The organism is Corynebacterium sp. HMSC11E11 (assembly GCF_001807025.1).
Taxonomy (GTDB): Bacteria; Actinomycetota; Actinomycetes; order Mycobacteriales; family Mycobacteriaceae; genus Corynebacterium; species Corynebacterium freneyi.
Genome location: NZ_KV787094.1, coordinates 8,061 through 54,335, shown reverse-complemented (window position 1 = coordinate 54,335; position 46,275 = coordinate 8,061). Strand labels below are relative to the sequence as shown.

41 protein-coding genes and 1 riboswitch are annotated in these 46,275 nt (G+C 68.6%); of the genes, 18 read left to right on the top strand and 23 right to left on the bottom strand.

Features of this window, described 5'->3' with window-relative positions; all coding sequences use genetic code 11:
- The 5 genes from HMPREF3121_RS00550 to HMPREF3121_RS00530 all read right to left on the bottom strand — a co-directional run.
- On the bottom strand, positions 1 to 661 hold a 661-nt coding region (locus HMPREF3121_RS00550; protein WP_070519052.1), incomplete at its 3' end, for a cell division protein FtsL.
- Between the two features lie 121 nt (positions 662 to 782).
- The gene (rsmH, locus tag HMPREF3121_RS00545) at positions 783 to 1,931 is read right to left on the bottom strand and encodes a 16S rRNA (cytosine(1402)-N(4))-methyltransferase RsmH (protein WP_083291111.1); all 1,149 of its coding nucleotides are present in this window, start codon (positions 1,929 to 1,931) and stop codon (positions 783 to 785) included.
- Positions 1,932 to 2,103: 172 nt separating this feature from the next.
- Positions 2,104 to 2,535, bottom strand: a complete 432-nt coding sequence (gene mraZ, locus HMPREF3121_RS00540) for a division/cell wall cluster transcriptional repressor MraZ (protein ID WP_035124155.1) — start codon at positions 2,533 to 2,535, stop codon at positions 2,104 to 2,106.
- A gap of 736 nt (positions 2,536 to 3,271) precedes the next feature.
- Positions 3,272 to 3,688, bottom strand: a complete 417-nt coding sequence (locus HMPREF3121_RS00535; protein WP_070519050.1) for a DUF3040 domain-containing protein — start codon at positions 3,686 to 3,688, stop codon at positions 3,272 to 3,274.
- Between the two features lie 250 nt (positions 3,689 to 3,938).
- Positions 3,939 to 4,358, bottom strand: coding sequence for an SAV_6107 family HEPN domain-containing protein (locus HMPREF3121_RS00530; protein ID WP_141742893.1), 420 nt, complete (start codon positions 4,356 to 4,358; stop codon positions 3,939 to 3,941).
- Between the two features lie 274 nt (positions 4,359 to 4,632).
- On the opposite strand from HMPREF3121_RS00530, the gene HMPREF3121_RS00525 reads away from it, so the two are divergent.
- Together HMPREF3121_RS00525 and HMPREF3121_RS00520 are read left to right on the top strand one after the other, a co-directional pair.
- Positions 4,633 to 5,286, top strand: a complete 654-nt coding sequence (locus HMPREF3121_RS00525; protein ID WP_070519048.1) for a GNAT family N-acetyltransferase — start codon at positions 4,633 to 4,635, stop codon at positions 5,284 to 5,286.
- Positions 5,276 to 5,920: an LppM family (lipo)protein gene (locus HMPREF3121_RS00520; protein WP_141742892.1), complete on the top strand. Its 645-nt coding sequence runs from the start codon at positions 5,276 to 5,278 to the stop codon at positions 5,918 to 5,920. Before HMPREF3121_RS00525 ends, HMPREF3121_RS00520 begins: the two co-directional genes overlap by 11 nt.
- 34 nt (positions 5,921 to 5,954) lie before the next feature.
- Here HMPREF3121_RS00520 and metF read toward each other — a convergent pair whose 3' ends face one another.
- Entirely contained in the window at positions 5,955 to 6,941 is a 987-nt protein-coding gene (metF, locus tag HMPREF3121_RS00515; protein ID WP_070519045.1) for a methylenetetrahydrofolate reductase [NAD(P)H], read from the bottom strand.
- A gap of 92 nt (positions 6,942 to 7,033) precedes the next feature.
- Here metF and HMPREF3121_RS00510 point away from each other — a divergent pair, with 92 nt between their 5' ends.
- The 3 genes from HMPREF3121_RS00510 to HMPREF3121_RS00500 all read left to right on the top strand — a co-directional run bounded on the left by HMPREF3121_RS00510 (position 7,034) and on the right by HMPREF3121_RS00500 (position 11,502).
- Positions 7,034 to 8,158 (top strand): polyprenyl synthetase family protein, encoded by a 1,125-nt coding sequence (locus HMPREF3121_RS00510; RefSeq protein ID WP_070519042.1) that lies wholly within the window; start codon positions 7,034 to 7,036, stop codon positions 8,156 to 8,158.
- A 72-nt stretch (positions 8,159 to 8,230) separates the two neighbouring features.
- Complete coding sequence (crtI, locus tag HMPREF3121_RS00505; protein WP_246816018.1) at positions 8,231 to 9,910, top strand: phytoene desaturase family protein; 1,680 nt, start codon at positions 8,231 to 8,233, stop codon at positions 9,908 to 9,910.
- Complete coding sequence (locus HMPREF3121_RS00500) at positions 9,907 to 11,502, top strand: alpha-(1->6)-mannopyranosyltransferase A (protein WP_083291108.1); 1,596 nt, start codon at positions 9,907 to 9,909, stop codon at positions 11,500 to 11,502. The genes crtI and HMPREF3121_RS00500 overlap by 4 nt, the downstream gene beginning before the upstream one ends.
- A gap of 36 nt (positions 11,503 to 11,538) precedes the next feature.
- On the opposite strand, the gene HMPREF3121_RS00495 is transcribed toward HMPREF3121_RS00500, so the two are convergent.
- Complete coding sequence (locus HMPREF3121_RS00495) at positions 11,539 to 11,904, bottom strand: Rv2175c family DNA-binding protein (protein WP_070519041.1); 366 nt, start codon at positions 11,902 to 11,904, stop codon at positions 11,539 to 11,541.
- A 102-nt stretch (positions 11,905 to 12,006) separates the two neighbouring features.
- Here HMPREF3121_RS00495 and HMPREF3121_RS00490 point away from each other — a divergent pair, with 102 nt between their 5' ends.
- Entirely contained in the window at positions 12,007 to 14,436 is a 2,430-nt protein-coding gene (locus HMPREF3121_RS00490; RefSeq protein ID WP_070519039.1) for a PASTA domain-containing protein, read from the top strand.
- Positions 14,437 to 14,592: 156 nt separating this feature from the next.
- Here the strand turns inward: HMPREF3121_RS00490 and HMPREF3121_RS00485 are convergent, their stop codons facing one another.
- The 9 genes from HMPREF3121_RS00485 to HMPREF3121_RS00445 all read right to left on the bottom strand — a co-directional run bounded on the left by HMPREF3121_RS00485 (position 14,593) and on the right by HMPREF3121_RS00445 (position 23,153).
- Positions 14,593 to 15,981, bottom strand: a complete 1,389-nt coding sequence (locus HMPREF3121_RS00485) for a class II 3-deoxy-7-phosphoheptulonate synthase (RefSeq protein ID WP_070519037.1) — start codon at positions 15,979 to 15,981, stop codon at positions 14,593 to 14,595.
- A 35-nt stretch (positions 15,982 to 16,016) separates the two neighbouring features.
- On the bottom strand, positions 16,017 to 16,508 hold the full coding sequence (locus HMPREF3121_RS00480) for a polyadenylate-specific 3'-exoribonuclease AS (protein ID WP_035124188.1): 492 nt from the start codon (positions 16,506 to 16,508) through the stop codon (positions 16,017 to 16,019).
- Between the two features lie 107 nt (positions 16,509 to 16,615).
- The gene (locus tag HMPREF3121_RS00475; protein WP_070519036.1) at positions 16,616 to 17,374 is read right to left on the bottom strand and encodes a lysophospholipid acyltransferase family protein; all 759 of its coding nucleotides are present in this window, start codon (positions 17,372 to 17,374) and stop codon (positions 16,616 to 16,618) included.
- A gap of 37 nt (positions 17,375 to 17,411) precedes the next feature.
- Complete coding sequence (locus tag HMPREF3121_RS00470; RefSeq protein WP_070519034.1) at positions 17,412 to 18,395, bottom strand: ROK family protein; 984 nt, start codon at positions 18,393 to 18,395, stop codon at positions 17,412 to 17,414.
- A gap of 46 nt (positions 18,396 to 18,441) precedes the next feature.
- On the bottom strand, positions 18,442 to 19,536 hold the full coding sequence (locus tag HMPREF3121_RS00465) for a hypothetical protein (protein ID WP_070519032.1): 1,095 nt from the start codon (positions 19,534 to 19,536) through the stop codon (positions 18,442 to 18,444).
- Positions 19,533 to 19,973: an SRPBCC family protein gene (locus tag HMPREF3121_RS00460; RefSeq protein ID WP_070519030.1), complete on the bottom strand. Its 441-nt coding sequence runs from the start codon at positions 19,971 to 19,973 to the stop codon at positions 19,533 to 19,535. The genes HMPREF3121_RS00465 and HMPREF3121_RS00460 overlap by 4 nt, the downstream gene beginning before the upstream one ends.
- An 11-nt stretch (positions 19,974 to 19,984) precedes the next feature.
- Positions 19,985 to 21,208 (bottom strand): glycosyltransferase family 4 protein, encoded by a 1,224-nt coding sequence (locus tag HMPREF3121_RS00455; protein WP_083291107.1) that lies wholly within the window; start codon positions 21,206 to 21,208, stop codon positions 19,985 to 19,987.
- A 21-nt stretch (positions 21,209 to 21,229) separates the two neighbouring features.
- Positions 21,230 to 22,261 carry an NlpC/P60 family protein gene (locus tag HMPREF3121_RS00450; protein ID WP_371327294.1) on the bottom strand — a complete coding sequence of 344 codons (1,032 nt, stop codon included), beginning with the start codon at positions 22,259 to 22,261 and terminating at the stop codon, positions 21,230 to 21,232.
- Positions 22,262 to 22,577: 316 nt separating this feature from the next.
- A complete protein-coding gene (locus HMPREF3121_RS00445; RefSeq protein ID WP_070519027.1) occupies positions 22,578 to 23,153 on the bottom strand; it encodes a C40 family peptidase in 576 nt (191 codons plus the stop codon).
- A 17-nt stretch (positions 23,154 to 23,170) separates the two neighbouring features.
- Positions 23,171 to 23,326: riboswitch (cyclic di-AMP (ydaO/yuaA leader) on the bottom strand.
- Positions 23,327 to 23,821: 495 nt separating this feature from the next.
- Here HMPREF3121_RS00445 and HMPREF3121_RS00440 point away from each other — a divergent pair.
- The gene (locus HMPREF3121_RS00440) at positions 23,822 to 25,447 is read left to right on the top strand and encodes a DEDD exonuclease domain-containing protein (protein WP_246816017.1); all 1,626 of its coding nucleotides are present in this window, start codon (positions 23,822 to 23,824) and stop codon (positions 25,445 to 25,447) included.
- 9 nt (positions 25,448 to 25,456) lie between these two features.
- Here the strand turns inward: HMPREF3121_RS00440 and trpD are convergent, their stop codons facing one another.
- On the bottom strand, positions 25,457 to 26,509 hold the full coding sequence (gene trpD, locus HMPREF3121_RS00435; RefSeq protein ID WP_070519026.1) for an anthranilate phosphoribosyltransferase: 1,053 nt from the start codon (positions 26,507 to 26,509) through the stop codon (positions 25,457 to 25,459).
- 550 nt (positions 26,510 to 27,059) lie between these two features.
- Here trpD and HMPREF3121_RS00430 point away from each other — a divergent pair.
- The 5 genes from HMPREF3121_RS00430 (at position 27,060) to HMPREF3121_RS12990 (ending at position 33,536) form a co-directional block, all read left to right on the top strand.
- A complete protein-coding gene (locus tag HMPREF3121_RS00430) occupies positions 27,060 to 27,674 on the top strand; it encodes an aa3-type cytochrome oxidase subunit III (protein WP_141742891.1) in 615 nt (204 codons plus the stop codon).
- A gap of 150 nt (positions 27,675 to 27,824) precedes the next feature.
- Positions 27,825 to 28,640, top strand: a complete 816-nt coding sequence (locus HMPREF3121_RS00425; RefSeq protein ID WP_371327295.1) for a cytochrome bc1 complex diheme cytochrome c subunit — start codon at positions 27,825 to 27,827, stop codon at positions 28,638 to 28,640.
- Entirely contained in the window at positions 28,637 to 29,848 is a 1,212-nt protein-coding gene (locus tag HMPREF3121_RS00420; RefSeq protein WP_070519022.1) for a cytochrome bc1 complex Rieske iron-sulfur subunit, read from the top strand. Before HMPREF3121_RS00425 ends, HMPREF3121_RS00420 begins: the two co-directional genes overlap by 4 nt.
- The gene (locus HMPREF3121_RS00415) at positions 29,845 to 31,476 is read left to right on the top strand and encodes a cytochrome bc1 complex cytochrome b subunit (protein WP_070519020.1); all 1,632 of its coding nucleotides are present in this window, start codon (positions 29,845 to 29,847) and stop codon (positions 31,474 to 31,476) included. Before HMPREF3121_RS00420 ends, HMPREF3121_RS00415 begins: the two co-directional genes overlap by 4 nt.
- A gap of 341 nt (positions 31,477 to 31,817) precedes the next feature.
- On the top strand, positions 31,818 to 33,536 hold the full coding sequence (locus tag HMPREF3121_RS12990) for an ABC-F family ATP-binding cassette domain-containing protein (protein WP_070519019.1): 1,719 nt from the start codon (positions 31,818 to 31,820) through the stop codon (positions 33,534 to 33,536).
- Between the two features lie 33 nt (positions 33,537 to 33,569).
- Here HMPREF3121_RS12990 and HMPREF3121_RS00405 read toward each other — a convergent pair whose 3' ends face one another.
- From HMPREF3121_RS00405 to HMPREF3121_RS00390, 4 genes are all read right to left on the bottom strand, one after another.
- A complete protein-coding gene (locus HMPREF3121_RS00405) occupies positions 33,570 to 34,190 on the bottom strand; it encodes a hypothetical protein (RefSeq protein ID WP_141742890.1) in 621 nt (206 codons plus the stop codon).
- Between the two features lie 49 nt (positions 34,191 to 34,239).
- Complete coding sequence (locus HMPREF3121_RS00400) at positions 34,240 to 35,046, bottom strand: helix-turn-helix domain-containing protein (protein WP_168161334.1); 807 nt, start codon at positions 35,044 to 35,046, stop codon at positions 34,240 to 34,242.
- A gap of 212 nt (positions 35,047 to 35,258) precedes the next feature.
- Entirely contained in the window at positions 35,259 to 35,705 is a 447-nt protein-coding gene (locus tag HMPREF3121_RS00395) for an aa3-type cytochrome oxidase subunit IV (RefSeq protein WP_070519015.1), read from the bottom strand.
- A gap of 30 nt (positions 35,706 to 35,735) precedes the next feature.
- Complete coding sequence (locus HMPREF3121_RS00390) at positions 35,736 to 36,896, bottom strand: aa3-type cytochrome oxidase subunit II (protein ID WP_070519013.1); 1,161 nt, start codon at positions 36,894 to 36,896, stop codon at positions 35,736 to 35,738.
- Between the two features lie 349 nt (positions 36,897 to 37,245).
- On the opposite strand from HMPREF3121_RS00390, the gene asnB reads away from it, so the two are divergent.
- Positions 37,246 to 39,171 carry an asparagine synthase (glutamine-hydrolyzing) gene (asnB, locus tag HMPREF3121_RS00385; RefSeq protein WP_070519012.1) on the top strand — a complete coding sequence of 642 codons (1,926 nt, stop codon included), beginning with the start codon at positions 37,246 to 37,248 and terminating at the stop codon, positions 39,169 to 39,171.
- 238 nt (positions 39,172 to 39,409) lie between these two features.
- Here the strand turns inward: asnB and HMPREF3121_RS00380 are convergent, their stop codons facing one another.
- Positions 39,410 to 39,751: a HesB/IscA family protein gene (locus HMPREF3121_RS00380; protein WP_035123219.1), complete on the bottom strand. Its 342-nt coding sequence runs from the start codon at positions 39,749 to 39,751 to the stop codon at positions 39,410 to 39,412.
- 265 nt (positions 39,752 to 40,016) lie between these two features.
- On the opposite strand from HMPREF3121_RS00380, the gene HMPREF3121_RS00375 reads away from it, so the two are divergent.
- The 4 genes from HMPREF3121_RS00375 to HMPREF3121_RS00360 all read left to right on the top strand — a co-directional run bounded on the left by HMPREF3121_RS00375 (position 40,017) and on the right by HMPREF3121_RS00360 (position 43,749).
- On the top strand, positions 40,017 to 40,778 hold the full coding sequence (locus tag HMPREF3121_RS00375; protein WP_070519010.1) for a DUF3043 domain-containing protein: 762 nt from the start codon (positions 40,017 to 40,019) through the stop codon (positions 40,776 to 40,778).
- A 7-nt stretch (positions 40,779 to 40,785) separates the two neighbouring features.
- The gene (locus HMPREF3121_RS00370; protein WP_070519058.1) at positions 40,786 to 41,433 is read left to right on the top strand and encodes a bifunctional adenosylcobinamide kinase/adenosylcobinamide-phosphate guanylyltransferase; all 648 of its coding nucleotides are present in this window, start codon (positions 40,786 to 40,788) and stop codon (positions 41,431 to 41,433) included.
- A 100-nt stretch (positions 41,434 to 41,533) separates the two neighbouring features.
- A complete protein-coding gene (gene cobT, locus HMPREF3121_RS00365) occupies positions 41,534 to 42,670 on the top strand; it encodes a nicotinate-nucleotide--dimethylbenzimidazole phosphoribosyltransferase (protein WP_083291103.1) in 1,137 nt (378 codons plus the stop codon).
- A gap of 8 nt (positions 42,671 to 42,678) precedes the next feature.
- Positions 42,679 to 43,749, top strand: a complete 1,071-nt coding sequence (locus HMPREF3121_RS00360) for an adenosylcobinamide-GDP ribazoletransferase (protein WP_070519008.1) — start codon at positions 42,679 to 42,681, stop codon at positions 43,747 to 43,749.
- Positions 43,750 to 44,280: 531 nt separating this feature from the next.
- On the opposite strand, the gene HMPREF3121_RS00355 is transcribed toward HMPREF3121_RS00360, so the two are convergent.
- A complete protein-coding gene (locus HMPREF3121_RS00355) occupies positions 44,281 to 45,405 on the bottom strand; it encodes a branched-chain amino acid aminotransferase (protein ID WP_070519007.1) in 1,125 nt (374 codons plus the stop codon).
- Positions 45,406 to 45,564: 159 nt separating this feature from the next.
- On the opposite strand from HMPREF3121_RS00355, the gene HMPREF3121_RS12780 reads away from it, so the two are divergent.
- A partial coding sequence (locus HMPREF3121_RS12780) for a M17 family peptidase N-terminal domain-containing protein (protein WP_305764035.1) occupies positions 45,565 to 46,275 on the top strand: 711 nt, incomplete at its 3' end.

The window sequence follows — 46,275 nt, the reverse complement described above, 5'->3', positions numbered from 1 at the left end:
CCGGGGCGGGGGCGGGAGCCGGGGCGTACGGGGCCTGGGCGGGCAGCTGCGGGGCCGCCGGGCTGGCCTCCTGGACGGCCGGGGCCTGCATGCCCGGGACGTATTCGGTCTCGGCGGGGTCCGAGGTCGGGGCATCGGGGCGCTCGGCCGCACCGTTGATGTCGACGATGCGCTGGTGCTCCGGGTCACCCGGACGCACCTCGTGGACCGCGCCATCCTCGCCGACGACGAGGATCGCCGGCTGTTCGACGTTGACCATGCCCATCTCGGTGGCGCGACGGGCGATTTCCGCGGTGGACCGCTGGAACTCGACGTCGCGCTCGAGGACGGAGATGCCGTCGCGCAGACGCTGCTCTTCCTTGCGGGCCGCGTTGAGTTCGAAGGACTGGGAGGTGGACAGGCCGGAGAGCACCATCGCGAGGATGATGCCCAGCACGACCACCATGATCGAACCGGCGGCGAAGCGGACGGTGGAACGGTCCTCCGTCGTGTTCGTCAGGCGGCGTCCCCTGAGGGAGACGACCTGCCGGGAACCGGTGCGCCCCCGGTACGCCGACCTGCGGCCCTTGTTTCGGCGGTGCGGGGCGGGGGCGGCCGGCGAGTGGACGCGGCCACGCCCGATCGTGCGGGTGGGGGCGTCGTCCGTGATGGTGGCTGCCATGGCTTCTCCCGTGGTCTACGCCGCAAGCGGCGGGTCGGTGGTGGTGAGTGGGGGGGCTGGGGGTGCTGTTATTCGGTTGTCGCCTTGTGGTGGTGGCCGCCGAGGGCTTTCCCGACTTCCGTCAATCCGGCCTGACGCGTTCGATGCATCGCACGCGCACCGGTGCGGCACGCGGGTTGTCCGCTATCTCCGCTGCGTCCGCCTTTTCGGCGCCGCGGGTGACCAACCGGAACTTGGGCTCGTGACCCGGAAGCTCCATCGGCAGCCCGGCCGGCGTCGTGGACTTCACGCGTTCGGCGAAATCACGCTTGACCAGGCGGTCCTCGAGGCTCTGGTAGCTCATGAACACCGCCCGGCCACCGACGGCAAGTCCCTCGCACGCCATGGGCAGGACGTTTTCCAGCGCCTCGAGCTCCCGATTGACTTCCACGCGCAGCGCCTGGAACGTGCGCTTCGCGGGATGCCCTCCCGTTCGGCGGGATGCCGCGGGGATGGCGTCGTAAAGCAACTCCACGAGACGGCCCGACGTGGTGAACGGCTCCTTCTCGCGTTCCCTCAGCACGGCCGCGGCGATTCGGCCCGCGAAACGCTCGTCGCCGTACGTCGAGAGGATCCGCGCCAGATCACCGTGCGAGTACCCGTTGAGGACGTCCGCCGCGGTCGGGCCCGTGGTGGGGTCCATCCGCATGTCCAGCGGCGCGTCGACGCGGTACGCGAAACCACGGTCGACCTGGTCGAGCTGCATGGAGGACACGCCGAGATCGAACAACGCGCCGGCAAGACCGACCTCGCGGGCCAGCGCGATGGCCGGGGCGTCCGGGTCGAGATTGCCGGAATCCTCCGGGTCGAAACCCGGGACCGCGACGGCGCCGTCGATGCCGATGACGTCCGCGAGTCCGTCGAACCGCGTCTGGACGCCGACGAACCGATCGCCGAAACGAGCCAGCCGCTCACGCGCCGACGTCAGCGCGGCGGCATCCCTGTCCAGGCCGATGAGGTGCAGGCCGGGGAACGTCTCCAGCAGGTGCTCCGCATGACCGCCGGCGCCGAGGGTGCCGTCGACGACGACGGCGCCGGTCCCGTCCGGGGAGCCAACGCCGGTGATGCCTGGTTCGAGGAGCTCGGTGACCCGATGCAGGAGGACGGGCACGTGGCCGTGCTCGCCGGATTTGCGGTCGCCGGGAGTCGATGCGGTGGCCGCTGCCGAGGCACTTTCCGGCACAACTTCAGCACCGTTGGCCACTCCAGTCACATCGTTGACATCGGTCATCGGCACTCCCTCCGGAAGAATCGCAATCGGTTTCGTTTACCTCGCTCGGCGTCATCCGCGGGGCGCGTGCACAGGGCCCTGCCCGAACCGGACCTGGTATCGGGGAAGTACACCAGGGTCGGTTCGGACAGAGTCCTTGCGGACGCTCCCGTCCCGGGCGGCGCGGCGAGTCCTACAGAACCCCGAACAGCGAATCGTCTTCGCCGTCGGAGAAGTCCTCTTCGTGCTCCGCCTGGTAGGCCTCCCAGGACTGCTTGTCCCAGATCTCCAGAAAATCGATGGATCCGATGACCACGCATTCCTTGGTCAGGCCCGCGTATTTGCGGTGATCCGCCGACAACGTGATGCGCCCCGACCCGTCGGGCCGCTGTTCGTCCGTGCTCGCCGCCAGGTTGCGGATGAAGGCGCGGGCCCGGGTGTTGGTCCGGGATGCCTTCGTCGCGCGCTGTGCGAGCTGGATGAACTCGTCCTTGGGGTAGACGGCCAGCGAGTGGTCCTGCCCCTTGGTCACCATCAACCCGCCGGCGAGTTCGTCGCGGAACTTCGCCGGGAGCGTCAGGCGACCTTTGTCGTCCAGCTTCGGGGTGTAGGTGCCGAGGAACATGTCGTTTCCGGCTCCTCTCCCCTTGTCCGGCCGACGCGGTGGCGCCGCATCTCGTCATCTCATCGGTATTCGTCTTTTTTCTGCGATGTCGGTCGACCTCTCCAACATCACGGCCCACAGTACCCCACTTTGCCCCACAAGCAACACCTTCCGCCCCACTTTCCTGCGGTTTTTCAGCGCCTTTAACCTGTCAACCTGCATATTCGCAGGTGGAGCGTCCGCCCGTGCGCAGTGTCACGCAGCATGCTTGACGACGATTTCCACCGACCGGCGCGTCGCCTTCAAGTGCCGCAGGTCACACACCAAGGGGCGTGAGCAAAAGCGGAGGATCCGGGCGCGAACTGGCGAAATACAGCCTTCAAACAGGCCAAATGCAGGACCCATCGCGGATTCTCCCCTTTTTCGCCCCACGCGCCAATGCCCACCATCCCCCTCCCGGCAATGGCCAACGAAACGCCAGTGGGGCGAAGTGGGTGGCCGCGGTGGGGCGAAGTGGGGCGCTGCGGTGGAGCGGAGTGGTTAATGCGACGGATTGGAGTGGGACGCGGCAGCGGAGCGGTATCGGTCGCCGCGGCTGAGCCTCGTGGCGCACGAAAAAGGCCCCCTCATGGCGAGGGGGCCGGATGGCGGGTTATGCCGACGTGAGTCGTTGGATTACGCCGACGTGCATACGCCGACGCACACGGCCCGAACCCGCGAACCACGGCGCGGGATGGCGTTCCTTCGGGCTGGTTCGTCAGCGGTCCTGGAAGCGGCCGCGGAAGCGGTCTTCCATGCCGCCGCCTGCGGGTCCCTGGCGGCGGGGCTTCTTGGCGCCGGATCCGCGGGAACCGCCGACGCCGACGGACACGAGGGGGGAGCCGTCACCCGATCCGGTCAACGCCCACACGCCGGCGCCGAACATGGCCAAGAATCCGATGATGCTCAGCGCCAGGAACCACAGGCTGGTGGTCGCCAACGCCATGCCGCCAACGAGAAGCAGCAGACCGACGCCGATGATGGCGATGACCCGGGGCGAGAATCCGCGCGGCGCGCCACCGTGTTCGAACCCCATGGATTTTCCGGACATCGTGGAGCCGAACTTCGGATCCTCTGCATACAGCGCCGATTCGATCTCGGCCAGCATCCTCTGTTCCTGCTCGGAAAGTCCCATGGGTTTCCTCCCCTGACTCACGGTCGGGCTACTCGTACTTCACATCATCCACGCCCCCCGGCGGCGACACCTGCCACCGCCGACGGCGAACGCTCTATGGGGTTCAACGGCCGACGCGCCTCTTTTGTTCCCGAACCTGCCCCCGCATTCCACGTGACCGGCCGGGGGCCGGAAGAAATTCCGACGGGTGTCGCCCGTAGGGCCAGTGTACGCACGTCTCCCCCAGACAAACCACCGCTTTCCCACATGATCAGGCGACGTCGGGAAGCATTCCGAAATCGGCCTCCACCTCGGCGAGAAAATCGGTGGCCAGAGCCTGCACTCGCCGGGCCTCCAATTCATCGACGCCACGGGCCAGCCCGATGCGCACATCCTCCCATCGCGGCGTCAGAGCCTCGAACCGCGCGGCCCACGGCGCGTACGCCGGAGCGTGCCTGCGCACCCGCGCCCAGGCTCCGTTGTCCGACTTGCGTCGCCGACCGGGCTTCTCGGCGATCACCGCACCGGCCACCCGCAGCGCCGCCTGGTACGACAGGTCCAGTCGGTCAGCCGGCGACGCGGTCTTGGCCTGCGCGAGCAGCGAGTCCGCCCGCCCGAGGAAGGAAACGGCCTGAGCGGACAGCCCCGACGGCGCCACCACCGCACTCCTCCCCTGTTCCACGCGTGCCATTGGTCTTCTCCTTTCCTTCCATGTCCATCGCCTCGTCCGACGCACCACCACAGGCATCGGCGAAGCTCCAATCATTCGTTCGATGGGTTCCGCACCACCGGCCCACCATCGCCTCCGCGACACCCCGAACAGCAAGAGCCTCCCCGGATTCCCCTTCAGAATATTCGAACACCCATTCGCACGCAAGGTTCGTTTACGCGCCCGAACACCGACTTTTCGCCGCGCCGCTGGCAACCCCGGTTAAGCTGTACGGGTGCGATACAGCGTCCTCCCCATGCCGGAACGGATTTTCCGGCTTCGGCTTCATGAGGCCGTCTCCCTTTACGTCGAAGCGATGGGCTATGACCCGTCGATCGTCGACTCGCGCGTTCGGGCGTGGGCGTTCGCCCGCCACGAGCCGGGGTGGGCGGCGGTGGCCGCAGTGGCGCATCCGGAGGACGTCTCCCCGCATGTGGCGTTGACCGACGTCTCTTTTCCTTTGGTCGGCGTCGCCTACTGCCAGTCGGGTACGCCGACGCAGTGGTGGCATGTCCAGGTTCGTGCGGGGATGGCGGAGCGCCGCACTCCCCTTCACGTCGTGTCGGACACGTTGACCGATTACGTGGAGTTGGCCGAAATTCACGTCGATCCGCGGCATCAAGGTGCCGGCCTCGGCGAACGCCTCATCCGCGAGCTCATGCACGGTCGTCGGGAGCGCCGTGTTCTCCTGTCGACTCCCGAGGTTCCCGCCGAGGCCAACCGTGCCTGGCGTCTGTACCGGCGCCTGGGTTTCGGCGATGTGCTGCGTCATTTCCATTTCGCGGGCGATTCGCGCCCCTTCGCGGTGCTCGGTGCCCCGCTTCCCTTGACCGCGGATGATTCGCTTGACGACGCCGCCGCCCCTGCGTCCACCCGACCGGAGGGAAGGAGTCCCCACGATGACCGCTGAGGGACTTCGTCGCCGGTTCATGGCACTGTTGGCGGTGATCGTGCCGGTGTTCGCGTTGGCGGGATGTTTCACCGCCGATGCTGCGGTGACCATTTCGGGGTCCGACCGCGTCAACGGCACCGTGCATGTGGCGATGCCGCAGAACGCGACGTCGCGGGAGAATCTCTGGGAGATTCCGGAGAACTTCGGTGATGCCGTGACCGTGGAGACGGGCCACTCCGGCGACAGTCGCACCGCGACGTACACGCTGCGCGATCTCACGTTCGATGAGGTGCACGACCTCGTCGGTTCCGCGGCGGGCGACGCGATCGATCTCGAGCTCGAGCGCGTCGGCGGCAATCAGGTGTCGTTGAACGGCAAGGCCTCGCTGACCCGTTTCCCCGGTTCCCGGGTGACGTTGGCCATCGCGTTCCCCGCGCCGGTGACCGGCACGAACGGCACGGTCGACGGCGGGCACACGGTGCGCTGGACCATGGAGGGCGGACGCGACTCGACGTTTTGGGCGACGTCCCCGGCGGGCAGCACCGACCGTGACCAGCTGCTGTTGTGGGTCGGTTTGACCACCGCCGCAGGCATCCTCGCCGCCTTGTTGGTGGTTTTGTGGGCGCGCCGCGACCACGACATGCGCGACTGATCAGCGCTCCACCCGCCGACTCCCCAACTGACGGTCAGAAACCGCCCCGGACCATGTCCTGCCCGGTTCCCCACGCCGGCGCCATGCCGAGGTTGTGCAGGACCTCTTGGGTGGCGCGGGCGAAGTTGAGGGTCATGAAGTGGATGCCGGGCACGCCCTCGGAAATGAGGCGCTCGGCCATTTCGGTGGTGACCTCGATGCCCACCTTTCGGATCTCGTCGCGGTTGGCTTCCTCGTCGCCGGCCGCCGCACGCGTCAGACGCTCGTCGAGGGCAGGCGGCAGCGCCGAACCGGACAGCTCCAGCTGACGACGCACCGACCGCATCGACGTGATCGGCATGAGCCCCGGAATGATCGGCTTCGCGCCGTGTTCCGGGTCCGCCGCCACGAGACGGTCGCGCAACCGCAGGTAGTGGTCGACGTCGAAGAACATCTGGGTGATCGAGTACTCCGCGCCGGCACGCAGCTTCGCCAGCGTGTAGCGGGTGTCGGACTCCAGGTCGGGCGCACGGAAATGGCCCTCCGGGAAGGAGGCGATGCCGATTTCGAAATCGGCGAATTCCTCCTCGTCGCGGATCAGCTCGATGAGTTCCGAGGCGTACTGCAGACCATCCGGGGTCGGCGTCCAGTCGCCCAGCGGGTCGCCCGGCGGGTCCCCGCGCAGGACCAGCAGGTTGGTCAGGCCGCGTTCGAGGTACGCGCGCAGGATCTGCCGCAGCTCCGGAACGGAGTGTCCGACCAGCGTCAGGTGCACCAACGTGGTCAACGGCTCGCGGGAAACGCGTTCGGCGATGCGCAGCGTGCGGTCTCGGGAGGAACCGCCCGCACCGTACGTCACCGAAGCGAACGACGCCCCCAGGTCGTGGAAGGCCTCCGCGGCGCGCAGGAGTCGTTCTTCCGCCGCGTCATCCCGCGGCGGCATGAACTCGACGGAGAACGGGATCGGGCCGGGGCTCGGCAGGGTCAACGCATGGCGGATCGGAACCTGGCGGCCCACCGCCGGTGGCGGGAATTCGGACATGACCGGTTATCTTATGGGGAGAATGCCAGACGTGGCCGACCCGGGTCTCGTGTGGCGACGAATACAGGCGAATGCACCCGAAAGGTGGCGTAATGGCCGACTCTGCGAAGTACCCGGTGATCGACCCCGGAATGTCCCCCCGCGACGTCCCCGCCGCGGTGACCGGAGCGTTGACCGATTTCTTCGACGCCCGGTCGGCGATGGTCGCCGACATCGACGAGGAGTTCTCCCGGGTCATCGGTGCGCTGAGCGACTTCACGCTGCTCGGCGGCAAGCGGGTGCGGCCCGCCTTCGCCTGGGCCGGTTGGCTCGGCGCCGGGGGCGACAGGGGAATGCACGCCGATGTCGAGGACGCCGAGGCGGTGTTCCGGTCGGTGTGCGCGCTGGAGTTCATCCAGGCCTGCGCGCTGATCCACGACGACATCATCGACGCCTCCGACACTCGCCGCGGCAATCCGACGGTGCACAAGATTTTCGAGGCACGCCACAGAGACAACGGCTGGCGCGGCGACGCCGTCCACTACGGCCATTCGGTGGCGATCCTGGCCGGCGACATCGCCCTGGCCTGGGCCGACGACATGTTCCACGGGTCGGGTCTGACCGATGCCGCCCGCAATCGGGCCCGCGAGCCGTGGTGGCGCATGCGCACGGAGGTGTTGGGCGGCCAGCTGCTCGACATCACGGCGGAAGCGTCCGGCGATTCGCGCGTGGGCGTCGCGGAGAAGGTCAACCGCTACAAGACCGCCGCCTACACCATCGAGCGTCCCCTGCACATCGGTGCGGCCATCGCCGGCGCCGGCGACGACATCGTCGACGCCTACCGCGAGTTCGGCATGGACATCGGCATCGCCTTCCAGCTTCGCGACGACCAGCTCGGCGTGTTCGGCGACCCCGAGGTCACCGGAAAGCCGGCGGGCGACGATCTGCGCGAGGGCAAGCGCACGGTGCTGGTGGCCACCGCCCTGGAACGTCTGCGCGTCACCGATCCGGACGGCGCGCATCATCTGGACGAGAAGCTCGGCCGGGTCGACGGTCTCGACGACGTCGCCGAACTGCGGGATCTCATCCACGCTTCGGGTGCCGACGAGCAGATCGAGCTCGAGATCGACCGTCTGACCCGCCGTGGCCTGGAGGCCCTGGAGTCCGCGCCGATCGTCGAGGAACAGCGGGAGCGTCTGGCCGACATGGGCCGCCGCGCCACCGCCCGGGCCTGGTAGTCCCCGGCCCCGCCGGCCCCCGCCGGGTCACCCGCCCGGATCATCCGCCACAGACATCGAGGTCGAACCCCCTTGCAGAATCCCGCCCCCGCCTTCATGAAGTTCCTGCCGCTGTCGCCGGTGCCGGGCCCCCGGCGCCGCGTCCCCGCCGGTGATGGAGGACGGGAGCGGGACATCGTCGTCATCGGCGCGGGCCTGGCCGGGCTGACCGCCGCGCTGCATCTGACGGGTGCGGGCCACCGCGTCACGGTCGTCGATTCGGCCGACCATGTCGGCGGTCGTTGCGCCACCGAGGAGGTTCGGGTGCCCGGCGCGGGCGTGACCGTGCGCACCGACACGGGCGCCACGGTGTGGACGATGCCCCAGCTGGTCGAGTCGGCGCTGTCGGCCGTCGGCAAGCGGATCTCCGACGTGGACCCGGCGTTCCGGGTCGAACGCCTGGCCCCCGCCTACCATGCGATGTTCCACGATGGCCGGGCGCTGGACGTCTACGGCGACGCTTCCCGCATGGCCGCCGAGATCGCCCGGTTCGCGGAGGCAGGCGGCGATGATCCCGCCCCGCGCGTCGAGGGGTATCACCGGTTGCGCGAGTGGTTGGCGGAGATGTTCGCGTCGGCGTATCCGCATTTCATGGCGGCGAGTTTCGATTCTCCGCTGGACATGGTCGGTGATTCCGGCACGGCGGGCGATTTGGGGCATCTGCTTCAGCTCGGGGCGTTCGGTTCGTTGGGCGGCCGGGTGGAGTCGCTGCTCGGCGATGAGCTGTTGGCCCGCGTGTTCAGTTTCCAGGCCCTGTACGCAGGCGTTGCGCCGAAGAGCGCGCGGGCGGTGTACGGCTGCATCGCGCACATGGATACGTCGATGGGCGTCTTCTACCCCACCGCGTCGCGCACGGGGTCGGGCATGGGTGCGATCGCCGAGGTCATGGCGGAGGCTTTCGTCGGTGCGGGCGGCACGTTGCGTCTGTCCGCTCCGGTGACGGGTCTTGCGGTCGACGGTCGCGGCCGCGGCGTCACCGCGGTGGAATGCGGCGACGAGTCCCTGCCCTGCGACGGCATCGTCGCCACCGTCGATCTTCCGGTCGTGAAGGGTTGGCTTGACGACGCCGGCGCTCCGGCCAAGAAGCGGATCATCCCGACGAGGTCATCTCCGTCGGCGATGGTCGCCCACGGTGCCGCGCCGGTGGAGGTGACGAGGAAGTGGCCCGATCGGCATCATCTGATCTCCTTCGGCGAGGCGTGGGACGACACGTTCCGCCAGATTTCCTCGCCGCGCGGCGGTTCCCTCATGTCGGATCCGTCGTTGCTGGTCACCCGCCCCGCCGTCACGTGCCCCGACCGCATCGTCGTCGACGCCGAGGGCCGGGAGTGGGAGCCGGTCAGCGTCCTCGCGCCGTGCCCGAATCTGGCGTCGGCCGACGTCGACTGGGATCTCGTCGGCCCCGCGCACCTGGCGGAGGTCACCGCCGTCCTGGAGGACCGGGGGTTGACGGGCATCTCCGAGCGCTGGTCCGTCGGGCGACTCGACACCCCGGCGACCTGGGCCGAGCAGGGCATGATCGACGGCAGCCCGTTCGGGTTGGCGCACCTGTTCCGCCAGACCGGGCCGTTCCGTCCCCGCAATCTTTCCCCGCGCCTGCCGTCGAACCTCGTGTTGGCGGGGTCCACGACGGTGCCGGGCGTGGGCGTGCCCACCGTCATGCTCTCCGGCGCTCTGGCCGCCGATCGATTCACGGGAGGTGCGGTCCGGTGACCGCCGACGCCGCAACCACGTCCACGCCGTCTCCGGACACCGCACCGGCCGTCGGAAAGCCCGAAGCCGCACCCTCCACCCGCGACCGTTGGTGGACCGACTCCGCAAAGCTCGGCTTCGTCGGCGCGCTGTTCGTGGCCCTGGGTTCCTACGGCGCCGGCGCGACCCGCTACCGCGGCGGCATCGTCGACGCGCTGGGCCTGGGGTGGATCACCTACGGGCATGGTTTCGCGCTGTTCGAGATCTTCATCTGGGTCGGCGTCGTCGGCATCCTCGCCGCCTGGCTGCTCGCCGGCCGCCGGCTCATCTTCGACCGCCCCGCCCCCGCCGTCGACCGTCTGCGCACGCTGAACCGGTCGCTGCTGTGGTGGCTCATCCCCCTGTCGGTGTCGGCCCCGGTTTTCTCGCGCGACATCTACTCGTACCTCATGCAGGGCGCGATGATGCGCGACGGCTTCGACCCGTACAGCGAAGGCGCGGCGGTCAACCCCGGCCCCATGCTGCTGGAGGTCTCCGCCGACTGGCGCAACACCACCACCCCGTACGGCCCGCTGCATTTGGGCATCAACGAGGTGATCACCCGCATCGTCGGCGACAACATCACCGTCGGCATCGTGCTGTTCCGCATCCTGTGCGTGCTGGGGTTCCTGGCCATCGTGTGGTCGGTGCCGCGCATCGCTGTGAAGCTCGGCGGCGATCCGGCGTCGGCGCAGTGGCTGGGCGTGCTCAATCCCCTGGTGCTGCTGCACCTGGTGGCGGGTCTGCACAACGAGTCGATCATGGTCGGCCTGGTGTCGCTGGCGTTGGCGGCGGGACTGATGATGCCCCGCCTGCGCGGCGCGGTCGTCGCGGCCCTGCTCATCGGCGTGGCGGTGTCGTTGAAGGCGACGGCCGTCATCGCGCTGCCGTTTCTGGTGTGGATCGCAGTCACCCGCGGCGGCGAGCTGGCCGACTGGTCCGCCGTCTTCCGCCGAGTGCCGTCGTTGCTGGGCTACGGCATCGGCATGTCCGCGCTCATGGTCGGCGCATTGACGGCGGTGACGTGGCTGACGGGTTCGACGTGGGGTTGGCTGACGGAGATCAGCGGCAACACGAAGGTGATCAACCCCCTGGCCGCGCCGTCGGCGGTGGCGGGCGCCATCGCGGCGGTGATGGCGTGGATCGACGACACGGTGGTGTTCAACTCCATCGTCGCCGTGACGCGTCGGGTGTCGTCGGTGATCATGGTCGTCGGTCTGGTGGCGTGCTGGTTCGTCTTCCGCCAGAATCCGCGCCGCAACGTCGCCGGCATGGTCGCGGCCTACGGCGTGGCCGTGGTGTTCAACGCGGTGGCCCTGCCCTGGTACTACGCCAGCCTGCTCACGCCGATCGGCACGTTCCGGCCGCCGCGGTGGCTGGTCCAGGGCACGGTGGTGGCCACGCTGATTCTGTGCCTGTCGTTTTCCGGCGGCGGCAACAACCGCTTTTACGACGTGCCGTGGATGATCGTCATCACCGTCGCCGCGTGGTTCGCCCTGCGGTGGCTGGTCAACGGCGACGTCCGCCGGGCGGTGCGGTGGCGGGGGTCGCTTGACGACGACCCGCCGCGGTGACTCCGCCGTCCGGATGATTTAAGCCGTCCGGGTGGTTTAAAACGCCATCGCCTGGGCGCGGCGGATGACCTCGCGCGCCAGGTGTCCGTGCAACGCGTCGATGGGGCGGCCGGGCAGCGACTCGTCTTCGGTCCACAGCCACGTCAACGCCTCGTGGGGGCGGAAGCCGCCGTCGGAGAGAACGGCCAGGGCGCCCGCGGCGAACTTGTTGACGCCGTCGTCGTCGAGAAGCAGCGCCGGCACCCGGGGCACTCCGCCGCGGTCGACGGCCACGAGCTTGCCCTCCTGCAGCATCGCGTGGACGCGGGTCACCGGCACGCCGAGTCGGTCGGCGACGTCGGGGACGACCAGGGTCTCTTCGTCGGCGGGCAGGACATCGGGGCACGTGGGGATCTTTCTCACGCCGCAACCTTACCGCGCCCGGCGGCGACGTCCGACCGCGTTGGCACCGGCGCGCGGCGGTCGGTCATACTGGTGGGCGTCACATGGGAGGAGAAGGGGCTTATGGCTGAAGTGAGCGAGGGCGACGTCCTCGACGGCCGGTACCGCATCGGTCCGCTCATCGCACGCGGCGGCATGAGTTCCGTGCACCGGGCAACGGATCTGCGGCTGGGCCGGGACGTCGCCGCGAAGGTGATGGACCCCCGATTCGTCCACGACGAGTCCTTCCGCACCCGGTTCGAGCGGGAGGCCCGCGCGGTGGCGCGCATGGCCGATGAGTCGCTGGTCAACGTCTACGACCAAGGCCATGACGCCGCGGGGCACGTCTTCTTGATCATGGAGTTGGTCGACGGCGGCACGCTGCGCGAGTTGCTCCGCGAGCGAGGCCCCATGCCCCCGCATGCGGCGGCCGCGGTGCTGGCCCCGGTGTTGCGGGCGTTGTCGTTGGCCCATGACCGGTCGATGGTGCATCGCGACATCAAGCCGGAAAACGTGCTCATCTCCGATTCCGGCAAGGTCAAGCTCGCCGACTTCGGGTTGGTGCGGGCTGCGGCGGATTCGAAGGTGACGTCGAATTCGGTGATCGTCGGCACGGTCGGGTACTTGTCTCCGGAACAGGTCACGGGCGCGGAGATCACCCCGGCGTCCGACGTGTATTCCACGGGCATCTTGCTCTACGAGCTGCTGACGGGGTCGACGCCGTTTTCCGGCGACACGTCCCTGGCGGTGGCCCTGCAGCGCCTGAACAAGGACGTGCCGCCGCCGTCGGAGGCCATCGACGGCGTGCCGCCGGAGTTCGACGAGCTCGTCGCCCGAGCCTGCGCCCGCGAGCCGTCCGCCCGGTTCGCCTCGGCCGCGGAGTTCGCCGCGGAACTGGAGGAGATCGTCGGCGTGCTGGGGCTGCCGCCGTTTCGGGTGCCCGCCCCGGTCGATTCGGCGGCGCACCGCGCGTCCCGGACGAAGGACGACCTCGCGGCGCCGGATCCGGAGGACGTGCGCGGAACCGAGCTTTTCGACGGCCCGCCGGAGCCCGGTTTGTTCGGGCCGCATGCCCATGACCGGATGAACGAAACTCGCCACGACGTTCCGGCCGCTCCCCTGCCGGCACCCGGCATGTTCACCTCCCCCGATGACGGCGACGGCTACGACGACCGTTATGACGAGGAGGGGTACGGCGGCGACCGTCACGACGACCGGTACGCCGACCGGTACGCCGACCGGTACGTCGACGACGAATACCGCGACGAGTACGGCGACGAGGACTTCGCCGACCGTCCCGCCGACGACTGGGCGACTCGCCCCGGCGCCGTCGACGAGTGGGGCGCGCGCCACACCGCCGTCGACGCCGGTGCCATTGAGCGACGCGGTGGACGGGCGGCCACGCCGGACCGTCGTCAAGCACGGGCCCGGGAGGGACGCCAACGCACCCGGACCGGCTTCGCCATCTGGCTCATCATCGCCCTCGTGGCGACCCTGGGCATGGGCCTGGGCGCCTGGTGGCTGGGCTCCGGACGCTACGGCGAAGTGCCGTCGATCTCCGGCATGACCGAACAACAGGCGTCGGCGGCCGTGTCCGACGCCGGATTCGAACCGATATCCCGGCAGCAATACCACGACGTGGTGCCGCAATCGCAGGTCATCGGCACCGAACCGCTCGCCGGGGCACGCGCCGTCAAAGGAGCGCCCGTGACCGTCCTGGTCAGCCTGGGCCGCCCCACCGTGCCCGCGCTGCCCGCCGACCGCTCCCCCTCCCGGTACTCGACGATGCTGCGGGAACGCACCCTCGTCGAAGCCACCGGCGACCCCATGTATTCGGAAACCGTCCCCAAGGGCGCGATCCTCATGACCGACCCCGCCGCCGGGCAAACCGTCGCCACCGGGTCGACCGTCACCGTCCACCTGTCCAAGGGACGCGCCCCCGTCAACGTGCCCGACGTCGTCGGACTGCACATCGACGACGCCCGGGAAGTCATCGAGGACGTCGGCCTGACCGTGGCCGACGTCGTCGAGGAGTTCTCCGACACCCACGACCCCGAAACCGTGCTGTCCGTCAACCCCGAACCCGGCACCGGACTGGAACGCGGCTCCGACGTCACGCTCACCGTCAACAACGGAATCGAAGTCCCCGACGTGGAGGGGATGACGCTCGAAGAGGCCCGCAAACGTCTCAGCGACGCCGGCCTCGTCGTCCGCGACGTCACCCGCACCGAAGACTCGCCCCGCAAGGCCGGCCGGGTCGACTCGACCTCCCCGCAGGGCGGCACCATGGTCGAACCGACCGACACCAGCGTCGACATCGTCGTCTCCGACCGCGTCGAAGTGCCCAACGTCCTCGGCTCGACCATCGGCGACGCCCGCGAACGCCTCGAAGAACGCGGCCTGAAACTGCGGATCAACGGCAACGCCAGCGACGACGACCGCATCTACAGCCAGTCCCCCCGCGCCGGCAGCGACGCCAAACGCGGCGACACCGTCACCGTCCGCGGGTTCTAGAACGGGCGCGTCCGAGCCGACGCCGGGCCCGGACCAGCCGCGGTCCTGCCCCGGGACCCGATCGCGGCGCGGGTTCCGGTCCGAAGCCGAACGCCGGGCCGGCCCCGACTCGATCGACGGGCCGGCCCGGCGCACGGGCGATGGACGGGTTGATCCTTAGTTGCGGAGCATCTCCGCGACCAGGAACGACAGCTCCAGCGACTGCTGGGTGTTCAGGCGCGGATCGCACGCCGAGGCATAGCGGCCCGGCAGGTCGACGTCGGCGATGTCCTGCGCGCCGCCCAGGCACTCGGTGACGTCTTCGCCGGTCAGCTCGATGTGCAGGCCACCCGGGTGGGAGCCGATGGAGCGGTGGACCTCGAAGAAGCCCTGGACCTCGTCGACGATGCGGTCGAAGTGGCGGGTCTTGTAGCCGTTGGACGCGCTGTAGGTGTTGCCGTGCATCGGGTCGCACTGCCAGATGACCTTGTGGCCCGTGGCCTCGACCGCCTCGACGATGGCCGGCAGCACGGTGCGGACCTTGTCGTTGCCCATGCGCGACGTCAGGGTCAGGCGGCCCGGCTCGAACAGCGGATCGAGCTTCTCCACGTAGGCCACCGCCTCCTCCGGCGTGGTCTTCGGGCCGATCTTCACGCCGACTGGGTTGCCGATCAGCGCGGCCAGCGCGACGTGGAAGTCGTCCAGGCCGCGGGTGCGTTCGCCGATCCACAGCTGGTGCGCCGACAGGTTGTACAGCTTTTCGTCGCCGGACTCGTCGTGGGCCAGGCGCAGCATCGCGCGCTCGTAGTCGACGACGAGCGCCTCGTGCGAGCAGTAGATGTCGGCGGTCTGCAGATTGGAGTCGGAGACGCCGCAGGCCTGCATGAAACGCAGGGCGTGGTCGATCTCGCGGGCCAGGTCCTCGTAGCGCGCGCCGGCCGGGGAATTGGTGACGAACTCGCGGTTCCACTCGTGCAGGCGGTGCAGGTCCGCGGTGCCGGAACCGGTCAGGGCGCGGACCAGGTTCATGGCGGCCGAGGCGTTGGCGTAGGCGCGGACCATGCGGGCCGGGTCGTGAACGCGGGCTTCCTCGGAGGCCTCGACGCCGTTGACCATGTCACCGCGGTAGCTCAGAAGCCCCTCGGAATCGCGGTCGGCCGAACGCGGCTTGGCGTACTGGCCGGCAATGCGGGCCATCTTCACCACCGGGGTGGAGGCGCCGTAGGTCAGGACGACCGCCATCTGCAGCAGCGTCTTGATGTTGGCCCGGATGTGGGGCTCGGTGTTGGACTCGAAGGTCTCCGCGCAATCGCCGCCCTGGAGCAGGAAGGCACGGCCCATGGCCACGTCGGCCAGCTCTTCCTTCAACTTGCGCACTTCGGGGGCCACGACGATCGGAGGCACCGATTCCAGAATGCGTCGCACGTTGGCCGCGGCCTTCGGGTCCCACGAGGGCTGCTGCAGCGCGGTGCGGGACAGGGCGTCCTCGAAGCGCTCGCGGATGCCGTCCGGCAGCGGCGGCAGGTCGGGGAGATCGTTCATGGGGAGGTCAATGGTCCAACTCACGCGTGCAATCGTAGCCGACCATGTCAACCTCGCCGTCACCGCGGCGGGCGGACCTTCGCGATCTCACGGAAACGCACGAGGTTGTGGCGGGCATCGGCCAGCGCGTCGTGACGCCCGTCGTCCTGGCGGGGCAGGCGCGGCTCGCCGGCCATTTCCCAGTACTGCTTGAGTTCCCTGGTGAAGCGCGGGATCTTGCGGGGCAGGCGGGTCATGTCGCCCCACAACTGCGCGAAGACGACGTGGTCGTAGGCCCCGACCCACGCCCACAGTTCGGGATCGCCTGCGCCGGGTGCCAGGAGAAAGCGCTCGAGTTCGTCGCGGATCACCGACCGCGGCTTCCACAACGGCGACGACGGATTGGGCAGCTGGCCAAGCACGTTGGCCCGCACCCACGGCCCCGCCGCCCGGGCGTCGAACTCCGAGGAAATCGCGTAATACTCGCGGCCGTCTTCTGCGACGACACCGATGGAGACCAGATCGATCGTCCGGCCGTCCTCGATGAACTCGGTGTCGTAGAAATAGCGCACGACGCCCAGGATAGCCCGGGCGTCGTGGTGGTTCTCCGGCGGGGACCCGCCGTTCGCGGGTCCACCGTCCGAGGGGTCGCCGCCCGCGAAGAGTCGCCGTTCGTCGTTTACAGCGCCGCGGGAACGGCGGGGGTCTCCAGGGGTCCACCCGGCTCGGTGCCCTCCGGGTAGCCGTCGCCACGCGACAGCGAGTCCTTGACGTCGGCGGCGTAGGCGTCGACGTAGGCCTGACCGGACAGCGAATGCAGGGCCTTCATCAAATCGTCGGTGAGGGCGCGGGCGCAGGCGTACTCGTCGCCGCGATCGCCGTAATCGGCCGGGTCCAGCGGATCGCCGATGACGACGCCGACCTTCTTCGGGCGGGGCACCCACGTGCCGATGGGGTTGGCCTTGTTGGTGCCGATCATCGCCACCGGGTACACCTTCACCCCGGTCTGCAGCGCCACGCGGGCCAGGCCGGTCTTGCCCCGGTACAGGCGACCGTCGGGCGAACGAGTGCCCTCCGGGTACATGCCCAGCACGTCACCGCGATCGAGGACCTTCACGGCCGCATCGAGGGCGTCCTGCGCGGCGTCGCCGGACTTGCGGTCGATGGGCACCTGGCCGGTGTTGGCGAAGAAAAACTTCTGGATCCACCCCACCAGGCCGGGCGTGGTGAAGTACTCCATCTTCGCCAGGAACGTCATCTGACGGCGTGCGACCAGCGGGAAGAAGAAGGAATCCATGACCGCCAGGTGATTCGAGGCCATGATCGCGGGCCCCTCGTCGGGGATCTTCTCGCCGCCCTTGTACGTCGGGCGGTTCCACACCCGGAGGAACGGGCCCATGAGCACGTACTTGAAGAACTTGTACCAGGGATTATTCACCCGATCTAATATACAGGGCGTTTCGCGTTTGACCAGTTCAGGGCGTTTTTCCCAGGTGACCGGGTGTCCGCCTCGCCAGATCCGCCACGCCGATCATGCCCGCGTCGGCACCCAACCGGGCCACCTCGATGCAGGCGGTGGGCCGGTGTCCGGCACCGGTGACTTCGGTGCCGAAGACCGCGCGGGCCCGCTCGAGGTACTGATCGGCGGCCTGGGCGACGCCACCGCCGATGACGATGAGCTCCGGGTCGAAAACGTCGGCGACCAGCGCCAGCGCACGACCGACCCAGTCGGCGAAGTCCCCCACGGCGGCGACGGCCAGCGGATCGCCGGTTTGGGCGGCGAGCATGACGTCGGCTCCGGTGGCCGTGCCGTCGATGCACGCGGCGGCCAACGGCCCGGCGAATCGTCGTGTCGTGGCCAGCTCGCGGGCGGTGGCGGCCAGCGCCGTGCCGGAGCAATACCGTTCCAGGCATCCGCGCTTGCCGCACGAGCACGGCCGGCCACCGGGGACGACGGTGAGGTGACCGAACTCGGGGGCGGTGCCGAACGCGCCGCGGTAGATCTCCCCGCCGCTCATCATCGCACCGCCGATGCCCGTGCCCAGGGCGAACAGCACCCAATCGCGGGCGCCGCGGGCCGCGCCGAAGCGGTACTCGCCCCAGGCCGCGGAATTGGCGTCGTGTTCGAGGGTCACCGGCAACGGCAGCCGCCGCCCCACCCGGGCGGCCACGTCGGCGTCGCGCCACGGCAGGTGCGGCGCGAAGCGGACCACGCGCCGATCCGAGTCGAGGAATCCCGCCACAGCGAGGCCCACGGCCACCACATCGGGGTGGTCGTCGAGCAGCGCGCCGGTCATCTCGACGATGCCGTCCTCCAGGTCCGTCGCGGTGCCGTCCGACGATCGCCGCATGCGGTCGATGACGACGCCGTCCGCGGACACCACGGCCGCGCGCAGGTTCGTGCCGCCGATGTCGAAGCCGATGGTGGGCCCGGCGGGCGCGGTGGTGGGCGTCGTCACGTGGGGCTCCTGGTGGGTGGGGTTGCGGGTCGGGTGGTTCAGCCGCTCACGGCATTTGCGCGGGATCCGCGCGGAACCAGACAAGAATATCCCCCCAACCGTCGACCCACGTATCCGGCGGCGTCACGCGCACCTTCTCCATGACGCAACGGGACAGGATCGCGGGCGCGTCGAACCTCCTGGGGATCCCGGCGACCTGCACGGCCACGCCCCTCGGCGACGCGTCGACGTCCACGGTGGGTTCGGCAAATGCGGCCGGATCGGCGCCGTCGTCAAGCAGGAAAGCTTGACGACGATCCGCGTCCTCCCCCTCACCCGCCTCACCGCCCGAGCCGGTTCCGCCGCTCGAGCCGGCGAATTCCGGAAACGCCAAATGCAGGGGCGCGCGGACGCGCAGCCGAAACAACGGCGCGCCATCGCCGCCGACGCCCAGATCCGCCAGCGTCAGGCGCGGCCGCCGCACGGACTCCGCCGCCGCGTCCGCCCCATCCGCTCCGGCAACCGAGGCCCCGGCGGCACCGGCGTCACCGGTCCCCGCCTCCACCACGACCCCCAGCCACGCCGCCACGGATGCCACCGTCGGATCAACCGGACCGGAGGCTCGCAGCCGAACGCCGCCGCCATCGACGACGCGCTGCCACGACCGGCCCCACGTCCACAACGCCTCCAGCAGACGCGCCCGCCGCGCCCGGTCCCCGAACACCGCCGGCATTGACCGATGCCGGTCGACGCGGGGGCTGATCAAATCGAGCATGTCCGACAACTGCGCCGGGCCCTGCAGCCTGCGCAACCACGACAATTGCCGGTCCGCGGTCTCTCCGATGCGCACTCCGGCCGGCGCGCCCTCCGCCGTCGCCTGGGCCTTCGCCCACACCAACAGCCGCTCCAGACCCGCGAAGCCGGTCAGCGCGTCCAACGCCGACGGGTCGGCGTCCATCTCCCGCAGCAGCCCGATCGCCTCCGCCATCGGGTCCGGCCCCGTCTCCGCCCACGTCAGATCCGCGGGCAGGAAATCCTCCGGGGTCCGGTCGCCCGGGGGCCCCGGCACGAGGTACACCGGGTGGCGCGGCGCCTCCGAAAGGGAGGGCATCGTCGGGTGCCCGGTGGCGGCGTCACCGCCCGGCGCGGGTTCGGGGGTCACTCAGACAGGCCCTCCACGCGGCGCTTCAGCGACTTCAGTGCCGTGTCGATGATGCGGTGCTCGGCCTTGCGACGCAGCATGCCCAGCATCGGCACGGCGGTGACGATCTCCAGCTCGTACACCACCTTCACCGCCCCGCCGTCGGCGTCGGACAGCGTGTAGCTTCCCGACTGCGACTTCTGCAGCTGCGACGACAGCAGCGTCCACCGCACGCCGTCGTCCGCCCAGTCGTATTCCAGCTCGAAGACGTCCTTGAGCACGGTCTCCAGCGTGAACTTGGCGCGCTTGGGGCGCAGCGGACGGTCGCCTTCCTCGGTGACCTCCGCAGCGGTGGTGCCGGTGGCCCACTGCGGGTAGGCGGTCACGTCGCCGACGACGTCGAGGATCCGCTCCCGAGGGGCGTTGATCAGGATCTGTCCCTGCGTTCGGTCGCTCATGCCCTCCGAGATTACCCGCGGCGCGCGTCTCCTGCGAGGATCCTGCGCAGGCGGGCACCCATGACCTCCCAGGTCCAGTGCGTGACGACGTGCCGGCGTCCTTCCTCACCCATCTGCCGGGCCCGTTCGGGCTTCGCGCAGATCGCCGTGATCGCCCGCGCCAGGGCCGCGATGTCGCGACCGTCGACGACGACGCCGGTGACGCCGTCGACGACCGTCTCCGGCGCCCCGCCCGACTCACCCGCAATGACCGGCACCCCGCAGGCCTGCGCCTCCAGGTAGACGATGCCCAGGCCCTCCACGTCGAGTCCCCCGCCCCGGGTGCGGGCGGGCATGGCGAAGACGGTCGCGGCGTTGTAGTGGTCCGGCAACTCGTCGAAAGGCACCGAACCGGTGAAGATGATGTGGTCGGCGACTCCCGACGCCGCCGCCCGGGATCGCAGCGTCGCCTCGTAGGGTCCGGCCCCGACGATCACCAGGCGGGCGTCGGGAAGCGCCCTGACGACGGCGGGCATGGCCGCGATGAGCGAATCCTGCCCCTTGCGCGCCACCAGCCGGGAAATGCACACGATCAGCGGCTGATCGGCGGCGATGCCGTGACGGGCGCGAATGCGGGCGCCGGCGTCGGGGTCGGGGCGGAAACGCTCGACGTCGACGCCGGAGGGCAGCCGCTCGAACGCCGTGCGCGGACCGAAGGCGGCCGCGAACCGATTGCGCGTGTACCCGGAGATGTACGTCACCACGTCGGAACCGTCGCCGATGATCCGCAGCGCGCGCCGCGACACCGGCAGCATGGACCAGCCGACCTCGTGGCCGTGCGTCGTGGAAATGATCCGTCGCGCCCCCGCCCGTCGGCACGCCCGCGCCAACAGGCCCATCGGGGCGGCCGCGCCGAACCACACGACGTCGATGTCCTCCTCGGCGATGATCCGCGCCGCCGCCCGCGCCACATGCGGCAATGGCAGCAACACCCGATCCCGCAGGCGATGAACCCGATACGGCAGCGCCGCATCATGATCGCGGGTCTCCGACCCGGGAATCCGCGTCGACGCCAACACCGTCAACGACTCCGGATCGAGCGTGCCGCAGAAATCCCGCAGATACGACTCGATGCCGCCCTGGCGAGGCGGAAAATCGTTGGTGATCAGCAAAACGCGACCATGGCCGCCACGCGGGCCGTCGTCACGCGGGCCGTCGTCGCGCAACACCCCGTCGTCCTGTCCCGGAACCGTCATCGGCTGCGGACCACCCGCAGGTCAGTAGCGAACGGCGCCCATGTAGGGGCCGCCCTGTTCGATCGGGACGACCTGCACCGGCACGCCGTAGGTCGACGCGTGGATGATCATGCCGTCGCCCACGTACATGCCCACGTGCGTGATGCCCTCGTAGAAGCCGATGAGGTCGCCCGGCTGCAGCTGGTCGCGACTCACCGGGGTGCCGCCGGCCAACTGCGCCTGCGACGTGCGCGGAATGGACTTGCCCAGCTGCTGGTACGCCCAGTACATCAGGCCGGAGCAGTCGAACGCGTCCGGGCCGGCCGCGCCCCACGAGTACGGGGAAGCGACCTTGGTCATCGCCGCGTCAACCGCGCCGGAGGAGCCCAGCAGCGAGGCCAGGCCGTCGACGATCGGGTTGTCCTTGGCGCGCCACGCCGCGAGCTCCTCGGGCGACAGCGAGTCAACGCGCGAACGGACCTCCTGCGCCCGACGCTCCAGCTCGCCGGACTTCTTCTCCAGCTCGCCGCGCTGGTGCTCCAGGGAGCTGAGCTCCACGCCGGCCAGGGCCCGGGACGCCGCGGCACGTGCGAAACCGTCGGCGGCCTCTCGCTGGTGCCTCGACACCTCCGCCAGCGTCGCCTCCCTTTCGCGGGACATGCGGTTGACGTAGGACGACCGGTCCAGGGCGTCCTGGGCATCGCTGGAGCCGATGACGGCCGTGATCGGATCCACGACGTCACCGCGCATGCGCTGCCGCGCGAACTCCGAAATGTCGCCGCGGTGCTTGTCCAGCTCGCCGCGGGCGGCTTCCGCAACGCGGGTCGCCGTCTCCACGTCGCCCTCCAGCTGCCGGACCAGTTCTTCCTGCTTGACGACGTCACCGTCGAGACGCAGCACGTCCTGGGAGTTTTCCTCGGTCTCGCGGGCCAGCTCCTCCAGCTCGGCGATGATGCCGTCTGCCGTGAGTTCCTGGGCGACGGCGGAGGGCACGATCGCCGCGGACGCGGCGAGAAACGCCACCACGGCGGTGGAGGCGATCACGTTGCGGAAATGATTCCTGCGGTGGCACACGATGCGGGAGGGCCTTTCGAAAACGGGATGCCGGCGCGCGGGGCGGTCGACTGGCGACGTTCGGCGCAGCATCGCAATACATGCCCTGGTCGGGCGGGCATTCTGCGGTGAACTTTAACAACGGTTTGAAGGCCGGTCGAATCACTTCGGCGTGATTCCGAGAACACTCCACCCACCGCGTGACGGGCGATGCCATCTGTGGCGGGAGTGACCATCGGGCGCTTTCGTCGACCCCGATGAAAACCCCGAAAAGCCGTGAGGCGGGGCCCGGGACGAATCCCGTGGCCCCGCCGATCACGGCAGGATGGCGTCGCCGTTAGAAGCGGACGACGGAGTGGACCGGCATGTAGTCGATGCTGGCCTCCTTGACGACGTCACCGGTCTGCGGGGCGTGGATGACGTTGTTGCCGCCGGAGAAGATGCCGACGTGGGTGGCACCCGGGTAGAAGACGATGATGTCGCCGAGCTGCTTGCCGCCCATGCCGACCGACTGGCCGCCATTGGCCTGGGCCTGCGAGGTGCGCGGGATGGACTTGCCGACCTGCTGGTAGGCCCAGGAGGTCAGGCCGGAGCAGTCGAAGCCACCCGGCTGAGCGCCGCCCCACACGTACGGGGTACCGATCTGGGAGCGAGCGGCGTCGACGATCTTCTGACCGGTGGAGACGGCCGGGGCGGCCGCGACGGAACGGCCGGCGATCTCGCCGGCACCCGGGATGGCGTCGATGAGGCCGGTGACGTCCTGGGCGCCCGCGATGTCGAGGGAGCCGACGCCCGGGATGGCGACCGGCGCGGCGGCGGCGGTCGGAGCGGTCAGAGCGGTGATGCCGACGACGGTGGCGCCGAAGGCGGCGGCGTTGCGGGCGAAGTTGGAACGGCGGTGGTGCTTACCCATGTTGAAAAAACTCCGTGATCTCTTCCAGTTTCATGCCGACCGGGTTAGCTGACGGGTTCGGGAGCAAAGGAAGCTCTCCCTACCCTCCGGCTCGCGCCGGTGGGATTCACCCCGGGATGGAGTGGGTCCCCGGCTCGGCGTCCTCGCGGGCGCCGATTAGGCTTGGTTTCCTGCCATGAGCGGCACCTCTGTGAGGGCCCCGCTTCAATGTCTCGGCAAGATTACGAAACGGGAACGGATCTTGTCCAGCCGCCACGCGAAAACTCCGCCGAAATCACTTCGTTACCGAGTTGCACCCCGTTCCGTTATGCACCCGTTATGAAACTTTGGCGAACGGACACCAAAAGCGTCACGCGACGATAAACCGCCGATGACCAGCACCGTTTATGAAAATGTCGGCATTGCGTCACGGGCCAACGATCGACCATGACGCCACCGAACTCATAACAATGTGAATTGCATCACTTTTTAGAGTTCCACCGTTGACGAGGGCACAACTTTCACACGCGCCACAGCGTCGTGACCACGACCTGCAGCATGCGCAGCCACCATGCGGAGAGCCCACGGCGGCGCAGCTCGCGGAGCCACCATGAGGAAAGCCCATGGCCCCGCAGCATGCGGAGCAGTCTCCGCCGGAGCGATCCGCACCCCCACCTACAATCAGCCGGGTGACCGATTCCGATCCCGCCCAGCTATCCTTCGCCGACGCCGCCCACGGCAGCGGCTACGGGGGCGACTCCGGCGAAGGGCGCATTCCCGACGACCTGGGTTTGGGTGACACGACCTTCGTCGTCGTCGACTTGGAGACCACGGGCATGCGCCCCGGTGACGACCACATCATCGAAATCGGCGCGGTGCGGGTGCGCGGCGGAGTCGAGGAAGGCCGTTTCAGCGAACTGATCGATCCCGGAATGCCCCTGCCTTCCTTCATCTCGGATCTGACGGGCATCACGGATTCGGATCTCGACGACGCACCCCAGTTGGGTTCGGTTCTCCCCCGCTTCCTCGAGTTCGCCCGCGGCGCAGTGTGGGTCGCCCACAACGCACCCTTCGACATCGGGTTCCTCCGGGCGTCCTGCCGCCAATTGGGGTTGCCGTGGCCCGCACCGACCGTCGTGGACACGCTGCAGTTGGCCCGTCGGCTGCTCGACCGGAATCGCACCGGCAGCTTCCGGCTCGGCGATCTGGCCCGGTACGTCGGGGCCGAAGTCACGCCGAACCACCGGGCTCTCGACGATGCGGCGGCGACGGTCGCCGTTCTCCATCACCTCATCGAGCGCTTGGCCGGCCATTCCGTCGACACCGTCGGCGAGCTCGAACACTTTTCGCCGGACGTCGATCCGGCCCTCCGGGAGAAGAAGGCGCTCATCGCCGACGCGCCGCATGCGCCGGGCGTCTACGTTTTCCGGGGCTCCGCGGGCGACCCCTTATATATAGGAACGGCGGTCGATCTTCGCCGGAGGCTTCTCCAGTACTTCACCGGTGCCGATCCCCGTCGCCGGATGAGGGAGATGGTAATGCTCGCCGAGTCGGTCGACCTCGCCGAGTGCGCGCACGGAATGGAGGCGGAGGTGCGCGAGGCCCGGATGCTCGCCGCGACGCGTCCCCCATATAACAGACAGCGCAAGGAACCGGGCCGCGGCTGGTACCTCAATCCCCCGACCGCGAAGGCGGGCCCGAAGGTGTCGCGCGTCGCCGCGCACGATGACGCCATCGGCCCGTTCCGCACCCGCAATGCCGCGCAGGCCGCAAAGGACGCTTTGAAACTCGACGCCGATTCCTTCCCCGTCGTCGCCGACGAGCTCCGGGCGGGCGGTGCCGACCTCATCGAACGTCTCGTCGACGATGTCACCGCGGCCGCCGACGCCGGGCGCTACCGCAGGGCGGCGTTTCTGCGGGACATCACCGCGGATCTGATCATCGCCCTCGACGCGCAACAGAAGCTCGGCGCACTCGCCGCCGTCCCCCAACTGCAGGCGGCGTTTCCCGACGGTCGCGGCGGCTGGAATCTCGCCGTCGTCCGGTATGGACGTCTCGCGGCGGCGGGCCGATCTCCCCGTGGCGCGAATGCCGCACACGTCGCCGCCCTGTTGGCCGAGTCAGCCGAGACCGTGATCCCCGGCGACGGCCCCTTCCTCGGCGCCAATCCGCATGAACTGCGGGTCGTGCACAATTGGTTGCTTCGCGACGACGTGCGCATCGGCCCGAACGACGCCCCCTGGGTGTCACCGGCGCGGGGCGTGGGCCGATGGCGCCAGTGGGCGACGGCCGCCGTCGAGGCCCGGAAGAGTTGATCGCGCCGATCAGCGCCCGGTGACTGCGGCGATGATCTCTGCGCACCGACCCGAGTCGAGGGTCTCGCGCGCAGTCTCGAGGGCGCGCGCCATCGCGGACTTCAGGTCACCGCCCTCGAGCCCCCGGGCCGCGACGATCGCGCCGGCCGAGTTGAGCAAAACGGCATCGCGGATCGGGCCCCGCAACTCCCCGTTCCACACCTTCCGGGCGACCTCCGCGTTGTAGGCCGGGTCGCCGCCGCGCAGCGAATCCGCGGGGGCGTAATCCATGCCGTAGTCGCGCGGGTCGATGACGTCCTCGACGACCTTGCCGTCATCCACCACGAACACGCGGGTGGGGCCGGTGACGGTGATCTCGTCGAGGCCGTCCGAACCGCGGACGACGAGGACGCGCTGACCGCGACGGGCGAAGGCGCCGGCCATCGTCTCCATCTGATTCTCGAAGGCGCACCCGATCAGGCTGCACGACGGCTGCGCCGGGTTGGTCAGCGGACCGAGGAGATTGAAAAGGGTGGGCACCGCGAGCTGGGAGCGGACCGGGCCCGCGTACCTCATCGCCGGGTGGTACGTCGCGGCGAAGAGGAAACGGAGAGTGAAGTCCGGGTGTTCCGGCGACGCCACGTTGCCGTCGGCGATGTCGACGCCCAACGCCTCGAGCATGTCCGCGCCACCCGACTTCGACGACGCGGCGCGGTTGCCGTGCTTGAGCACCGGAATGCCCGACGCCGCGACGATGACCGACGACATCGTCGAAATGTTGACCGTGTGGGCTCCGTCTCCGCCGGTGCCGACGATGTCCACGGCACCCGAAGCATCCGGGATGCAGGCGTCGGCCGCGTGCGACAGCATGGCGGTGGCGGCGGCGTCGAGCTCGGCGGCCGTGATGCCCTTGGCGAAGATGCCGAAAGCGAAAGCCGCAACCTGCGCGTCGACGGCCTGCCCCGTCATGATCTGATCCATCGCGAACCGAACGCCCTCCGCCGGCACCTCACGGCGGGCCCCGATGAGCCCCAGGACCTGACGCCAGTTCGCCTGATTCGTGCTCGTGGTCGGCTGGGTCATCGGTGGCTCCTTCTTCCTCGCGAAGCGACGGGACCGATCGTCCCCTGGGCGGGGATCGAATCCGCCCGTCGGCGAACGTTCCTTACTTATACGGGGCATGCTCATGCGGGGCATGTCCTTCGACCGGGGACGAACCTCGTCCCCATGCGAGCCACGGCCTCCAATCGGGGGCGGGCCTCGTCCGGTAAATGGTACGGCCCGCAGCTCGACTCCGCCCCACGGGGGCACGATTGCCCCCGCATCACCATTGCATCGATCCCCGGGCCCGCATCCGCTAATATGGGCCCATCGGCACGTCCGGCTCATCGAAGCCTCAGGATGCGCACAGGCCCTGGATCCCCGCGGGGGCGCGGACCACGGAGCCTCGGGCAATGAGCCCGAATGGGGGAAGACGGCATCGTCGTAAAGCAACGCAAGAAGTTCCCGACGACCGGAAAAATTAGTGAAACTCTCAGGGACGAAAATCAACGACCTGGGGTTTTACAAAAAACTTTCCCAAAACGGGGGTTGCAACGTGACTCTTCCTTAAGAACAGGCCATACTGTCAAGCGTGACGAGCGCAGTTGAAAACACAGGTATGACAGCACCACGTCGTGCCGCGACACTGAACCGACCGAACATGGTCAGTGTCGGCACGATCGTGTTCCTGTCTCAGGAATTGATGTTCTTCGCCGGGCTGTTCGCGATGTACTTCGTGTCTCGCGCCAACGGCCAGGGCGATTCGTGGGATTGGGGAACCGGCCACCTCAACGTCCCGTACGCACTTACGATCACCGTGATCCTGGTGTCGTCTTCGTTCACTGCCCAGTGGGGCGTGTTCGCGGCCGAGCGGGGCGACGTGTTCGCCCTGCGCAGGTGGTATGCCCTTTCGACGCTGCTGGGTTCGATCTTCCTGATCGGCCAGGCGTACGAGTACGTCACCCTGGTCGGCCACGGCCTGACCATCCAGAACTCCGTCTACGGTTCGGTCTTCTTCATCACCACCGGCTTCCACGCCGCTCACGTCCTCGCGGGCGTGATCGCATTCGTCGTGGTGCTGATCCGTACCTTCAAGTCGAAGTTCACCCCGGCCCAGGCGACGGCAGCCATCGTGGTGTCCTACTACTGGCACTTCGTCGACGTCGTGTGGATCGGCCTGTTCATCACCATCTACTTCATCCAGTAGGCCGTAACGGCCGTCACCCCCGGTGCGGCCTACTACAGCCATCCACTTTCCACGCACAACAAAGGGAAAAAGATGGAAAACCATAACCCCGCAGCAGAGGACCGCACGTCCTCCGCGGCGGCCGGTCGAAAGGCCAAGGGCCGCCGCAAGATGCGCCGCACCGCCTCCGGTGTCATGGCGCTGGCCCTCGCCCTCACGGGCGCGGGCTTCCTGGCCAACGCCGTGACCCCCGACGCTCAGGTCGCCACCGCCCAGCAGGACGAGGCCGCCCTGATCCAGCAGGGCAAGGAGATCTACGACGTCGCGTGCATCACCTGCCACGGCGCCAACCTCCAGGGCGTCAAGGACCGCGGCAAGTCCCTCGTCGGCGTCGGCGAAGGCGCGGTGTACTTCCAGGTGCACTCCGGCCGCATGCCGATGCTCCGCAACGAGGCGCAGGCCGCCCGCAAGACCCCCCGCTACTCCGAGGAGCAGACCCTCGCCCTCGCCGCCTACGTGCAGTCGCACGGCGGTGGTGCCGGCATCGTCCGCGACGAGAACGGCGACATCGCCATGGACTCCCTCCGCGGCAAGAACGCCGGACCCAACGGCGAGATCGACCCCCTCGACGTCGCCCGCGGTTCCGAGCTCTTCCGCCTGAACTGCGCGTCCTGCCACAACTTCACCGGTCGTGGCGGCGCCCTGTCCGGCGGCAAGTACGCCCCGGTCCTGGACCCTGCCAACGAGCAGGAGCTGTACCAGGCCATGCTCACCGGCCCGCAGAACATGCCGAAGTTCTCCGATCGCCAGCTCACCGCTGACGAGAAGAAGGACATCATCGCCTACATCAAGCACTCGGCGGAGACCCCCGGCCCGTCCGGCTACCCGCTCGGCGGCCTCGGCCCCGTGACCGAGGGCCTGTTCATGTGGATTGCCGGCATCGTCGCCCTCGTGGCGGCCGCACTCTGGATTGGATCCCGACAGTGACCGACAACGTGAAGAAGAACTACAGCTCCGAAGAGCTGTCGAAGATGAGCAACGACGAGCTCGCCCGCCTGGGCACCGAGCTCGACGACGTGACCATCGCCTACCGCAAGGAGCGCTTCCCCATCGCCGGTGACCCGGCCGAGAAGCGCGCCGCCGCCGGCGTCATTTTCTGGCTGGCCCTCGCGGTGGTCCTTGGTCTGGCGTTCATCGCCGTGTACCTGTTCTGGCCGTGGGAGTACCGCGGCCACGGCGACGACGGTCTGTGGATCTACACCCTGTACACCCCGATGCTGGGCATCACCATCGGTGGTTCCATCCTCTCCCTGGGCGTCGGCGCGGTGAAGTACACCAAGCGCTTCGTGCCGGAGGAGATCTCGGTCCAGCGTCGCCACGACGGCCCGTCCTCCGAGACGGACCAGAAGACCATCGTCGCTCTGTTGAACGACTCCTGGGAGACGTCGACCCTGGGTCGCCGCTCCGCCATCAAGGGCCTGCTCGGCACCGGTGCGGTTCTCGCCGGCATCGGAATGATCCTGCCGCTGGGCGGCATGATCAAGAACCCGTGGAAGCCCCGCCACGAGATGGACATCACCGGCGACGGCACGCTCTGGACCACGGGCTGGACCCTGGTCGAGAAGGGCGAGAAGGTCTACCTGGGCCGCGACACCGGCGCCATCGCCGAGGAGGGAAGCCACGGCTTCTCCTTCACCGGCGTGTCCCGCCTGGTGCGCATGCGCCCCGAGGACCTGTCCGCCGGTGCGATGGAGACCGTCTTCCCCCTGCTGGAGGAGGACGTCAACGACGGTGACAAGTACTCGCCGGACGCCGAGGTTTACGAGGCTCACATGCACTCGATCCACGGCTCGCGCAACGCCGTGATGCTCATCCGCCTGCGTTCGCAGGACGCCGCCCGCGCCACCCTGCGCGCCGGCCAGGAGGACTTCCACTACGGCGACTACTTCGCCTACTCCAAGATCTGCACCCACATCGGTTGCCCGACCTCGCTGTACGAGGCCCAGACCAACCGAATCCTGTGCCCGTGCCACCAGTCGCAGTTCGATGCCCTGCAGTACGGCAAGCCGGTGTTCGGCCCCGCCGCCCGCGCCCTGCCTGAGCTGCCCATCGACGTCGACGAGGACGGCTACCTCTACGCCAACGGCAACTTCATTGAGCCCGTCGGCCCGGCCTTCTGGGAGCGTCAGTCATGAGCAACTCCAATAACCGCCTCGCCACGATGGCGCGCAACATGGACGACCGCTACACCATGTCGTCCGGCCTTCGTCGCCAGATCAACAAGGTCTTCCCCACGCACTGGTCCTTCATGCTGGGCGAGATCGCGCTGTACAGCTTCATCGTTCTGCTGCTGTCCGGCGTCTACCTGACCCTCTTCTTCGATCCGTCGATGTCGAAGGTCATCTACGACGGCGCCTACGCGCCGCTCAACGGCGTGGAGATGTCCCGCGCCTACGAGACCGCCCTGCAGATCTCCTTCGAGGTCCGCGGTGGTCTGTTCATCCGCCAGGTCCACCACTGGGCCGCGCTGCTGTTCGCCATCTCGATCATGGCGCACATGTTCCGCATCTTCTTCACCGGCGCGTTCCGCAAGCCGCGTGAGGCGAACTGGGTCATCGGCTGCATCCTGCTGCTGCTGTCCATCGCCGAGGGCTTCATGGGCTACTCGCTGCCGGACGACCTGCTCTCCGGCGTCGGCCTGCGAATCATGTCGGCCATCGTCATCGGTCTGCCGGTCATCGGCACCTGGATGCACTGGATGATGTTCAACGGCGACTTCCCGGGCGACATCATCATCCCGCGCCTGTACATCGCCCACGTGCTGATCCTCCCGGCCCTGCTGCTCGGCCTCATCGCCGCGCACCTGGCGCTGGTCTGGTACCAGAAGCACACCCAGTTCCCCGGCCCCGGCCGCACCGAGAACAACGTCGTCGGTGTCCGCATCATGCCGGTCTTCGCCGTCAAGGCGATGACCTTCGGCCTGATCAACGTCGGCTTCCTGGCCTTCCTGGCCGGCACCTTCCAGATCAACGGCATCTGGAACATCGGCCCGTACAACCCGTCGCAGGTTTCCGCCGGTTCGCAGCCCGACATCTACATGCTGTGGACCGACGGCGCGGCCCGAGTCATGCCGGCGTGGGAGCTCTACATCGGCCCCTACACCATCCCGTCCGTCGTGTGGGTGGCCCTGCTGCTCGGCCTGCTGGTCGTGCTGCTGTTCGCCTACCCGTTCATCGAGGCGAAGATGACCGGCGACACCGCGCACCACAACCTGCTGCAGCGTCCGCGCGACGTGCCGGTTCGCTCCGGCATCGGCGCGATGGCCCTGGTCTTCTACACCCTGCTGACCCTGTCGGGCGGTAACGACCTGATCGCCTACCACTTCCAGATCTCGCTGAACGCGATGACCTGGGTTGGCCGCATCGGTCTGATCCTGCTTCCGCCGATCGCGTACTTCGTCACGTACCGCATCTGCATCGGTCTGCAGCGTTCCGACCAGGCGGTGCTGGAGCACGGCATCGAGACCGGCGTCATCGAGCAGCTGCCGTCCGGCGCCTTCATCGAGGTGCACCAGCCGCTGGGCCCGGTCGACGAGCACGGCCACCCGATCCCGCTCGAGTACCAGGGTGCATACGTCCCGAAGACGATGAACCAGCTCGGCGCCGCCGGTGCCCCCGGCCGCGGTGGTTGGTTCTCCCCCGACCCGCAGGACATCGCCGACGAGGCGAACCGCATCGAGGAAGAGAACCACCGCGAGCAGGCCCAGATGCTGCGCGACCTCGAGGCCCGCAACGCCGAAGAGCGTCGCGAACTCGACAAGTAAGGCGCGGCGCCTCAACTGCGCTCCACGAACCGCCCCGGCGGCGAGATGAAATTCTCGCCGGCGGGGCGGTTCCGCATTTCCCGGGCCCCTCAGGGCCTCGCCACATCACGGGCTCACCGCCTCGCCGCCTCGCCACCTCGCCGCATCACCGGCGCACCACCTCGCCGCTATTCAGGAAACTCTCAGTTGCGTAGGCTGGACACATGAACATCTGACGCCTCCGGTCGCCCCGCCGTCGTCGTCAAGCAATCCCCTCCCGGAGGAGTTCGCGCCGACGCCGAGCCAACCGCGGCGACCACTCCCCTCCCCCACCCGCTCCCAGTCCCGCAGGAGGCGCCGCAATGGCCGAATCTCCCCTTCCCTTCATCGACGGCTCCGCCACGCAGCTCGTGGCCAACGGCGTCCACTACGACTACGAGGGCACGCCCGTGCTCACCGACATCAACATGACGCTGTCCGCGGGTGACGTGCTGGGCCTCGTCGGCGACAACGGGGCGGGCAAGTCGACGTTGCTGTGGTTGCTGTCGGGCCGCCGCAAGCCGACCCGCGGCAGCGTCACCCACGTGGGCACGCGCGTGTTGGGTTCGCAGGAGTTGGAGGCGCCGTTCGAGGCGACGGGCCGCATGCTCGTCGACGAGGCGCTCGGGCCGTCGAAACGGCGCTTGCAGGCCCTGGAGGACGCGGCGGAGGCGATGGCCGCCGCCGAGACCCCGGACGCGGCGGAGGCGGCCGAAAAGGCCTATTCCACGCTGTTTTCGGACGTCATGGCCCACGACGACTGGAACGCCGAGCACCACGCGGAGGTCGTCCTCGACTACCTGGGCCTGTCGGGCGACGGCCCGGAGGGCCCGCTGCTCGACCAGAAGTCGGTCGAGTTGTCGGGCGGCCAGCGCGCGCGGCTGGGACTGGCGCTGACGCTGATCCGCAAGCCGGAGATTCTGCTTCTCGACGAGCCCACCAACCACCTCGACGACCGTGGCCGCGAGTTGGTCATCGACACCATCAACGGCCATCCCGGCGTCGTCGTCGTGGCCACCCACGACCGCGATTTCCTCGACGCGGTGTGCACCGTCATCGGCGACCTGGTGCCGGGCCGCGAGGGCATCGGCATGTTCCGCGGCAACTACACCGACTACGACAAGCACCGCCGCCACGAACGCCAGCTGTGGGAGCACCAGTGGCGCAGCGAACAGCACGAGAAGGCGCGGCTGGAGAAGACCATCGACACCGCCAACGCGGACGCCGGGCCCGTGCGTGCGAAGCGCGACAACGAAAAGATGGGCTACGACCACGCCGGCGGCCGCGCCGATCGTCAGGTCGCCCGCCGCATCCGTTCGGCCCGCCAGCGTCTGGAGGAGCTCGAGGAGGACGGCGTGTCCAAGCCGCCGGCCCTGCTCGGCTTCGATGCCCCGCTGACCAAGCCGCTGTCCACGAAGCGCGCCCCTGCCGGCAGCGACGAGGATTTCCACGTCAAACTGCGTGGCGTCGTCGTGCCGGAGCGCATTCACGTCGGTTCGCTGACGATCCGCCCCGGCGACACGGTGGTGGTCACGGGACCGAATGGTGCGGGCAAGTCGACGTTGCTGAAGGTGATGCTCGGGCGGGTCGCGCCGGCGTCCGGCGAGATGCGCATCGGCCAGGAAGCGCGCATCGCCATGCTCGCGCAGGAGCAGGATTGGGCGGATCCATCGCGCAGCCCGAATCAGCTTTACGACGACAACCCGTCCCCCGCCGTCACTCTCGAGGATCTGGGTCTGCTCACCGCCCGCGACGCGAAGCGTCCCGTGGGTGATTTGTCGGTGGGGCAGCAGCGTCGCGTGGCGTTGGCGCTCGTCGTCGCCGATCCGCCGGACATTTTGCTTCTCGACGAGCCCACCAACCACCTGTCCGTCGACCTCATCGAAGAGGTGCAGGACGCCATCGCAGAGGCGGAGGGCACGATCATCGTGGTGACGCACGACCGCCGCATGGTCGACCGGCTCGAGGCCCGCCACCTGGTCGTCGAGGAAGGCGAGGTCACCGAGCTTCCGAAGGGCAAGAAACCCGTCGAGTTCGCCTGACGGATTCCTTCTCTCACGACGAAGCGGGTCTCGTCACCTCGCGGCGGCGGTGCGGATCACGCTGATCGCGGCCTCGGGGTCGTCGGCCCACATTCGGACCTCCGTGAGTGCTTGTGCAGGCTTGGGGCGCCACGGCGACCATGTGGGAGGCCGAGCCACTGCGGTCTCCCCATCGTCGTTCAGGACGATGCGGACGTTGCTCCCCTGTCCGTTCGTCAGCTCGAGCACGCCGTCGGTCAGCGCGTGCTGCTCGGCCGAATAGTCACGGACAAGCGCCACCGACGAAACCTCGGCGACGTCAATCGCCGCGATGATCGTCCGACCGCGTCGAAGGGTCAGCCGTGTTCCGACGGTATGCACGTGGACGGCGCGTTGCGCGAAGATGCCCCACAGGATCAAGAGCGAGTAGGCGGAGCCGACGGCGAGGGCGATCCTCACCGCCGGCCACGGCAACAGCAATTCGATGGCGACGATTTCCACCACCGTGGCGGCAGTGACCATGCCGGGCACGAACCACAGTCCTCGTTTCGCGGGAATCGCAATCTCGCCCTCGGCGACGACCGATATCCCCCGGAATGCCCGTGCCAAATCAGCCCAAGTTCCAAGTTCGCTTTTCAACAGGCGGAAACCTGGGTGTGAACGCAGGACCTTCACAACGGAGCCTTGGATCCGGCCCAGACCGCGGGCACCGCCTCGTCGGCTATCACCGACCATCGTTCGGCCCACCGGCATGCTGAAGCGATTCCATGACCCAGGCGAAGACATCCTCTTGGGCGCCCCTGAGGGCAACGTCATTCGGGGAAATCGGCAGATCCCCTTCGCGCAGCGTGCCCACTACTCCGTCAAATATGCCGGATCGGTAACCCGCCAACACGCGGTCGGCAAGCCGCCGGGCCTTGTCTCGGGGATCGTCCAGGTCCTTCACGGATACGTCGGCGAGCGCGACCCAGGCACGCGCTCCCCGCTGGGATGCGCGGCACCGCGACTCATCGAGCAAATTGCGCCGCAGGAGCGTCCATGTCGCTTCCGTTGCGACTCCCGCAAAAGCCATGAGTTCGAGAGAAGCGACCTCCGCTGCGGCGACCTCCCGCAAATCCTCCAGCGCAACCGGACAATCGTCGTCGGCACTCTCGTGCATTGCACCCAGGAAAACATCCGAGACTGCCCCGCGTATGTCCGACGGCACCCCGAACACTCCGTCGTACATGGCCTGCAGACGTTGCCGCTGACGCTCCAACTCGGTGATGCGCATGTCGATGGACCCCATTGCCTCACGTATGAGCGAACGACGCGCCGTCTCATCCGCTACCGGAAGACTCGCGATGGCCCGCAGCGGCAGGCCGGCGTCCACCAGCGCCCGGATCCGCAACACCTCGGCGATGTCGGGAATGCGATAGACCCGGTAGCCCGACCCATCGCGAGGGGGCTCGGGAAGCACGCCGGCGGCATGGTAATTCCTGATGGCCCGGGTGGAACAGCCCGCGGCGCGGGCAAGGTCTCCGATGTGCATGGAGTCATCGTGCACCATGACGCCGCGTCAAGGTCAAGCACGTGACGGCAAGATCGGGCGCACCGGGCCTGCATGTCTTCGCCCCCGAACACGCGCGAACCCCGCCACCGGAAGGCCGGGTGGCGGGGTTCTGTCGCGTCCGCGTCGGGTGATCTGGGGGATCACCGTCGCGGGCTGCCGGTGAGGTGGTTCCTCTCCGGCGGGCCGGTGAGCTAGTGCTTCTCCGGCGGGGTGATGTACTGGGTGTTGAGCCGCGTGGCGGCCCAGATCAGGATGATCGCGCCGAGCACGATCAGCCAGTAGGCCATGAAGGCGATGCCGTAGCCCAGGAGCAGGATGCCCATGGTCATCACGAACGGCCAGATGGAGCTGGCGGAGAAGAAACCAAGGGTGCCGGCACCGTCGGCGACCTCGGCCTCCTCCCAGTCGGCGGGGGCGATGTCGGAGCGGACCTCGGTGAAGTGGAAGTACACGCCCAGGAACAGGGTCAGGAGGGTGGCCATGACCAGGCCGGTGGCGCCGGCCCACTCGAGGCGGCCGTGGTTCTCGTTGATGATGTTGCCGGTGTCCTGGAGGTACATCGTGCCGAAGATGTACACGACGGTCATAACGCCCAGGAACACGGTGAGGCCGTAAAACAGCTTTGCTGCGGACTTCATGTCTGACTTCTTTCTGGAGTCGTCGGGCGGTTACTTGGCGGCGTTCAGGTCAACGGTGTTGGCCTCGCGGTCACCCATGTCGCGGGTGTCCATGCGGCCGGAGTTGAACGGGCTGGTGGACACGGCGAAGGGCTCCTCGCCGATGTGCGCCAGGGCCTCGGCGTTGGTGGCCTCCGGGTTGTCGAGGCGGAACTGCATGTACTCGGTGAAGGCCTCGCGGGAGACGGCGCGAACCTCGAAGTTCATCATCGCGTGGTAGGTGCCGCACATCTCGGCGCAGCGGCCGACGAAGGCGTTGGAGTAGCCGTCACGCGGGTTGTCGACCGGGCGCGACTCGATCATCGCGGAGGAGATCTCCTCGATCTGGAAGCGGCGGTTCGACTTGTTGGCCTCCGGGTGCGGGAAGACGTCGCGCTTGAACAGGAACTCGGGGACCCAGAACGAGTGGATGACGTCGGCGGACGCCAGGTTGAACTCGATGGCGGTGTCGACCGGGACGACCAGGACCGGAACCTCTTCGGTGGTGCCGAGGATCTCGACCTCGTTGAAGTGGAGGTAGGAGCGGTCGGTCTTGGACTGGCCGTGGACCGGGTACTCGACCTGGTCGGGGGCGTCCTCGCCGGCGTGCTCGTCGGTGAAGAACTGCTCCGGGCTCTGGCTCTCGGCGCGGCCCTCGTAGTCCTCGCCGCCCATCAGGTCACCGGAGACGTTGGCGTAGCCGAACTTCCAGTTCCACTGGAAACCGGTGACGTCGACGACGACCTCCGGCTCCTTGTCCATCGCCGTGACCTTGTCCTGGGTCTGAACGGTGAAGAAGAACAGAGCCATGACGATGAGGATCGGGACGACCGTCAGGACCAGCTCGAGGGGGACGTTGTAGGCGGTCTGGCGGGGGAACTCGTCCTTGCCGGCCTTCTCGGCCTTCTTGGCGGTGAAGCCGATCATGGAGTAAATGGTGAGACCCCACACGGCGATGCCGATGATCCAGGCGGCGACCCAGACCCACACCCAGAAGTTGCCCATGGCCTGCGCCTCCGGGGTGACGCCCATCGGCCAGCCGAAACGCAGCAGCTTGAAGAAGCCGTTTTCCGGCGGGTTGACGTCGCAACCGGCCAGCAGGGTCGCGCCGCCGGCAAGGGCGCCGAGCAGGCCGAGCTTACGGGCGGCTCCGTACTCTCTACGCTGATTCACGTGTGTCTGCCTTCCTGATCCACACAATTCCTTAAGAACCCATCAGAGTTCCGTCTTTCCCAAGCAGGTTAGCCCATTCCTGTGAATTCTCCACACCGGACCGACCCCACGGGGTGTCACCAAGTATAGACGGGCTGATAAAACGCTGAGAAGGGGCATGTTCACGGGGGTGGCACCCCACACCATGATTCGGATCACACGGTTGGGGGCGGCGTGTCGCCGCGTCGCGGGCCCGTGCTTGACGACGGTCCGTGCGGCATCTCACCCGGCGCGGGAATTCGTCCGCGCCCGACGGGAGACTATTGTCTTACCGGTCCCCCTCCCCCACGAAAGGTGTTCGCGTAAAGCCATGTGCGGTCTCCTCGGAATTCTCACGGCCCGCTCCGATGCCGCGGAGCTCGTGCCCGCCATCGAGCGTGCGCTGCCCTGCATGCGCCACCGCGGCCCGGATGAAGCGGGCACGTGGAACGACGACGACGTCGTGTTCGGTTTCAACCGCCTGTCGATCATCGACCTGGAGCATTCGCACCAGCCGCTCGTGTGGGGCCCCGAAGACCAGCCGGACCGTTACGCCATGACGTTCAACGGCGAGATCTACAACTACGTGGAACTCCGCCGGGAGCTGTCCGACGCAGGCTATTCCTTCAACACCTCGGGCGACGGAGAGCCCATCGTGGTCGGCTTTCACCACTGGGGCGCCGACGTCGTCAAGCATCTGCGCGGCATGTTCGGCATCGCCATCTGGGACACGGTGGAGAAGAAGCTCTTCCTCGCCCGCGACCCCTTCGGCATCAAGCCGCTGTACTACGCCACCACCGACCGCGGCACCGCCTTCGCGTCGGAGAAGAAGACCATTCTCGAAATGGCCCCGGAGCTCGGCGTCGACGACAAGGACGTCGACAAGCGCGCCCTCGTCCATTACATGGACCTGCAGTACGTGCCCGAGCCGGAATCGCTGCACACCGGCATCCGCCGCCTCGAATCCGGTTGCACCGCCACCGTCACCCCGGGCGGCGAAGTCGAGCAGAAGCGCTACTTCCACCCGAACTTCCCCATCCGCCCCGTCCCGAAGGGCGGCGAACAGGCCGTCTTCGACCGCATCGCCGAAGCGCTGGAGGACTCCGTCGCCCAGCACATGCGCGCCGACGTCACCGTCGGGTCCTTCCTGTCGGGCGGCATCGACTCCACCGCCATCGCCACCCTGGCCAAGCGCCACAATCCGAACCTGCTGACCTTCACCACCGGCTTCGAACGCAAGGGCTTCTCCGAAGTCGACGTCGCGGCGGAATCGGCGGCGGCCATCGGCGTGGAGCACATCGTCAAGGTGGTGTCTCCCGAGGAATTCGCCGCGGCGATCCCGAAGATCATCTGGTACCTCGACGACCCGGTGGCCGACCCGGCGCTGGTGCCGCTGTACTTCGTCGCCGCCGAGGCCCGCAAGCACGTCAAGGTCGTCCTGTCCGGCGAGGGCGCCGACGAGCTGTTCGGCGGCTACACCATTTACAAGGAGCCGCTGTCGCTCGCCCCGTTCGACCGTGTGCCCGGCCCGCTGAAGACCGGCCTGGCCAAGCTCGGCGACGCCCTGCCCGAGGGCATGCGCGGCAAGTCCCTGCTGCAGCGCGGCACCACCCCGCTGGAGGACCGCTACTACGGCAACGCCCGCTCCTTCAACTGGGAGCAGCTGAACGCCGTCCTGCCGTGGGCGAAGCGCGAGTGGGACCACCGCGAGGTCACCGCGCCGATTTACGCCCGGTCCGAGGGCATGGATCCGGTCACCCGCATGCAGCACCTGGACCTGTTCACCTGGCTGCGCGGCGACATCCTGGTCAAGGCCGACAAGATCACCATGGCCAACTCTCTGGAGCTGCGCGTGCCGTTCCTCGACCGGGAGGTGTTCAAGGTCGCCGAAACCCTGCCGGTGGATCTGCGGATCGCCGAGGGCACGACGAAGTACGCGTTGCGCAAGGCGATGGAGCAGATCGTGCCGGCGCATGTGCTCAACCGCCGCAAGTTGGGCTTCCCGGTGCCGATCCGCCATTGGCTCGCCGGCGACGAGCTGCGCGGGTGGGCGGAGGACGTCATCCGCGAGTCGCAGGCCGACGCGTTGATCGACAAGGCGCAGGTGCTGCGGATGCTCGAGGAGCACCACCCCACCGAGCGCGATCACTCGCGTCGCCTGTGGACGATTCTTGCGTTCATGGTGTGGCACGGCATCTTCATCGAGGACCGCATCAAGCCGGACATCGAGGAGCGCGACTACCCCGTGCACCTCTAGGGCCGCGCGGGGCGGGGCGCGGGGTTGGGGCCGCTCGAGGTTGGCCCGTGCGAGATCGACCCCGCCGGTTCCTTGCTTGACGACGCCCACGAATGTGCGCCAGGGGCCTCCCCGCGCACACTCGTCAAATGTGCAGCCCCGTCGGCACCCCGAAAACATGAAACCCCGCCGCCGACTCGGAAGTCGGGGCGGGGTTCGTCGTTCCGGCGATCGAATGACGCCGATCGGGCTCAGCCGATCAGTTGAACGAGTCGCCGCAGGCGCAGGAGCCGGTGGCGTTGGGGTTGTCGATGGTGAAGCCCTGCTGCTCGATGGTGTCGGCGAAGTCGATCTTCGCGCCCATCAGGTAGGGCACCGACTGGCGGTCGACGACGAGGCGGACACCGCCGAACTCCTCGGAGACGTCGCCGTCGAGGTTGCGGTCGTCGAAGTACAGCTGGTAGCGCAGGCCCGCGCAGCCGCCCGGGGCGACGGAGATGCGCAGCGACAGGTTGTTGGCGCCTTCCTGGTCGAGGAGGGCCTTGGCCTTGGCGGCGGCGGCGTCGGTGAGGGTCACGCCGGTGGTCTGTGCGGTGGTCATAGCGTGGTGCTCCTTGTGTTGCGATGCTCGGTCACTTCGTTGAACGCGTCCCGCGGGGACGTTATTCCCTCATCCCGCGTACGGGATTCCGGCGAAGCGCGCGGGGCGTTGACGATATTGACGAAGGATACCCTTGGCACCCTAGTCCCGTGGCGCATCACGGGCCAACCCCTCCGGAACATCCCGCTTGAGCCCCGCCGCCGGGAGCGCACTGGTCCGGCGCGCCACTTTGGGCCGTCGCAGCAGGCCCGATAGGGTGTTTGCCGTGAAGACGCCCTGGAAGAAGAACGAGTCCCCCGCCGCCGATGACGCCGGCGCCGCCGCCGACGCCCCGTCGACCGACGCGTCCGACGCCGATCGCGGCCACCTCCCCACCACCGAGGATGCCGCCCCGGCGTCGTCGGGCAAGGGCAAGGGCAAGGGCAAGGCGTACACGCCGAAGAAGGGCCGTCCGACTCCGAAGCGCAACGAGGTCGAGCGTGCCCAGGGCACCCGCCGTGGCCCGATTTCCCCTCCGAAAACGCGCAAGGAGGCCCGCGAGCAGCGCAAGTTGCAGAAGGCCACCATGACCAAGGAGGAGTTGAAGGCGCAGAAGGCCCGCGAGCGTGCGGAGCGCCGGGAGCAGCGTCGCATCGCCGATGAGCGGATGGCGGCGGGCGACCCGAAGTACCTGTTGCCGCGCGATCAGGGCCCGGAGCGTGCGCTGGTGCGTGATTGGGTGGACTCGCGTCGCTTCTTCGCGAACATTTTCCTGCCGTTCGCGCTGGTGCTGTTGCTGGTGATGTTCCTGGGCCAGGCGATGCCGCAGGTGGCGAATGTCGCGTCGATCATTTCGATGGTGATGATCGTCGGCTTGGTGGTGGAGGCGATCATCATCGGCAAGCGGGCGAACAAGCTGATCCGCGAGCGTTTCCCGGATTCCGATGCGCCGGGCGCCGGCCTGGGCTTCTACGCCTACTCGCGTGCGTCGCAGCCGCGTCGTCTGCGTACGCCGCGTCCGCAGAAGAACGTCGGCGACGAGGTGTAGGTTGCCGGTGCGGACGCTCGTGCTGGGCGGGGCCCGTTCCGGCAAGTCCGCGTGGGCGGAGTCGCTTTTCGACGCCGATGTTTCCGGTGGGGCGACCTCGCGGCGAGTTCCGGTCGATTACGTGGCCACGGCGCGTCCGTGGCCGGGTGCCGACGGGTTCGATTCCGATTTTTCCGCCCGCATCGCCGGCCACCGGGAGCGTCGGCCGGCGCATTGGCGCACGGTGGACGACGTCGACGCCGTGGAGGCGTTGCGACGTCCGTCGGCGCCTTTCGTTTTGGTCGATGACGTGGGCACGTGGCTGACCAACGTGTTCGACCGGGAGCAGCTGTGGGGCTCCCCGCGCGGTTCCGCGGCGCCGTGGACCGATGAGCTGGTCGCCGCCGTGCGCGATTGGGCCGGACCCGGAACCGGGGCAGGCGAGCTGCACTCCCCGACTGCCGCGGGCCCTGCGGCCGATGGCGGGGAGGCAGGCGTCGTAAAGCAAGAGCCGCACCTGGTGATCGTGACTCCGGAGGTGGGGATGGGCGTCATTCCCGAACATCGGTCCGGGCGGCTGTTCCGCGATGAAATCGGGGCGCTCAACGGGCGTTTGGCCGACGTGTGCGACCGGGTGGTGCTCGTCGTCGCGGGGCTGCCGCTGACGCTGAAGTAGCGCCGAAGCAGCTGCAATGGCGCGGCGTTCGACGCGGCGTGGGCGATCGACCCCGAACCGGGCCGACCCCGATCCGGTGGCTGGGATAATCTTTTGAACCATGACCAACAATCGCTTCGGTACCGTCGTCGCCCCCGATGAGCATGTCGAGCAGCTCGCCCGCGAGCGCCATGCGCAGTTGACCAAGCCCACGGGTGCCCTCGGCCGCCTCGAGGACCTGGGAATCTGGGTTTCGGCATGTCAGGGCCAGTGCCCGCCGAAGCAGTTGGATGATTGCCGCGTCGTCGTCTTCGCCGGCGACCACGGGGTGTCGGCGCATGGGGTGTCGGCGTATCCAACCGAGGTGTCCATTCAGATGCACGCCAACATCAACGCCGGCGGTGCGGGCGTCAACGCCGTCGCGGGGGTCGCCGGGGCATCGGTGACGTCGGTGGACGTGTCGCTGGACCATGACGCCGACGGGCCTTTCCGCGTGCGCCGTTCGTGCGGGTCCATCGACCGCGAGGACGCGATGACGCAGGAGGAGTGCGACCGGGCCATCGAGGTGGGCAAGAAGCTTGCCGACGACGCGGTCGACGAAGGCGCCGATCTGCTCATCGCCGGCGACCTGGGCATCGGCAACACCACGCCGGCGGCCGTGCTCATCGGCGCGGCGACGGGTTCGGAGCCGGTCACGGTCGTCGGCCGCGGCACCGGCATCGACGACGAGGGCTGGAAGCGCAAGACCGCCGCCGTGCGCGACGCGATGTTCCGGGTTCGCAGGCTGCGCAACGATCCCGTCGAGGTGCTGCGCCGCGTCTCCTCCCCCGACCTCACGGCCATGGCCGCGTTTTTGGCGCAGGCGGCGGTGCGGCGCACGCCGGTGATCCTCGATGGGGTGGTCACGGCGTCGGCGGCGTTGATGGCCGATCAGCTCGCCCCGGGCGCCCGCGCGTGGTGGGTGGCCGGCCACCGCAGCGCCGAGCCGGCGCATTCGATTGCGCTGAAGCATCTTGGCCTGGAGCCGCTGCTGGAGTACGGCATGCGGCTCGGCGAAGGTTCGGGGGCGGTTGCGGCGCTGCCGATCCTCAAGTCGGCCGTGGCGGTGTTGTCGGAGATGGCGACGTTCGGCGACGCCGGGGTGTCCAACAAGGACGAGGCCCCGAAGGCGGCCAGTGCAGCCGAAGTGCCGGCGCCGCCGGAGGAGGATCGTCCGGGGCATCGCGATGGCGGCGAGCAGCCGTCTCCGCGGGACTGATTCCACCGGTGTCGGGTAAGGCGGGGCCGTCCGAGGGCGCGTCCCTCGAGGGCGACCGTTCACAGCACGGCAACGCGTTGGCGGAGGGCGTCGGCACGGCGTTTTCCTGGTTGACCGTCGTGCCCGTGCGCGGCGCGAAGGTGTTCGATCGCATCACCGGCCGGCGCGCGTTGACCGCGGCTCCCCTGACGGGGCTCGTGCCGGGGTTGGGTGCGGTGCTGGTGGCGTGGGCGGTGACCGGCTTGGCGTGGCTGTTCGGGGGCGGTGCGACAGGGGTGTTTCCTTCCTGGGTCCGGGGGCTTGACGACGCCGGCCCGTCCTCCGCTTCGCCCTCCGTGTTGGGCCCGGCCGGCGATCCCGCAGGGGCGATCGGATTCGGGGCGGACGCGGGATCGGCGGAGGCTGCGGCGAAGGCGGCGGCTGTCGCGGCGGCGACGTCACCGTTGACTGCGGTGCTCGCGGGCGTGCTGGCAGTGTGCGCGGCCGAGCTGTTGACGCGGGCGATGCACGTCGATGGCCTCGCCGACGTCGCCGATGCCCTGGGGTCCTACCGCGATCCGGAGGGCGCGCGGGAGATCCTGCGTGCCCCCGACACCGGGCCGATGGGGTCGGCTGCGGTGGCGCTCACGCTGGTCGCGCAGGCTGCGGCGATGTCGATCCTGGTCCACGGTTTCGCCACGGCGTTGTTTCCGGCGCCGTGGATTCTCGGCGCGTCGGTCGACCCGGTGCGGGTGGGCGCGGCTGCGGCGGTGATCGTGTTGCCGTTCATCATCGGGCGTGCGGTGGCGACGACCGGGTGCCACCGCAGCCTGCCCCCGATGTCGCCGACGGGGTTCGGTGGGCTCGTCGCGGCGACGCAGTCGACGTGGGTGCTCGTCGCGTGGTGGGTGCCGCTGATGATCGTCGCCGGGGTCCTCGCCGGCGTCGGCGGGGTGCTGGCCTGCATCGCCGCGGTGGTCTTCGCCTTCGGTTTCGGTCGGTTGGCGGTCCGGCGGCTCGGCGGCGTCAACGGCGATGTGCTGGGCGCGATGGTGCAGTTGACCACGCTCATCGTCGCCGTGTTGCTGGCGCTGAGCTGAGGGCGCGACCCGTCCTCCCTTTGATTCCTCCCCTGTGAGCGTGGTTCCTCCCCGGTGAGCATGATTCCTCCCCGGTGAACGGCAAAGCCCCACGCTGCGGTTTCGGGCCGCGACGCGGCGCCAGCTCCCCCATTTCGCCCCCAAAAAGGGAAATCGGAAAATTGACCATTGACTCATCCGGAATGGTCGGCTTAGACTGAAGGCACACCGCCGGAGAGGCGGAGTAGGAGGCTCGTTTCGGGGCTCGCCCAATGAAATTACGCGCCGTCCGTTTGCCGGGGCGCCACTCACGAGCACACCTTCGACCTCCGGATTTAACGAAATGCGTCTTGCGGAATGACTGCCGCAGGGCGCATTTTCGTGTGCCCGAAATGGTTTTCCCGATCGGCGCGGACGCAATTTTTCGTTCGCAATTATCTGGGGTCACGGGACCCAAACACGAAAAGGCCCCCGGGAGCCGGTGCAAAAAACCGGAACCCTGGGGCCGTCGTCGTGAAGCCCGGGACGGACCTAGTTTGCGTCTGCGCGGTTCTACGCCTGCTTCGCCTCGACGAGCGTGTGCAGCCAGCCGTGCTCGTCGGGGACGTCGCCGCGCTGGATGCCGGTGAGGCGCTCGCGCAGCTTCATGGTCCACTCGCCGGTCTTGCCGCCGTTGATGGTGAACGACCCGTCGCGGGAGTCGACCTCGCCGACCGGGGTGATGACGGCGGCGGTGCCGCAGGCGAAGGTTTCGGACATCTTGCCGCTGGTGGCGTCGTTTTCCCAGTCGGCGGTGGAGATGCGGCGCTCTTCGACGTCCATGCCCATGTCGGCGGCGACGGTGAGCAGGGAGTCGCGGGTGATGCCCGGCAGCAGGGAGCCCGACAGTGCCGGGGTGACCAGCTTGACGCCGGCTTCGCATTCGTTGTCCGGGTAGAGGAAGGCGAGGTTCATGCCGCCCATCTCCTCGATCCAGGTGCGCTCGATGGCGTCGAGCCACACGACCTGGTCGCAGCCCTTTTCCTCGGCCTGGGCCTGTGCGGCGAGGGAGGCGGCGTAGTTGCCGGCGAACTTGGCGTCGCCGGTGCCGCCGGGGCAGGCGCGGACGTACTCGTGGGACAGCCACACCTTCACCGGGTTGATGCCGCCGCTGAAGTACGCGCCGGCGGGCGAGGCGATGAGGAGGAAGGTGTAGGAGTTCGACGGGTGCACGCCGAGGGTGGTTTCGGTGGCGATGAGCATCGGCCGCAGGTACAGGGACTCTTCGCCGCCAGCTTGCGGGACCCACGCCTGGTCGATGTCGACGAGCTGGCGCAGGGACTCGAGGAACAGTTCCTCGGGCAGTTCCGGCATGGCCATGCGGGCGGCGGAGCGCTGGAAGCGGCGTGCGTTTTGTTCGGGGCGGAAGGTGACGATCGACCCGTCGGCGTGGCGGTAGGCCTTGAGGCCTTCGAAGATCGCCTGGCCGTAGTGCAGCACGGACGATGCGGGGTCCATGGTCAGGGGGCCGTAGGCCTCGACGCGTGCGGAGTGCCAGCCACGGTCGGCATCCCAGTCGATGCGGACCATGTGGTCGGTGAAGTACTGGCCGAATCCGGGGTTGGCCAGGATTTGGGCTCGTTCCTCGTCGGAGCGGGGGGCCTCGTTGCGGACGATGTCGAATGTCGTGGCTGCCATGGGGTACATCGTAGACGCGACTTGTTCGGAGGGGGTCAAGCCCCGGTGCGGGTTCCGGGTCGGGCGGTACGGTGGGGGCCATTGACCGGGATCGGTGAGCGTGCTTTGCGACGTCGGCCGATTCCCTTCCGATTGATCCGTCATTGAAGGAGCGTTTGCATGACCACGTCCCGCAACACGGGCTTCGTCACCCCCAATTCGGCCGTTCTCGAGGAGGTGCTGCCGGCGACGGGCACGCGCGTGTCCATCGAGGCCGCCGGTGATCGGGCGTTGGCCGATCTGGGCGCCGATTGCCTGCTCGTCGCGTTGCTCGACGGCGAGGATCTGGAGTTGGTGGCGTCGTCGGTGCTCGGCGACAAGGCCGCGGACGTGTTGGCCCAGTTGGAGGCCGTGGATGCGTCGGCGAAGTTGGAGAAGGTCACGCGCATCCCGGCGCCGGAGGGGTGCGGCGTCGCGTCGGTCGCCGCCGTGGGCCTCGGTGACGCGGATCCGGATGCGGAGACGATTCGCCGCGCGTCCGGTGCCGCGGCTCGTGCGCTGGGTTCGGTCGATCATGTGGTTTCCGCGCTCGGCGAGCTCGACGCCGTCGCGGCGGCCGAGGGCTTCGGCATGGGCGCCTACTCCTACGGCGGGCTGAAGAAGAAGGGCGGCTCCGACGATGCCGCCGATTCGGCCGCCGGGGCGAAGGACGGGGCAGCGGACAAGCGCCGCACCCTGACCGTCGTCGGAGCGTCCGACGCCGACGTCGAGCGCGCCGCGGCCGTGGTGGATGCCGTGGCCACCGCCCGCGACTTCGTCAACACCGCGTCGTCGCACCTGTACCCGGAGGTCTTCGCCGACGCCGCCGCGAAGCTCGGTGAGTCGGCGGGG

Coding starts and splice junctions, on each gene's coding strand:
- HMPREF3121_RS00460 (WP_070519030.1), bottom strand. CDS start 19,973: ATGAGCGACCGAACGCAGGGACAGATCCTGATCAACGCCCCTCGGGAG.
- HMPREF3121_RS00380 (WP_035123219.1), bottom strand. CDS start 39,751: ATGACCACCGCACAGACCACCGGCGTGACCCTCACCGACGCCGCCGCC.
- HMPREF3121_RS00510 (WP_070519042.1), top strand. CDS start 7,034: ATGGCCGACTCTGCGAAGTACCCGGTGATCGACCCCGGAATGTCCCCC.
- HMPREF3121_RS00415 (WP_070519020.1), top strand. CDS start 29,845: ATGAGCAACTCCAATAACCGCCTCGCCACGATGGCGCGCAACATGGAC.
- HMPREF3121_RS00355 (WP_070519007.1), bottom strand. CDS start 45,405: ATGGCAGCCACGACATTCGACATCGTCCGCAACGAGGCCCCCCGCTCC.
- HMPREF3121_RS00520 (WP_141742892.1), top strand. CDS start 5,276: ATGACCGCTGAGGGACTTCGTCGCCGGTTCATGGCACTGTTGGCGGTG.
- trpD (WP_070519026.1), bottom strand. CDS start 26,509: ATGACCCAGCCGACCACGAGCACGAATCAGGCGAACTGGCGTCAGGTC.
- rsmH (WP_083291111.1), bottom strand. CDS start 1,931: ATGACCGATGTCAACGATGTGACTGGAGTGGCCAACGGTGCTGAAGTT.
- metF (WP_070519045.1), bottom strand. CDS start 6,941: ATGTCCGAATTCCCGCCACCGGCGGTGGGCCGCCAGGTTCCGATCCGC.
- HMPREF3121_RS00530 (WP_141742893.1), bottom strand. CDS start 4,358: ATGGCACGCGTGGAACAGGGGAGGAGTGCGGTGGTGGCGCCGTCGGGG.
- HMPREF3121_RS00445 (WP_070519027.1), bottom strand. CDS start 23,153: ATGGGTAAGCACCACCGCCGTTCCAACTTCGCCCGCAACGCCGCCGCC.
- mraZ (WP_035124155.1), bottom strand. CDS start 2,535: ATGTTCCTCGGCACCTACACCCCGAAGCTGGACGACAAAGGTCGCCTG.
- HMPREF3121_RS00400 (WP_168161334.1), bottom strand. CDS start 35,046: ATGCACATCGGAGACCTTGCCCGCGCCGCGGGCTGTTCCACCCGGGCC.
- HMPREF3121_RS00535 (WP_070519050.1), bottom strand. CDS start 3,688: ATGGGACTTTCCGAGCAGGAACAGAGGATGCTGGCCGAGATCGAATCG.
- HMPREF3121_RS00395 (WP_070519015.1), bottom strand. CDS start 35,705: ATGAAGTCCGCAGCAAAGCTGTTTTACGGCCTCACCGTGTTCCTGGGC.
- HMPREF3121_RS00490 (WP_070519039.1), top strand. CDS start 12,007: ATGGCTGAAGTGAGCGAGGGCGACGTCCTCGACGGCCGGTACCGCATC.
- HMPREF3121_RS12990 (WP_070519019.1), top strand. CDS start 31,818: ATGGCCGAATCTCCCCTTCCCTTCATCGACGGCTCCGCCACGCAGCTC.
- HMPREF3121_RS00455 (WP_083291107.1), bottom strand. CDS start 21,208: ATGACGGTTCCGGGACAGGACGACGGGGTGTTGCGCGACGACGGCCCG.
- HMPREF3121_RS00425 (WP_371327295.1), top strand. CDS start 27,825: ATGCGCCGCACCGCCTCCGGTGTCATGGCGCTGGCCCTCGCCCTCACG.
- HMPREF3121_RS00525 (WP_070519048.1), top strand. CDS start 4,633: ATGCCGGAACGGATTTTCCGGCTTCGGCTTCATGAGGCCGTCTCCCTT.
- cobT (WP_083291103.1), top strand. CDS start 41,534: ATGACCAACAATCGCTTCGGTACCGTCGTCGCCCCCGATGAGCATGTC.
- asnB (WP_070519012.1), top strand. CDS start 37,246: ATGTGCGGTCTCCTCGGAATTCTCACGGCCCGCTCCGATGCCGCGGAG.